The 57,671-nt window shown below is 42.6% G+C and carries 48 protein-coding genes and 1 tRNA gene (2 of these 49 cut by a window edge); 9 read left to right on the plus strand and 40 right to left on the minus strand.

Annotated elements, in window-relative coordinates:
* The 5 genes from ACTQ1L_RS02080 to malQ form a co-directional block, all read right to left on the minus strand.
* Positions 1-1,273 carry the 5' portion of an alpha-amylase family glycosyl hydrolase gene (locus ACTQ1L_RS02080; RefSeq protein WP_441365282.1) on the minus strand. Its footprint begins 422 nt before the window's first position, so the window shows 1,273 of its 1,695 coding nt (coding positions 1-1,273); it begins with the start codon at positions 1,271-1,273; the stop codon falls past the left edge of the window.
* Between the two features lie 380 nt (positions 1,274-1,653).
* The gene (locus tag ACTQ1L_RS02085) at positions 1,654-2,541 is read right to left on the minus strand and encodes a sugar ABC transporter permease (RefSeq protein WP_321110157.1); all 888 of its coding nucleotides are present in this window, start codon (positions 2,539-2,541) and stop codon (positions 1,654-1,656) included.
* The gene (locus tag ACTQ1L_RS02090; RefSeq protein WP_441365283.1) at positions 2,541-3,920 is read right to left on the minus strand and encodes a carbohydrate ABC transporter permease; all 1,380 of its coding nucleotides are present in this window, start codon (positions 3,918-3,920) and stop codon (positions 2,541-2,543) included. The genes ACTQ1L_RS02085 and ACTQ1L_RS02090 overlap by 1 nt, the downstream gene beginning before the upstream one ends.
* Before the next feature lie 102 nt (positions 3,921-4,022).
* Positions 4,023-5,285 carry an extracellular solute-binding protein gene (locus ACTQ1L_RS02095; RefSeq protein ID WP_441365284.1) on the minus strand — a complete coding sequence of 421 codons (1,263 nt, stop codon included), beginning with the start codon at positions 5,283-5,285 and terminating at the stop codon, positions 4,023-4,025.
* 75 nt (positions 5,286-5,360) lie between these two features.
* Positions 5,361-6,863 carry a 4-alpha-glucanotransferase gene (gene malQ, locus ACTQ1L_RS02100; RefSeq protein WP_321110160.1) on the minus strand — a complete coding sequence of 501 codons (1,503 nt, stop codon included), beginning with the start codon at positions 6,861-6,863 and terminating at the stop codon, positions 5,361-5,363.
* A 295-nt stretch (positions 6,864-7,158) separates the two neighbouring features.
* On the opposite strand from malQ, the gene ACTQ1L_RS02105 reads away from it, so the two are divergent.
* Positions 7,159-8,172 (plus strand): LacI family DNA-binding transcriptional regulator, encoded by a 1,014-nt coding sequence (locus ACTQ1L_RS02105; protein ID WP_308656237.1) that lies wholly within the window; start codon positions 7,159-7,161, stop codon positions 8,170-8,172.
* 25 nt (positions 8,173-8,197) lie between these two features.
* A complete protein-coding gene (locus tag ACTQ1L_RS02110) occupies positions 8,198-10,357 on the plus strand; it encodes a hypothetical protein (protein ID WP_441365285.1) in 2,160 nt (719 codons plus the stop codon).
* A gap of 66 nt (positions 10,358-10,423) precedes the next feature.
* Here the strand turns inward: ACTQ1L_RS02110 and ACTQ1L_RS02115 are convergent.
* From ACTQ1L_RS02115 to ACTQ1L_RS02180, 14 genes are all read right to left on the minus strand, one after another.
* A tRNA-Tyr gene (locus ACTQ1L_RS02115) sits at positions 10,424-10,505 on the minus strand.
* Between the two features lie 370 nt (positions 10,506-10,875).
* Positions 10,876-12,705 carry an ATP-dependent zinc metalloprotease FtsH gene (ftsH, locus tag ACTQ1L_RS02120; protein WP_441365372.1) on the minus strand — a complete coding sequence of 610 codons (1,830 nt, stop codon included), beginning with the start codon at positions 12,703-12,705 and terminating at the stop codon, positions 10,876-10,878.
* A gap of 35 nt (positions 12,706-12,740) precedes the next feature.
* Positions 12,741-13,286 carry a hypoxanthine phosphoribosyltransferase gene (gene hpt / locus ACTQ1L_RS02125; RefSeq protein WP_441365286.1) on the minus strand — a complete coding sequence of 182 codons (546 nt, stop codon included), beginning with the start codon at positions 13,284-13,286 and terminating at the stop codon, positions 12,741-12,743.
* Positions 13,264-14,769, minus strand: coding sequence for a tRNA lysidine(34) synthetase TilS (gene tilS / locus ACTQ1L_RS02130; RefSeq protein ID WP_441365287.1), 1,506 nt, complete (start codon positions 14,767-14,769; stop codon positions 13,264-13,266). Before tilS ends, hpt begins: the two co-directional genes overlap by 23 nt.
* Entirely contained in the window at positions 14,769-16,610 is a 1,842-nt protein-coding gene (locus ACTQ1L_RS02135) for a SpoIIE family protein phosphatase (RefSeq protein WP_321110485.1), read from the minus strand. The genes tilS and ACTQ1L_RS02135 overlap by 1 nt, the downstream gene beginning before the upstream one ends.
* An 87-nt stretch (positions 16,611-16,697) precedes the next feature.
* The gene (locus ACTQ1L_RS02140) at positions 16,698-16,994 is read right to left on the minus strand and encodes a septum formation initiator family protein (protein WP_441365288.1); all 297 of its coding nucleotides are present in this window, start codon (positions 16,992-16,994) and stop codon (positions 16,698-16,700) included.
* A gap of 17 nt (positions 16,995-17,011) precedes the next feature.
* Positions 17,012-17,296 carry a sporulation protein YabP gene (gene yabP / locus ACTQ1L_RS02145; protein WP_308656242.1) on the minus strand — a complete coding sequence of 95 codons (285 nt, stop codon included), beginning with the start codon at positions 17,294-17,296 and terminating at the stop codon, positions 17,012-17,014.
* A 108-nt stretch (positions 17,297-17,404) separates the two neighbouring features.
* Positions 17,405-17,644, minus strand: coding sequence for an RNA-binding S4 domain-containing protein (locus ACTQ1L_RS02150; protein WP_441365289.1), 240 nt, complete (start codon positions 17,642-17,644; stop codon positions 17,405-17,407).
* A gap of 119 nt (positions 17,645-17,763) precedes the next feature.
* Positions 17,764-18,036, minus strand: a complete 273-nt coding sequence (locus tag ACTQ1L_RS02155) for an HU family DNA-binding protein (RefSeq protein ID WP_441365290.1) — start codon at positions 18,034-18,036, stop codon at positions 17,764-17,766.
* 153 nt (positions 18,037-18,189) lie between these two features.
* Positions 18,190-19,521 carry a PEGA domain-containing protein gene (locus tag ACTQ1L_RS02160; RefSeq protein WP_441365291.1) on the minus strand — a complete coding sequence of 444 codons (1,332 nt, stop codon included), beginning with the start codon at positions 19,519-19,521 and terminating at the stop codon, positions 18,190-18,192.
* Positions 19,522-19,625: 104 nt separating this feature from the next.
* Positions 19,626-20,585: a hypothetical protein gene (locus tag ACTQ1L_RS02165; RefSeq protein ID WP_441365292.1), complete on the minus strand. Its 960-nt coding sequence runs from the start codon at positions 20,583-20,585 to the stop codon at positions 19,626-19,628.
* A 53-nt stretch (positions 20,586-20,638) separates the two neighbouring features.
* The gene (locus tag ACTQ1L_RS02170) at positions 20,639-21,979 is read right to left on the minus strand and encodes a CCA tRNA nucleotidyltransferase (RefSeq protein WP_441365293.1); all 1,341 of its coding nucleotides are present in this window, start codon (positions 21,977-21,979) and stop codon (positions 20,639-20,641) included.
* 142 nt (positions 21,980-22,121) lie between these two features.
* A complete protein-coding gene (gene proS / locus ACTQ1L_RS02175; protein ID WP_012741431.1) occupies positions 22,122-23,561 on the minus strand; it encodes a proline--tRNA ligase in 1,440 nt (479 codons plus the stop codon).
* 95 nt (positions 23,562-23,656) lie between these two features.
* Complete coding sequence (locus ACTQ1L_RS02180; RefSeq protein WP_015515591.1) at positions 23,657-24,802, minus strand: glycerate kinase family protein; 1,146 nt, start codon at positions 24,800-24,802, stop codon at positions 23,657-23,659.
* Between the two features lie 206 nt (positions 24,803-25,008).
* Here ACTQ1L_RS02180 and ACTQ1L_RS02185 point away from each other — a divergent pair, with 206 nt between their 5' ends.
* Together ACTQ1L_RS02185 and ACTQ1L_RS02190 are read left to right on the plus strand one after the other, a co-directional pair.
* On the plus strand, positions 25,009-25,710 hold the full coding sequence (locus ACTQ1L_RS02185) for an AzlC family ABC transporter permease (RefSeq protein WP_321110493.1): 702 nt from the start codon (positions 25,009-25,011) through the stop codon (positions 25,708-25,710).
* A 44-nt stretch (positions 25,711-25,754) separates the two neighbouring features.
* Entirely contained in the window at positions 25,755-26,063 is a 309-nt protein-coding gene (locus tag ACTQ1L_RS02190) for an AzlD domain-containing protein (protein ID WP_441365294.1), read from the plus strand.
* A 102-nt stretch (positions 26,064-26,165) separates the two neighbouring features.
* On the opposite strand, the gene ACTQ1L_RS02195 is transcribed toward ACTQ1L_RS02190, so the two are convergent.
* Both ACTQ1L_RS02195 and ACTQ1L_RS02200 read right to left on the minus strand, forming a co-directional pair.
* Positions 26,166-26,942: a sulfite exporter TauE/SafE family protein gene (locus ACTQ1L_RS02195; protein ID WP_441365295.1), complete on the minus strand. Its 777-nt coding sequence runs from the start codon at positions 26,940-26,942 to the stop codon at positions 26,166-26,168.
* Positions 26,939-27,379: a MarR family winged helix-turn-helix transcriptional regulator gene (locus ACTQ1L_RS02200; protein WP_441365296.1), complete on the minus strand. Its 441-nt coding sequence runs from the start codon at positions 27,377-27,379 to the stop codon at positions 26,939-26,941. Before ACTQ1L_RS02200 ends, ACTQ1L_RS02195 begins: the two co-directional genes overlap by 4 nt.
* 277 nt (positions 27,380-27,656) lie before the next feature.
* Here ACTQ1L_RS02200 and ACTQ1L_RS02205 point away from each other — a divergent pair, with 277 nt between their 5' ends.
* Positions 27,657-28,352 carry an AzlC family ABC transporter permease gene (locus ACTQ1L_RS02205; protein WP_441365297.1) on the plus strand — a complete coding sequence of 232 codons (696 nt, stop codon included), beginning with the start codon at positions 27,657-27,659 and terminating at the stop codon, positions 28,350-28,352.
* Positions 28,353-28,436: 84 nt separating this feature from the next.
* Positions 28,437-28,760, plus strand: a complete 324-nt coding sequence (locus ACTQ1L_RS02210) for a branched-chain amino acid transporter permease (protein WP_441365298.1) — start codon at positions 28,437-28,439, stop codon at positions 28,758-28,760.
* 21 nt (positions 28,761-28,781) lie between these two features.
* Here the strand turns inward: ACTQ1L_RS02210 and ACTQ1L_RS02215 are convergent, their stop codons facing one another.
* Entirely contained in the window at positions 28,782-30,620 is a 1,839-nt protein-coding gene (locus ACTQ1L_RS02215) for an AAA family ATPase (RefSeq protein WP_441365299.1), read from the minus strand.
* 325 nt (positions 30,621-30,945) lie between these two features.
* Here ACTQ1L_RS02215 and ACTQ1L_RS02220 point away from each other — a divergent pair, with 325 nt between their 5' ends.
* Positions 30,946-32,343 carry an MATE family efflux transporter gene (locus ACTQ1L_RS02220; RefSeq protein WP_441365300.1) on the plus strand — a complete coding sequence of 466 codons (1,398 nt, stop codon included), beginning with the start codon at positions 30,946-30,948 and terminating at the stop codon, positions 32,341-32,343.
* Positions 32,344-32,461: 118 nt separating this feature from the next.
* Here ACTQ1L_RS02220 and ACTQ1L_RS02225 read toward each other — a convergent pair whose 3' ends face one another.
* Positions 32,462-32,968, minus strand: coding sequence for a Fic family protein (locus tag ACTQ1L_RS02225; protein WP_441365373.1), 507 nt, complete (start codon positions 32,966-32,968; stop codon positions 32,462-32,464).
* Positions 32,969-33,250: 282 nt separating this feature from the next.
* On the opposite strand from ACTQ1L_RS02225, the gene ACTQ1L_RS02230 reads away from it, so the two are divergent.
* A complete protein-coding gene (locus tag ACTQ1L_RS02230; RefSeq protein ID WP_441365301.1) occupies positions 33,251-34,006 on the plus strand; it encodes an exodeoxyribonuclease III in 756 nt (251 codons plus the stop codon).
* 106 nt (positions 34,007-34,112) lie between these two features.
* Here the strand turns inward: ACTQ1L_RS02230 and ACTQ1L_RS02235 are convergent, their stop codons facing one another.
* The 13 genes from ACTQ1L_RS02235 to ACTQ1L_RS02295 all read right to left on the minus strand — a co-directional run bounded on the left by ACTQ1L_RS02235 (position 34,113) and on the right by ACTQ1L_RS02295 (position 52,333).
* Positions 34,113-36,359: a glycoside hydrolase family 31 protein gene (locus ACTQ1L_RS02235; RefSeq protein ID WP_441365302.1), complete on the minus strand. Its 2,247-nt coding sequence runs from the start codon at positions 36,357-36,359 to the stop codon at positions 34,113-34,115.
* A gap of 128 nt (positions 36,360-36,487) precedes the next feature.
* Positions 36,488-37,144: a sugar O-acetyltransferase gene (locus ACTQ1L_RS02240; protein WP_441365303.1), complete on the minus strand. Its 657-nt coding sequence runs from the start codon at positions 37,142-37,144 to the stop codon at positions 36,488-36,490.
* Between the two features lie 379 nt (positions 37,145-37,523).
* Complete coding sequence (locus ACTQ1L_RS02245) at positions 37,524-38,678, minus strand: GGDEF domain-containing protein (RefSeq protein ID WP_441365304.1); 1,155 nt, start codon at positions 38,676-38,678, stop codon at positions 37,524-37,526.
* Positions 38,678-40,027: an MATE family efflux transporter gene (locus tag ACTQ1L_RS02250; protein ID WP_441365305.1), complete on the minus strand. Its 1,350-nt coding sequence runs from the start codon at positions 40,025-40,027 to the stop codon at positions 38,678-38,680. Before ACTQ1L_RS02250 ends, ACTQ1L_RS02245 begins: the two co-directional genes overlap by 1 nt.
* Positions 40,028-40,056: 29 nt before the next feature.
* Positions 40,057-40,551 carry a DNA-deoxyinosine glycosylase gene (locus tag ACTQ1L_RS02255; RefSeq protein ID WP_441365306.1) on the minus strand — a complete coding sequence of 165 codons (495 nt, stop codon included), beginning with the start codon at positions 40,549-40,551 and terminating at the stop codon, positions 40,057-40,059.
* 79 nt (positions 40,552-40,630) lie between these two features.
* Positions 40,631-41,110, minus strand: coding sequence for a hypothetical protein (locus ACTQ1L_RS02260; RefSeq protein WP_441365307.1), 480 nt, complete (start codon positions 41,108-41,110; stop codon positions 40,631-40,633).
* A gap of 371 nt (positions 41,111-41,481) precedes the next feature.
* Complete coding sequence (locus ACTQ1L_RS02265) at positions 41,482-43,167, minus strand: hypothetical protein (protein WP_441365308.1); 1,686 nt, start codon at positions 43,165-43,167, stop codon at positions 41,482-41,484.
* Between the two features lie 14 nt (positions 43,168-43,181).
* A complete protein-coding gene (locus tag ACTQ1L_RS02270) occupies positions 43,182-44,807 on the minus strand; it encodes an AAA family ATPase (protein ID WP_441365309.1) in 1,626 nt (541 codons plus the stop codon).
* Between the two features lie 171 nt (positions 44,808-44,978).
* Positions 44,979-46,454, minus strand: coding sequence for a sucrose phosphorylase (gtfA, locus tag ACTQ1L_RS02275; RefSeq protein WP_441365310.1), 1,476 nt, complete (start codon positions 46,452-46,454; stop codon positions 44,979-44,981).
* Positions 46,444-49,284 carry an alpha-galactosidase gene (locus ACTQ1L_RS02280; RefSeq protein WP_441365311.1) on the minus strand — a complete coding sequence of 947 codons (2,841 nt, stop codon included), beginning with the start codon at positions 49,282-49,284 and terminating at the stop codon, positions 46,444-46,446. The genes gtfA and ACTQ1L_RS02280 overlap by 11 nt, the downstream gene beginning before the upstream one ends.
* Positions 49,285-49,323: 39 nt before the next feature.
* Positions 49,324-50,160, minus strand: a complete 837-nt coding sequence (locus ACTQ1L_RS02285; protein ID WP_441365312.1) for a carbohydrate ABC transporter permease — start codon at positions 50,158-50,160, stop codon at positions 49,324-49,326.
* The gene (locus ACTQ1L_RS02290) at positions 50,160-51,035 is read right to left on the minus strand and encodes a carbohydrate ABC transporter permease (protein ID WP_117996469.1); all 876 of its coding nucleotides are present in this window, start codon (positions 51,033-51,035) and stop codon (positions 50,160-50,162) included. Before ACTQ1L_RS02290 ends, ACTQ1L_RS02285 begins: the two co-directional genes overlap by 1 nt.
* Positions 51,032-52,333, minus strand: a complete 1,302-nt coding sequence (locus ACTQ1L_RS02295) for an ABC transporter substrate-binding protein (protein ID WP_441365313.1) — start codon at positions 52,331-52,333, stop codon at positions 51,032-51,034. The genes ACTQ1L_RS02290 and ACTQ1L_RS02295 overlap by 4 nt, the downstream gene beginning before the upstream one ends.
* Before the next feature lie 188 nt (positions 52,334-52,521).
* Between ACTQ1L_RS02295 and ACTQ1L_RS02300 the strand changes: the two genes are divergently transcribed.
* Positions 52,522-53,364 (plus strand): AraC family transcriptional regulator, encoded by an 843-nt coding sequence (locus ACTQ1L_RS02300; RefSeq protein WP_321111344.1) that lies wholly within the window; start codon positions 52,522-52,524, stop codon positions 53,362-53,364.
* A 2-nt stretch (positions 53,365-53,366) separates the two neighbouring features.
* Here the strand turns inward: ACTQ1L_RS02300 and ACTQ1L_RS02305 are convergent, their stop codons facing one another.
* The 4 genes from ACTQ1L_RS02305 to pflA form a co-directional block, all read right to left on the minus strand.
* On the minus strand, positions 53,367-53,534 hold the full coding sequence (locus ACTQ1L_RS02305) for a hypothetical protein (RefSeq protein WP_441365314.1): 168 nt from the start codon (positions 53,532-53,534) through the stop codon (positions 53,367-53,369).
* A gap of 224 nt (positions 53,535-53,758) precedes the next feature.
* Positions 53,759-54,493 (minus strand): RluA family pseudouridine synthase, encoded by a 735-nt coding sequence (locus ACTQ1L_RS02310; protein WP_441365315.1) that lies wholly within the window; start codon positions 54,491-54,493, stop codon positions 53,759-53,761.
* Positions 54,494-54,571: 78 nt separating this feature from the next.
* Positions 54,572-57,442 carry an EAL domain-containing protein gene (locus ACTQ1L_RS02315; RefSeq protein ID WP_441365316.1) on the minus strand — a complete coding sequence of 957 codons (2,871 nt, stop codon included), beginning with the start codon at positions 57,440-57,442 and terminating at the stop codon, positions 54,572-54,574.
* Between the two features lie 116 nt (positions 57,443-57,558).
* Positions 57,559-57,671: the 3' end of a pyruvate formate-lyase-activating protein gene (gene pflA / locus ACTQ1L_RS02320; RefSeq protein WP_441365317.1), read on the minus strand. 637 nt of this gene lie beyond the right edge of the window; only the last 113 of its 750 coding nucleotides appear in the window; its start codon lies beyond the right edge, outside the window; it ends in the stop codon at positions 57,559-57,561.

Consider the following 57,671-nt stretch of genomic DNA (forward strand, 5'->3'; position numbering starts at 1 on the left):
TCGTCTCATCATTGGCTGTGCCTCTCATGCCGATTTCCTCTCCATAATACAGAAAAGCATTTCCGGGCATAAGAAGATTCATGGCCTGCGCCATCTTGGTTTTCTCCTCGGCATTATCTCCGTTGTAGTATCCTGCGCTGCGTCCCATATCATGATTTGTATAGAACGGTGCATCAATGTATGAGTCTGTATACTTCTTTATCTCATTTTCCACATCAACCAAAGCATTGCCGTATGTGCTGGCACCGTGATTTGCTGTACCGTTTAACACCTTTCCAATATATCCATCCTGCTGTGAAAAATCAAAGTTGAACATACTGTCAATTCCACTCTTATAGTACTTCGCATACTCTCTGTATGTAGTCCAGCCCTCACCAACCATATAAGCATCGGCCTTTTTGCTCTTCACATTGTTCACAAGCCATGTGAGGTCATCAATAGTCTCAGTCTGGTTATTATTATTGTAATAAAGCACAGCATCAAGTCTGAAGCCATCCACGCCGCGGTCAAGCCAGAAGGATGTAACCTTGTCAATCTCCCCTCTTACAGCTTCGCTCTGCAGATTAAGGTCAGGCATGCTGTCTACAAACTGTGACTCGTAATACCAATTCGTGCCCGGCAGCTGGTTGTAGCCTCCGGCATTGGTTTTGCTAAAATTATAGTAATCAACATAAGGACATTCCGAAGCATCCGGCTCCGCCCCGTCAGGAAGCGACTTGATATAATCAGCAGCCGCCTTAAACCATGGATGCTCGTTAGATGTGTGATTTATTACAAAGTCAATAATCACATTGATGTTTCGCTTGTGACACTCCGTAATGAGCGAATCAAAATCATCCAGAGTACCATACTGCTTGTCAATATTCATATAATCCGTAATATCATACTTGTGGTATGAAGGAGAAGGCATAATAGGCATCATCCAGATTTCATTGCAGCCAAGTCCCTCGATATAGTCAAGCTTCTCTGTAAGCCCCTTCAAATCCCCAATACCGTCACCGTCACTGTCAAAAAAGCTGTATACGAACACCTCATAGCAAGTCCTGTAATTGTCCTGAATCACATTAGGATCATTTTTCGCATTCATCTGCTCCATAGCAGAAGGCTTGTACTCCTTCTTTGCTGCCGTCTCGGTATTCTTTCCACCCGCAGCACATCCCGCAAGCATCGACACCGCCATAGCTGCTGTCAATGCCACAGCAGTCAACCTGCCCGCCAATCTATTCACAGCCCTGCCGACCATGTTGTGGCCGCCTATTTTATTATTAATCATACGCACTCCTTTTCTTAACTAAATTCTGAGCAAATTTGTATCTACAAAATCACTACACACATTCTCACATCTTCCACAAAGCAGCAACAAACTTAGCACACAGTACCCTCCAAGCCGGAGGGTACACAGTGTGTTCCGAAGAAAAATATGAACTGCCACGGGGTACCATGCCCCACAAACAAGCCACACACCTCATCTCTCCAAATCCAAGCAGCGAAGAAAGCCCGTGGCTGACTTCATATTTTCCTGAGGAATATACTGTGTACCACACCGGCACCCCACAACCTGAAAGTGCTAAGTTTGCCACACACCCCAAAATTTGCCATCAATATAAACCAAAAGCCGCCGCACAAAAGTGCAGCGGCCCAAATAAAACCAAATTAGCCTTTGACAGCTCCTGTAAGTCCATCCACGTAGAATCTCTGCATGATGACGAAAAGTATTGAGATAGGTATTGATACAATAACTGCAGCAGCAGCCCATCTTGTGAACCATCCGTTTACAAACTCTTTCTCAAGCATATTGTAAAGGAGAAGAGATACTGTCCAATACTTGTCGTTTGGACCAACGATAACCTTTACAAATACGAAATCAAGCCATGGCGCAAGGAATGCTGTAAGTATTGTATATACTACGATTGGCTTACTGAGTGGCAGGATAACCTTGTAGAATGCCTGGAACTGTGTACATCCGTCAAGGATAGCCGCCTCTGTAAGAGACTTAGGCACAGTATCAAAGAATCCCTTTGCGATATAGAAGCCTGTTCCTGATCCTGCTGAGTAAATCAGAATCAATGAAAGACGAAGCATACCGCCCTCTGTAAGTCCGATAGCCTTTAAGATAAAGTATACAGCAACCATTGACATGAAGGCTGGGAACAATCCAAGAATCATAGCCAGATTCATGAAAGGCTTACGCATCTTAAATCTCAGTCGTGACATACAATACGCAACAGAAAGTACAAATACTGTTGAAATAATACATGAGAACACTGAAATGAACAGTGTATTCAAAAATGCTCTCGGGAAGTTCAACAGTGTAGTCTCTGTGAACAGCCTCGTATAGTTGCTAAATGTAAGACTATGTGGGAAGAAGTACTTTGTATAAGCACCACTCTCACCTCTAAAGCTTGTCATAACAATCCAGAAAATCGGGAACAGCCATACTACAGCAAGTATTCCAAGAATGATATGAACAAGGGAATTCTTTGCTATTTTCTTAGCACGTCCGGCAGACACAGGTCTTTTTGCTTTTGCTACACTACTCATTACATGAATCCCTCCTCATCCTTGTATGATTTTGTATTTCTGTATGTAACAAGCGCTACGATAGAAAGTACAACGAATGTGAGGATACCGATAACGGCACCGATATTGTACTCCTGATTATCAATAGTCAGCTTGTACAGCCATGTAACCAGAAGGTCCGTCTTTCCTGCGCTGTCTCCGACAGGTGTTGGCTTTCCTGCTGATAACAGGTATATAACGTTGAAGTTGTTGATATTTCCTGTAAACTGTGTGATGATGTATGGTCCCATGATAAACATGATATATGGGAGTGTGATCTTAAAGAAGATCTGTGCTGCATTAGCACCATCAATCTTTGCAGCCTCATAAAGCTCTGCAGGCACATTCTGTAATACACCGGTAACCTGAAGCATGGCATATGGAATACCTACCCAGCAGTTGATGAGGATAACTGAAACTCGTGCCCACATCGTATTGGTCCAGAACGGAAGTGGATTGTCTATCCAGCCCCACTCCAAAAGCAGGTTATTTACAACACCCTGCGGCTGGAGCATCTGCCTCATAACAAGGAGTGAAACGAACTGTGGTACAGCAATTGAAACAACAAAGCATGTACGCCAGAAGGCCTTACAATGTGTCTCTTTACGGTTGATAACAATCGCAAGAATAAGTCCAAGGAAGTTACACAGGAAGGTTGCAAATACAGCCCAGCACAATGTCCATCCAAGTACTCTCCAGAATATCTTACCAAGCTTACCACCAAGTCCAAGCACCTGTCCGAATGCAGCAAAACCTGTCCAGTCGAACAGTACCAGATGGTCACCCTTTACAGAATAGTTTGTAAAGGCCATTGGAATCATGAACAGCAATGGTAAAACTGTAAAAACAAATATTCCCATAAGTGGGAGAAACATAAGTGTCTTATGTAGGTTTTTATCAAATAAATCCTTGACATCTTTGCCAAAAGAATTGATTTCTTTTCCAGCTTTTGAAAGGCATTCTGCCTTATAACCGCTCTTTAAGTTCTCACACCACATGTAAATAAATAATACTGTGATGGCAATTGTTATGACACCATATAACAGTAATAATACTGATTGGTCGCCCGCAACATATTCATAAATCTGCTTCTGCTCATTAAATACCTCTTCCTGCTTTCTCCAGCCGAGTGAAGGCAGCATGGAAATGTAATAAGCACCGCTGCTAACCATATATGCTATATATGCAATCTCTATAGCAAGAAAAATCAGACCTTTTATAATCTGCTTATGAGCCATATTCGCAAGACCCATTATAAGTACCGATAACTTGACTGTAGCTCCGCCTTTTGTGAGGGCATTACCGACAGTATACGGAGTAGCAAAGTCCGAAACTTTTTTCTTTTTGTTTGCTCCTATCATACTTTTCCTCCTGGCATGCTTTATATATGCCAATCCTTTAAACTAATTTATTCCAAGATTCCGGTTGCCCGGAACCTTGGAATCATAATCTGACATACTTAATTATTTAAGAGAATCATTAAGCTGTGTATTGAAGTCCTCTGTCTTCTGAGCTGCATTGTCCTTTGTAATCTGGCCTTCTGCACCGTTCTGGAAAGCATCACCGAATGGTGTAGCTGCATCCCAGTAACCCTGCATATCAATGATAGGCTGTGCTACTGAACAATCAGATGCTACCTTAGCCATAGCTGATGCTACTGGATCTGCTGCGATTTCCTCGTTCGATACAAGATCTTTGTTTACAGGAGCCTGTCCTCTTAACTTGAAGTGAGCAAGCTGTGCATCCTCGCTTCCAAGGAATGCTGCAAGCTTAACTGCTGCTTCCTGGTTCTTGCAGTTAGGGTTTACACCGATAGCCTTAGATCCTAAGAATGCCTTTAACTGGCAGTCTTTTCCACCAATATTGATTGTAGGAAGAGCTGCAACACCAACGTTCTCCTCACCAAGTGCCTCTTTAACTGCGTCATAGTTCCAGTTACCATTGAAGTAAGCGTTGATAGAACCATCCTTAAGTCCTGCAAGACCCATAGATCCGTCATTGTTATCCATTACGAAGTTTGGATTTGCAAATAAATCTACAATATAGTTTGTAACTGCTACTGCCTTATCTCCGCTGAAATCATATCCGGCAGTCTTGTCTGTTCCGTCTCCGAAGATTGTACATCCGTTTGCTGCATAGAATGCATTGAGATACCAGCCGTTATCAAATGGGAATGAAACCTTACCCTTTGTAAGCATTGTATCAAGGCTCTTTACATCATCCTCAGAGAAAACTCTCTTGTCATAGTACATGAACCATGTGTTTGATGTATAAGGAACTGCGTAGATGTCTCCATCATATGTAACAGTTGCTGCCATAGCCTCTGAGTTAGATGTCTTAACATAATCTGCTGTCTCTCCACCTAACTTAGAGATAGCGTTTGCCTTTACTAATGCCTCAATCTGATCGTTTGCAAACATGTAAACATCAGCTGCTGCCTTAGGATCCTTTGTAACAACGTCCTTGGCATCTCCCTCAGATGTTGTAACATACTTGAATGTTAAGTTAAAATCAGGATTTGCTTTAGCGAATGCCTCGCACTCTGTCTTGAGCCAAGCGCCCTTTGCATCATCTAAATCCTCTGAAGGTCCCATTACTGTGAGTGTTACCTTGCCGTCCTTGCTGTCGGCCTTCTCTGTTCCTTTTCCGTCGCTGCTTCCGCATCCTGCAAACATTGTTGCTACCATAGAAGCGCAAAGTAAAGATGCTAATACTTTCTTCTTCATATCTTCCTCTCCTTTTTGAATATAAAATGTAAAAAAGTATATATATAAATTGCCGTGCAACTTATATCAAATTAATTATCTGCGGTAAACCACCGCAATGTTTCTGAACCAGGCTCTCTTTTCATCGTCCAGTCTGTGTGGCTTGCTTGTCATGCGCCACCTCCAGTTGTGTCCGACTGTCGAAGGATAATTCATCCTCGCCTCATTTCCCAGCTCTAAAATATCCTGCATCTGGACTATTGCCAGCTCCGCAGTGCTGTGGTACAGCTCTCTGATAAGAGCGTTTGGAACCTGTGATTTATTTTCAATATTCAGATACTCATACAGATAAGCAAGCTCATAATCCGTCTTGTCACTGAAGGAACCAACTATTGTCTCATTGTCATGTGTGCCAATGTAAGCTACCACATGCGAATCTGTGTAATTATGTGGCAGATATTCGTTGGTCGGATCACCATCAAAGGCGAACATCATGACCTTAGTTCCCATCCAGCCGGACTTGGCAAGAAGCTTTTTCACTCCCGGTAAAAGGCTGGCCGATGTATAGTCATCAGCTATGACATTCACTCCATCCAGCTCTTCGTTGATTGCATTGACAAGCCTGCGCCCCGGTCCCTTGAACCATTTGCCTGACAAGCTCCCGTCCTGTCCGTACGGTACCGCATATGCTTTTACAATTCCTGCGAAATGATCAATCCTTACTATGTCAAACAGCTCTCTGCTGACACGCATTCTTCTTCTCCACCATGAAAAATCATCATCCTTCATCGCATCCCAGTCATACATCGGGTTGCCCCACACCTGACCGCTCTCTGAATATTTATCAGGACCGGCAGCCGCAACATACTCCGGTGTATCGTTTGCGCTCATCATAAAAAGCTGTCTGTCTGCCCACACATCTACGCTGTCATATCCTACATAAAATGAGATATCTCCTATTATGTAGATTCCTTTTGAGTTGGCATAATCTTTTAAATCATTCCACTGCTCAAAGAATTTATACTGGCAGAACTCCCAAAAAGTAATTTTATTATAATTCTTTTTTTGGTAATTTTCAAGCGCAACCGTTTGCAAATCTCTGTACTCATTCGACCATTCACTCCAGTTTTTGTCTAAATTGTCGGTTTTTAATGTCATAAACAGTGCATATTGCTCAATCCACCCCGACTGCTTTTTCACAAAGTCCTGAAAATCTTGTGCATTTGTGTCAAATCTCTCAAACGCTTTTTGTAAAATCTTGTATCTGCTCTGATGTAATGCTGCGTAATCAATTTCCGATTCATCCGCACCCCAGTTGTACCCCAGGATCTCTTCCTTCTTTAAAAGTCCCTCATCTGCCAACTTATCTAAATCAATGAAGTAGATATTGCCCGCGAAGCCGGATAGCGGCTGATATGGGCTGTCACCAAATATGGTGGGACCAACCGGAAGAACCTGCCAGTATTTCTGCTTCAGATCACTGAGAAGATCAACAAAGCTATACGCCTCTTTTCCCAGAGTGCCTATGCCATACGGCGACGGCAGACTTGAAATCGAAAGAAGTATTCCGGAGCCTCTGAGAATCTCTCTGGCTTCCAAATTTCTTCTCCTATTCTCTTCTAATAATTTTCTGTTTTTTTCGTATCTGAGTTAATTTTATGTTCTAGCACACGATTTGTCAATTGTTTTCATGCTTTGAAACATATTTTTGCCACTTTTCACGTAAAACGCTATTGATTTTTGGTACAATTGCCTACGATTTCATGGTTATTTTTCGAAAAAATCACTTTCGAAAATATTGCCTATTTCTTTATCTGAATGTATAATCCATATATACTGACTACAACCATTTTCACACATTATTTTTTCATATATTATAGAAAGGAATATTATTATGGCAACAATAAAAGATATAGCCGCCAGACTGGGTGTTTCAATAAGTACAGTTTCAAAGGGACTAAACGGTGCCAGTGATATCAGTGAGGAGCTGCGGCAGACTGTTTTGGATACCGCTGTCGAAATGGGCTACAGCACAAAACGCTCCAGAAAGATTGAAAACAGAAAGCTCTGTCTTCTGATAGAAAATATGAACTACGAATCAATAGATGAATTCGGATACGATATCGTGCTCGGCTTCAAGCAGAATGCTTTCAAGCACAAATGGGACGTAGATGTCATTCCTGTCACACCACAGCTTCAGGCAGATGAAAAGTATGACACTTTCATTTTAAAGAATGGTTACTGTGGCGCTTTTCTCATGGGCTTTGCTCTGCATGATGAGTGGATGAACCAGCTTAAGACAACCACAATGCCTACTGTTTTATTTGACAACTACATAGAGCACAACCCAAATGTGGCGTATGTCGGCACTGACAGCTATGAAGGTATCGACCTGGCAATTAAGCATCTGCACAACCTCGGCCACAAAAAGATTGCATTTATCAACGGTTCTCTTTTCTCACTGGTTTCCGACCAGCGTCAGGAGGCATTTGAGAACTCAATGCATGATTCAGGTCTTGAGGTTTATCCGGAGCTCATGGGACACGGCTACTACATTCCTGAGACAGCCCAATACTATGTTTCCAATTTCATTGCTGCCGGCGCAACAGCCATTGTATGCGGAAGTGACGCAATCGCAAAGGGTGTTATCAGCGAGTGTACTCTGCACGGCTTTAATGTGCCAAATGACATCAGTGTGGTAGGCTTCGATGATGTAAAGATGGCTGCCGCTCTCACTCCTCCTCTCACGACTATCCGACAGGAGAGTAACGATCTCGGCCGCTGTGCATATATTATACTGAACTCGCTCGTGCACCACATTCCTATCAGCCGCACCCAGCTTCGTCCTAAGCTTATCGAGCGTGAGTCAACCGCCCGTGTATCAACAGCACACCAGACCCAGAAATAGTGTTACCGCCGTCAAAGGAGACTAAATGTTTAAACGTAAGCCTGCAACTATATTAATTACATATTCGCTGGTGCTTTGCAGTGCGCTTTCCCTGACAGCCTGCTCTCCCCGGGATATTTCTTATTTTTTCAAAAGTCCCGCGGAAAAGCAGGCTATTCTGCATAAATCGCCGGCTTTCTGGGATGACACAGCTAAAGTGGAGGACAGCAGTAATCTGTCTATTCTGCACAATGTAGCCTTCGAGGGTCACCCTTACAATGACATAAGGCAGTTTGGCGACAACATTCTGATGGTCGGACAGGGCAGCTACAACAATTCCATTATTGAGGCCGAGGGACAATCCGTCGAATACTCATTTGATGTTTATAATCCCTGGTCAAACAAAATCACCGCAAGCCTTGCCCATGACAAAACTGACTGCGATGATTATCTTATTAAAGGTGATAAGCTATGGCTCATCAATTCATCCGCCAAAAGAGCAACCATCTACGATAAGGATTTAAAGGAAATCAAGACCTGTAAATATAATCTTGAGGACTATGAGGGCAATGGAGATTCAGATGATGACAATGTGCCTAATCCCGGCAATTACTATGATGCCATGCAGATTGCCACCTCAGATGACGGAAAATATGCTCTTGTATCCGGTGTCACTCCAGACACGTACAAATATGTGGTCTCCAATGTGAATCTGAAGGATAACTCAGTGGTTTCAACCTTCGAAGGGCAGAGCTATTCCCTCTCGCGTGTCGATTCGCATGGCTTTGTGGTTGAGACAGATGCCTCTAACAATGTCTGGAGCTATCATTCATCAGATGGAAAGGATACCTTTTTTGCCTTGCCCAATGTGGTTGATATGAGCCTTGCAAAAGACGGCGACATACTGATACGCTGTCAGAAACTTTCCTCCGGCAATGACACCAATGACACTGACGGTGAGGCAGCAGGCAGTGATACCATAAGCTGCTATAAATATTCACCGGGCACCGGCGTCACCTCATCATTTTCATTCAATCCTGATGCACGATATGCAGATGCCCAGAGCACAGTCAGTCCGTCTGATGCAGACACACAGACCTACTACTCTGCAAACTCTGTGTATCTTGCCGATGCCGGCTGTATGATGATACTTTTGTACACAGCGCAGTGCAATCCTGAAATCCTTGTATGGTCTCTTGATAAAGGCCATAATGACACCCAGGCTTCAATCACGTCATACAGTGACAGTGATTCCCTGTTTCAGGCTTTACGCGATGCCGGTACATATGTCTCACCTTATGACACCGCAAACATTGATGAAGGCACAGATGAAAACGAGGAAGCCCTGAAAGAGGCCGGGATAGATTCCGACTCGGACAGATATGGTGATGAAATAACCCTGATACCAGATGTATCAGCTTATGACTGGGGTGATTTATCAGAAATCAATGCTCATGCCACAAGACTCGAGCAGAAATATGGCATATCCATTTATCTGGGCCCGGAGGTTCCAAAGAAAATTGATTACTATAAGATAAAGCAGACCCTCAAGGTCAAAACTCTTTCAGATGCTCTTAATGCTCTGGAGCAGGTTCTGGCATGCTTTCCTGATGATTTTTTCAAGCAGCTTGATTATGGTGGCACTAAAGGGCTGAGAATCTATCTTTCCGGAAATATTACTGCCGAAAATTCTGACATGATTAATGACCCAAGCGGCTTTGTAAATATAATCAATAACTACAATGTGATGGTTTTAAACTGCAGCTACAGCTGGGATTTCAGCTACACCGTAGGCCATGAGATTTCCCATCTGATTGACCAGAGGCTTGCTTTCATACATACCTATAATGACAAGAGCGAGTTTTCCGAGGAGAAATGGAACAGCTTTAATCCTGACAGCTTCTCCTATGATGACACCTACGCGAACTACAATCCGGATGATTCATCGAACCACATATCAGGGTATTTCATTGATTCCTACGGCATGACCTTTGCGACAGAGGACCGCTCTGAAATTTTCGGAACCGCGATAGATGATTATATTAACGGCATCTATGATGATGCAAGATTCACAGATGATTCGCCGATACGAAACAAGCTCGACTACTACAGCAGATGTATCCGCGATGGCTTTAACACAAAGGGCTGGCCTGATACAATGGCGTGGGAGACTGTACTTACGGCACCGAATGCCCAGGCCGATTAAACGGTAGGGCGGTAAAAACCTGACAACATGCAAAAACCTCAAGTCATACGACTTGAGGTTTTTTAATGGGCAGAGATGGATTCGAACCATCGAAGCAAGTTGCAGCAGATTTACAGTCTGTCCCCTTTGGCCACTCGGGAATCTGCCCATGTATTCAATTACGATACTTGCATAGTTTATCACAACAAATGTGATTATGCAAGTATATTTTATCGTAACAAAATTATTTTCTTTAATACGGGCACACAATCCCCTTACTTTATAGCTATAATATAGAAATTAAAAAAGACAGCCTACGATCGGCTGCCTTTTAGGAGAAGGTATTTTTACTATGGGGTATAGCAAAAACTATATAATGTATTGGGGGGTTTTTACGGTTATTATAATATCACGGTTATAACGATAAGTGTTCACAAATTGCATAAAAATCAAGGTTTGTTTTTATGCAATTTGTATAGGATTTTAGTTATATTTAATATTTTTCATATAGTGATTCTGCACAAAAGCATAGCTGTTTTTTAAATATTATGTCCAACTGCTGTTTTGCTGTCCTCGTCAAACAGTGCTTCAAACTCATCTCTTGTGATTTTCTCCTTCTCAAGAAGAAGTGCTGCACATCTGTCAAGCACATCGCGGTACTCTGCTATCATGCTCTTTGCCTTGTCGTACGACTCGTCGATGATGCGCTTTACCTCGACATCGATTGCCGATGCTATGCCCTCGCTGTAGTTCTTTGCATGGGCGAGGTCTCGTCCGATGAAGACCTCCTCCTCATCATCGGCATAGCAGATAAGGCCGATATTGTCTGACATACCGTATTTGGTAACCATCTCGCGAGCAAGCTTTGTAGCCTGCTTGATGTCCTGTGATGCACCTGTGGTGATATCGTCAAACACAAGTTCCTCTGCGACACGACCTCCTAAGTCTACTACGATTTCCTGAAGCATACGTCCCTTTGTATTGAACATCTCATCCTTCTCAGGCAGAGGCATGGTGTAGCCTGCTGCGCCTGCTCCTGTAGGGATGATTGAAACTGTGTATACAGGTCCCACATCCGGAAGCAGATGGAAAAGGATTGCATGTCCTGCCTCGTGGTAGGCTGTGATGCGCTTTTCCTTGTCAGAGATGATACGGCTCTTCTTCTCAGCTCCGATACCAACCTTGACGAAGGATTTTCTGATATCCTCCTGTGTGATATATTCTCTGTTTTCGCCCGCTGCACGGATTGCTGCCTCATTCATCAGATTCTCAAGGTCTGCACCTGTGAAGCCTGCTGTAGTCTGTGCAATCTGCTTTAAGTCTACATCCTCTGCAAGAGGTTTTTTCTTGGCATGGACACCTAAAATTTCTTCTCTGCCGCCCACATCCGGTCTGCCTACTACAACCTTTCTGTCGAAACGTCCCGGACGCATGATAGCAGGGTCAAGTATATCCACACGGTTTGTGGCTGCCATGACGATAATGCCCTCATTGACACCAAAGCCATCCATCTCGACAAGCATCTGGTTCAATGTCTGCTCACGCTCGTCGTGTCCGCCGCCCATTCCTGTGCCACGGCGTCTGGCTACTGCATCAATCTCATCGATAAATACGATACAAGGCGCATTTTTCTTGGCATCCTCAAACAAATCTCTCACTCGTGAGGCTCCGACTCCGACGAACATCTCCACGAAATCAGATCCTGAAATGGTGAAAAACGGTACCCCTGCCTCTCCGGCTACTGCCTTGGCAAGGAGAGTCTTACCTGTTCCCGGAGGTCCTACAAGAAGGACACCCTTTGGGATTCTTGCTCCAAGTCTGGTGTATTTTCCCGGATCACGAAGGAAATCAACTATCTCTGCAATCTCCTCCTTTTCCTCCTTTAAGCCTGCTACATCGGAAAACTTGATATGGTTTTCCTCCTGTGTGGTGAGCTTCGCACGGTTCTTGCCGAAGTTCATCATCTTGCCACTGCCGCCCTGTGCTGCTGCGTTGTTGTTCATCACTGCAAAGAGTATGAACATGGCTCCGAATACCAAAAGATACGGAAGCAGTGTCATAATCCAGCTCTCAGCCGGAACATCCGCAACTGTATAGTCGGTGTACCCTGCTTTTGTCATGGTCTTTTCGATATTGTTTACATCTGATACATAAAGCACCTTTGATGTGCCATCCTTGAACTTCACCTCCAGACTTCCTGTCGGTATCTCCCTGTTTTGCACTACCTTTACGCTCTTCACCTGATTCTCGTCAAGATCCTTCTCGAACTGACTCTGTGTGTAAGAGTTTGATGTAGCCCCGGCGCTCAGCCAGTACCAGATGCAGATTACTGCAAATACAATGATAATGTATACGCCTATTCCGCGCATACCGCTTTTTTGTTTATTCAATTTACTTCTCCTTTTTATTTTATTTCGCCCTCGACGAAGCCGATATAAGGCAGATTTCTGAACCTCTGATCATAGTCAAGGCCATAGCCTACCACAAACTTATCAGGAATCACAAAGCCCACGTAGTCTACATTTACATCATCAACCACACGGCGCTCAGGCTTGTCCAAAAGTGTACAGATTGTGAGACTCTTCGGGTTTCTTTTGGCAAGGAGCTTTGAAAGCCTGCTAAGAGTATTTCCCGAATCAATGATGTCTTCTATGATGATGACATTCTCTCCCTCGATAGAATGCTCAAGGTCCTTTTTAATGTTGACATCGCCTGATGACTCTGTGCCCGAGCCATAGCTGGATACCGACATGAAATCCATAGTCATAGGCAAATCAATTCTCTTTGCAAGCTCAGTGGTAAAGAATATTGAGCCCTTGAGTATGCAAATGAGATATACTGACTGTCCCCTGTATTTTTCTGTGATTTGCGCTCCAATCTCTGCAATACGCTTATTGAGCTGCTCCTCTGTCAGGTAAACCGAAATATCATATTTTTTTGAAAAATCCATTTTGTTTTCCTCCGTAAAATGTGATCTTAAGTACTTTTCCTGTCTGTGGCGTGACAAGTGCGCCACAGCCGGATCTGTATCCGATAATGGCATGCACCAGTGATTCATGGGCTATGAGCCACAGCCCCGCTCTCTGCTGTGCAGGAATTTTATCACCTGTAAATACCTGCTTCAGCTTCTTATGATGACCCTCGTCATCCACAATTATATAGTCACCGGCTTTTCTTGTTCTTATTTCAAAGCCTTTCTTCATCTTATCATAATCAAACCATTTCGTATATGGTTTTTTTGGAATTTCGTCCATTTTACCATTAAAATCGTGTATACAAAGTGTGACATATGAGCCATCTGCCGAAAGCCTGATGGTTTTTTGCTCTCCCGTGGCACTCAGTGCCTCAAGCTCTTTTTGCGTAATGTGAATTTCTTCTTTTTCATCGTCACACCTTCCGGTGCAGAGTATCACCTCGCCAAATGATTTTTCCGCAATAATTCCATACGGCAGATTGATTTTTCTGCCCGACTGCTGCCCTGCAAGCTTCACAAGTGCACCGATATGCGTGCTCGTAATGTCCTTGAGCCGCCCTGACGCCAAATGTATACACTCGCGTGCCACTCCGCTTTTTAATGCCGGATGCAGACTCTCAAAGCGGCTGATTTCAAGTATCACCCTGCCTTCTTTTTTTGAAACCATGCTGTCACACGCCTCTTTAAGCTGCTCCTCATAAAAATCATTCATCACCGCAAGCTGTCCTGCGCTCTCATTGATATGCTCTATCGCCCTGTCATTAATCTGCAAAAGCAGTGGAAACACATCATGGCGCAGCTTGTTTCTGGAGTAGGCTGTGTCAGTGTTTGTGGCATCGGTGACAAAAGCCTGTCCGTTTTCCATTAGATATTCCTCTATCTGTGCGCGTGTTGCTGATAAAAGCGGCCTGATATATGTGACACCATTCTTCACGGAAACCGGATGCATGCCGGCGAGTCCCTTCGCTCCGCTTCCGCGAAGCATCTGAAAAAGAACTGTCTCTGCGTTGTCCTCCATATGGTGCGCAACTGCAACGACTACCTGCCTGCTGTTACCCCGCTTTTGGTCTGCTGCATAGGCAGTTTCGCAAGGATATCTGCCTGCCTCCTCTTCAAACGCCTCATAGCGCAATATCCTGGCGGCCTCCTCCAGCCCGAGTCCATGACTTTTTGCATATTGCGGCACATCCACAGAGTGTACACGGCACGGTATGTGAAGCCTTTCGCAAAGGTCTGATGCAAATCCGGCATCCGCCCTGCTCTCGGCACCTCTGATGCCGTGCTCCACATGTACTGCCTCCAGCGCAAAATCAAGCTCATTTGCGCACTGTCTTTTTATCTCATTTAAAAGCAGCAGAAGGCAGACCGAATCCGCACCGCCCGACAGCGCAACAAGCACCGTGCTGTGATTGTTTATCATCTTGTTTTCCAGAATATAATCTTTCGTCCGTCTAATCATTATTTTTCCCAGATTCCTATTGCAACTACAGTCATATCATCCATGGCGTATCCGCCTGTGTCAAGCAGCACCCTGTCCAGAATTTCCTGCGCCATCACGCCTGCATTGTCACTTTTGACGCCGGTAATAATATCCATAAGCTTTCCCTGCCTGTCCTTCGCATGCAGATATTCTAGCACACCATCCGTCACCATGACAAGAAAATCGCCACTTTGAAGCGTATTTTTTGAGTGCATGCTCTCCTGCGCGTCATCGACTCCCGCCGGGAGGGATTCATTTTCTATAGCACTTACCGTTTTCCCTGATTTGATAAATGATGGTGCAGCACCTGTTTTGGTCAGCTCAAGCTCACCTGTGTACATGTCTATTGTGGCAAAATCAACCGTGGAATATGACTCCTCGCCCGCCGATATGACCATGGCAGAGTTCATCAGCTTTAGGGCGCTTTCCCTGCTAAAACCGGCCTCCAAAAGCTTTTCAAGCAAATCCACCACCAGTGTGCTCTCCGCCTGAGCCTGCTTGCCCGAGCCCATGCCATCGGATACACACACATGATACATGCCATCATCCAGCTGAAACATGCTGCAGCTGTCGCCATTTGCCTGAGAGCCTGTCTTCTTCTTGGTTGCCACTCCGGATAGTGCATAGAACTGATTTTCCTCGTACAGCACAACTGTTGACAGCTCGTCTGTAATAATGGAAACCGTTTCATGCGCCTGTCTCATTTGGACTCCCATAGCCCGCGATACTGACTGCACATACTTTACAGCTTCGATTCCTCCATCCTCTTTCGTGTATACATCTGCCTTTACACATAATCTGTGTCCTGCCGTCTCATAAATATGTGCATTTTCGACTATCAAGCCTTTTTCCCTTGCAGCAACATATATTCTTGACAGTCTGAGACGACGCCTTTTGTCTATACATTTTTCCGCTTTGCCCCAGTCATCCATGAGCTTTGCCATGGCATCAAGCTGTGACGCTATTATGCGCCTGTTCTCTGTGAGTCGCCTGTACCAGGCTTCATTCAGTTCAACGCGGGCAAACGCCTCAGTTGCAGCCTCAACCATTCTCGTGTAGTGCGGACAGCCTTTTACATATCTGTTTTGCACAATTTCCTCGGTTTTCATACGTTTGCATACTGCTTCAACGAGCATTTTTATGCTATCTGAAACCGAGGCATCGCTTGTCCAGCAGACGCTACAGCCCTCACAGCAGGCACAAAGCCTGCCCGTCACCTCACGACTGATTTTTTCGCCGGCATCCGGTAATTTGCTTTCATTTTCCGCTGCTGTCATGGCATTTGCTCTTGTGATGATGCCTGAAAGGCCAAAAACAGCCGACTTGAACGCTTCCTCCCTGTCCGGCAGCAGACCACCTGTCTCCTCACGGACCTTAAAACGAAATGCCGATATATATTCATAGCCCCTGCAAAATACAAAAGCTACCGAAAACACAATCAGGCCTTCTGATACCGCCAGCACACATTTCGCACTTTCAAAAGATGTAAAAGCTGCCACAGACATATTCATCGCAGAGGTGCTGACGGCCGCCGTGATTGATGTCATGAGGCATATATTTTTTTCATTTTTCCACTTATAAAGCCTGCTCACAAAGCTAATTACAGCAATAATAAAGAGATACTTACACATCGACGGTATCGATATAAAGTATCCCATTCCTGCAAATAATCCTATGTAAAACAAAACCGTATGCTCACTGTCAAGACAATACACTCCATACACTGCCGGTATCAGAGGATAATATCCCATCACCGACAATACCGTGGAGACAAATGCCAGACAGCCCCACATAATTTTTTTCAGATTCAAAAATTGCATTTTTCATTCCCCGCCTTCATGTTTTTCCACGATTATATGTGGACAAAATTGCATGATTTGACGAAAAAAGAAAATTATCTTTTAAAATCAGTTCTTATCCTTTTCCTTAAAAATTATCTCATTGTCATAAGCGAGCCCAAGCTTGCTCTTGGCAATATCCTCTATGTATTTGTCACTTTGCATGTACTGCTGCAGCTCTTCTATCTCTTCGGCGCGCTCTGTCTCATTTTCATACTGCTTTTCGAGCTCCGCCTTTTGTGCGGCATATGCAGATTCCTTCTGCTTTAGCTGCACTACCTGAATTGTCATAATCACAAGAAAAGCAATAACTATGATAGAAATGCTTAACGTTCCGCTTTTTTTCTTTGTACGACGTCTGCTCATTATTCCTCCTTAGGTGCTTATCTGAATATCCTGCCAAACATTTTTTCTTTCTTTCCGGTCACCTCAGGTACCTTCGAATACGTAATCATGTCTATTTCACCTTCTATATCGGCTTCTCCCTTCTCAAGGTTTAGCCTGTTCACGTGAAGATCCTTGCCCTTTAGGTCAAGCATGCCAAGCTCCGTCTCCAAAAGTATCTCCCCCACATCAAAGGAGAGCACATCCAAAATGCCTGTAAAGCTGCCTGTTCTGCGGTTGTTCAATATAAGCTTATGACTCTTTGTGCCTGATATTTCTTCCATTTCCTGTCCCTCACATATTTTTTATATGTCCCAAAAACAGCCTCTCATATGGCTGCCATCTGTGGAATCACATATGTAAATATATGCCTGGATTCATGAAAATATAACCTATATATACTCAAAAAGATCTTTTGCTTCTTCCTTCTTTGTTGTGTCAAGGAGATTTAACACCCTAACCTTGACCGTCTTTTGTCCAAATGCTATCTCTATTATGTCTCCGACCTTGACATTTACAGATGCCTTTGCCGGTCTGCCGTTTACTGTTACACGGCCTGCGTCACATGCCTCATTTGCCACTGTGCGTCTCTTTATCAGACGCGATACCTTCAAAAATTTGTCTAATCTCATTGTTACCTCTGTGTCTTGTTTTAATAAGCCAATTCATAACCGTTAGCCTGAAAAACGGATATATCCAAAAATGGGTGGAGCCTTAAAGACTTCACCCATTCTTTACTCTAGTCCGCTTATTAGTTAAGGGCATCTTTTAAAGCCTTACCAGCCTTGAACTTAGGAGCCTTAGATGCTGCAATTGTCATCTCAGCGCCAGTCTGTGGATTTCTTCCTGTTCTTGCTGCTCTCTCAGATACCTCGAAAGTACCGAATCCAACTAACTGGATCTTCTCACCTTTCTTTAACTCCTCTGCAACAACATCTGTGAATGCCTTTAATGATGCCTCTGCGTCCTTCTTTGATACTCCGGCCTTATCTGCCATAGCTGCAACTAAATCTGCTTTGTTCATGATAAAATTCCTCCTCTGGATTTTCATAATTTATATAATTCGAGCTGTTTTCCCAAATTACCTACAAGAATATATATACTTGTTTTTATGGGGTTTGTCAAGGAAAATGCGCTATTTCCTAGGCTTTTATGTACTTTTACCATTCTTAAAACCTTATTTTGAACTTAATAAAGAGGTTAATGTTGAAAGATAGTCTGATATTTCCTTATTTGTCAGACTATTTCCCGAGCTATCAGAGGATTTATTGTCTGTCTGCTGTGATGAATTTGTGCTCTGCGAGCTGCCGGTAGTGCTTTGAGATGTACTTTGATTGTCCTTCTCATCTGCCCTCTCTGCGGCAGTCTCTGAAGGAGTCTGTGCGGTGGCCTGCGAGCTGCCGATGCTGCTGGTTCCGGTGCCTGATGAATCGCTGCCTGAGCTGTCCGTATTGTCGTTTATCGTAATCTGTATGGTGGCCTCCTTTGAGTTCACGTAAAGTGTCCTCGTCCAGGTGTCATAACCATCGGCTGTTACCTTAAGCCTATGCTTTCCATATGTTATCTCAACAGGGCTCGTATAGTCGATTTCACTGTCATCGACATATATTTTCGCGCTCTGCACATCGACCTCGAATAGTATGCGGCTCTTTTTAGGACCCTCACCCTTTAAATCATTTAAATTGACCTTTGTAATCTCGCCTCTTTTTATCTCAATATCTGTGCTATCTCCCCAGCCGTTGTTGGCCACAGCGAGCGTATAGCTGCCCTCGGGCACATCAAGCGACATATCCTTAGTGATTTCTGCAAATATCCTGTCTCCGAGCTGCAAAAAGCTGCCCTCAAACAGCGATGTGTTGCTAAGCTGCAGTGTGCCGTGCCCTGTCGTGACAGAAATTGACACTATATCCTTGTCAATTCCAACAACAGCCAGCTTATCCTGCGCCGTGAGGCTGTCAGTATCTATGACATCCGAGCCTGAAAATATCATGGTGCGCTCCCCCAGCCTGTAGCTGCTGCCTCCGATTTTAAAAATTCTCTTATCCTTATCCACAGAAAAATTGGTTACTGTGTCGTTTGTCCACACCTTATCGGATTTTTGTATACGCTTTGCCTTGCCGTCTGAATCTGTCCCTGATATGTCAACCACATCACCCTGGTGTATGTCTGAAACTGACATATGATTGCCATATTTGTCGAAAAAGCCGGTGGTCAGCCCATAGTAATACTGATACTGCACTCCTGTCGAGTAATTGTATACCCTGATTGTCTCATTGGCACTGTTTATGTCCGATACTATGAGAATATCTGAACTTTTCTTAATGGACTTTCCGTTTTCCTCCGCATCCGCTTTCAAACCGGACTGCGTGCTTTCTCCTACGGCCTCCGTCGTATCATTCATGCTGTTATAGAATTTTTTTACACCATCATCCGTGTCCTGTTTTCCACATGCTGCAAGTGACAGCACAAGCATGCATAATGTACAAAATAATCTTTTGAATTTCTTCATCTGTATTTCCTTTAATAGCTGGCTTTAAACGTTTTTCTACAATAATAATATATCGTATAGTCATGTACTTTTCAATTAAATTCACTATATATATGCATTACTGCTTACACTATGGCATGCAGATACTCCTCGCGCTCCCCACTTAGCTGTATAAGCTGTGCAAGCTTATCCACATCACGGTCGCATACCCATGACTTGCGCGAGCTGCTATAGTGATTGCAGAGCTTACAAAATTTTTCAGGAAACAAAAGCAGTGCTTGAAGCAGTCTCATTGATGTATCATCAAGACTTCTTACGCTGCAATAGCTGTCAATAATTGCATCTGCAACCGCTGTATCCCAGTGATTTTTTTCGAGCATCTTGCGCATGTACTCCGCAAGATCGGTTTCCGGATATCCCGGATGCATGGTCTCGAAATTGACAGGGAGCCATCTTCCGGACTGTGTATACACGACATTGTGCTGGTTGAAGGCTCCGTGACAGTATATCGGAACCGACGTTTTACTATTTTCCAGCTCACACAATATTTCCGCCGATTTCTGCCCCTGCTCTAAGAATCTCTCATAGCATTCATAAAACAGATGTTCAAAGGCATTTGTCTTGCTGTGACGCAGTATGTAGTTTTTAAGCTTTACTATCTGCGCACATTTGCGCTGAGCTTTTTCGTGCAGGCTTTCCACCTCGATATCCGAAGGCAGCGGATACTTTTCCAATATATTGTGCAGCTGCGCTAATGCCCTGCTGCCGCCACGCATATCATCTATGCTGTCCGTGCTGCACTCTCTGCCTGCTCTGTAATCCTTCAATATGTATGCGTCCTCACAGTTATCTCGCGATATGATACACTGCTCCTTTGTCTGTGATATCTGCTCCACATCCATACCGTTTCTCTGGATAAATGCCAGCGTATCCCGCAGGGTGCATGCCCTTTGCTCATGCCCTCTGTACGGCACGAGCAGCTTCTGCCCGATGCCTGTGTCACATATATATGCTCCTCTGCCCTTTATTATCCTGCTTACTGTAAGCTCATATTTTTCCAAAGCCACTTCCGGCTGATTATACAAAAAAATCCCCCCTCATATGATTAATGCATCATAACTATTCAGATGCTTTTTAATCATATGAGAGAGGTTATTATTTTATTCGCAAGCTCTTTAAGTTTTTGTGCTTCATTGAGCGATGGGTCATCAAGCACCTGCTCATAAAGCCTGTCCAGGATATCGCCAAGCTTCGGTCCCGGCTCTACCCCCATTTTAATCAGGTCGCTGCCATTTATTTTCATTTCCTTTTTTGATACACACTGGTGGTCTGCTAGGATTTTCCTGTATACACGCTCATATTCTGCGATGTATTCAAGCTTTTCTGCTCGCCTATACATGCTCTGTCCGAGTGTATCGGCTCTTTTCACCTCAAACAACAGCGGAAAAAGCTCTGTTCCTATGCGGCTCATGGCACGCCTTACATTACGCTCTGTGATGGCCGGACGGTCATCATGCTCTTTTACGAGCTTACAGCAACAGTCTGTAGTCCTGTTATCAAACTTAAGGCGCCTGAGTATCTTTCTTGTCATATCAGCTCCCACAACAGGATGCTTCTTGAAATGATTCTGGCCTTCATCGTCTGTCGTAATGCACACAGGCTTTGCCACATCATGAAGCAGCATGGTAAGCCTTAGGATTTTGTCCGCTCGCACATGCTCCAAGGTATGAAGCGTATGCTCGCCGACACTGTACATATGGTGCTTATTGTGCTGAGGTGTCTGCATCATCACATCAAACTCCGGTATGAATACCGCTGTGAGTCCAAGCTCATACAAATCTCTCATCATCTGCGGATGGTCTGATGTCAGAAGCTTCACAAGCTCCACCTGGATTCGCTCTGCGCTGACCTTTGACAAGGCAGGGGCAAGCTCTTTTATGGCTGCTTTAGTCTGTGTCTCTATATCAAAGCCAAGCTGGGCTGCAAATCGCACCGCACGAAACATCCTGAGTGCATCCTCACTGAACCTGTCGTGCGCACAGCCCACACATCTGATCACATGTGCTTTTAAATCTCCTATGCCGTCAAATTCATCGACAAGCCCCATCCTATGATTATACGCCATAGCATTGATTGTGAAGTCGCGCCTCTCCAGATCAAGCTTCAGATTGGAGGTAAAGGTAACCTCCTTTGGATGGCGTGCATCCTCGTACTCTCCGTCTATCCTGTAGGTGGTGACCTCATAGCCCACATGCTCCAGCATGACCGTGACTGTGCCATGCTGGATACCTGTGTCTATCGTATGGTCAAATATCGCTTTGACCTGCGCAGGCTTTGCAGATGTGGTGATATCCCAGTCCTGCGGTGTCCTGCCAAGGAGACTGTCACGCACGCATCCACCTACCGCATATGCCTCAAAGCCATGCTCGTAGAGCCTGTCTATTATGAAGTTGACATTCTGCGGTAAATCTATGCGCATCGTTGGATTCTCCTTTTTTATTTTGAATGACGCTCGCCAAAGGGGCACATTGACACAGCATATGACTGTAACACATGCTCTCATAACTCCTTAGTCTGGTGAGAGTAAATACCTCCTGCGGCAGAGCTTATTAGGCGCGAATTTAGTATGCCTTACCCCAGTATACGAGCTTATGCGCCGGCTTTCCACAGCATACGCATACGTCGGAAATCTGCTCCTGGTCACCAAATGGCATACAACGGCTTGTAACTGTTGTGTCCTCTTTGATTTTGTTCTCGCAGGCCTCGTCTCCACACCACATTGCACGGATAAAACCAGGCTTTGTCTCTGCGATTGCCTTGAACTCATTGTAGTCGTGTGCATCGTTTATATGGCTTGCAAGGAATGCCTTTGCCTTCTCGAGCATGTCATTCTGCATTGTCTCAAGAACCTCTGCGAGCTTCTCATTTACCTCATCGAGTGAGACAACGATTTTCTCTCTTGTGTCTCGGCGGACGATAACGCATTGGTTTTTCTCGATATCCTTTGGTCCAATCTCGATACGTGTTGAGATTCCCTGAACCTCCTGTGCTGCGAACTTCCAGCCAGGTGTCTTGTCGGTTGCATCAATTTTCACGCGGAAATCCTTTGAGAGCTTGTCCTTGAGGTCGTATGCCTTGTCAAGTACGCCATCCTTCTGCTGCTGGATTGGAATGACCATAACCTGTGTTGGTGCAATCTTTGGTGGAAGCACGAGTCCTGAGTCATCTCCGTGAACCATGATGATAGCTCCGATAAGACGTGTTGAAACGCCCCATGATGTTTCATGACAGTACTGTAATTTATTGTCCTTGTCTGTGTACTGGATGCCGAAGGCCTTAGGAAAGCCGTCACCAAAGTTGTGTGAGGTTCCTGACTGGAGTGCCTTTCCGTCATGCATGAGTGCCTCTATAGTGTATGTAGCCTCTGCTCCGGCGAACTTCTCCTTGTCTGTCTTTCTTCCCTTTACCATAGGGATTGCAAGGTATTTCTCACAGAAATCCGCATAGATGTTTAACATCTGTACTGTACGTGCCTCTGCCTCTTCGGCTGTTGCATGAACAGTATGTCCCTCCTGCCATAAGAACTCTGATGAACGGAGGAATGGACGTGTTGTCTTCTCCCAGCGCACTACTGAGCACCACTGGTTATATACCTTTGGAAGGTCTCTGTGTGACTGTACTGTTTTGCTGAAAAGCTCGCAGAAAAGTGTCTCTGATGTAGGTCTTACTGCAAGTCTCTCCTGAAGTGTCTCAAGTCCGCCCTGTGTGACCCATGCAACCTCAGGTGCAAAGCCCTCTACGTGATCCTTTTCTTTCTGAAGCAGGCTCTCCGGAATGAACATTGGCATGTATACATTCTCTACACCTGTCTCTTTAAACATTGCATCGAGATTTTTCTGTATATTCTCCCAGATGGCATAACCATTGGGCTTAAAGATCATACATCCCTTTACAGATGAATAATCCATCAACTCTGCTTTCTTCACAACGTCTGTATACCATTGTGTGAAATCTTCCTCCATGGAAGTGATGGCCTCTACTAATTTTTTCTCCTTAGCCATTGCTTTTCTCCTTTTTTATTTAAATATTCTATGATATACGGGGGCTTTTATATCTCATCCGGCCCCTGCACCACGCACAATTTTACTAACATATATTATTCCATAAGCGAGCTGATGTCAATAAGCCTAAAAACTTGTTCTGCAGTGTTTTTCATATTTTTTTGAGCATTTTTGATATCCATAGCCTCATTAAGCGTTGTTGCCCCTCTTATAATAGGGAAAAACGCATCTATGCCTTCTTTATTACATGCCACTGCATCGTCAGTGACACTCCCTGCAAGTGCGATTACTTTACAGCCGTTTTTTCTGCCTGCTTTTGCCACTCCGACAGGCACCTTTCCCATGGCGCTCTGTCCATCAAGCCTGCCCTCTCCGGTCACTACGATATCGGCATTTTTCAGTTCCTTGTCAAGCTGTATTGCGTTTAGCACTATATCTATGCCGGATTTAAGCTCCACGTTCTCAAGTCCAAATAGAAACGCAAACCCAAGACCTCCCGCAGCGCCTGCTCCCGGTGTCTCGCTAAAACGTTTTCCCGCATATTCCTCAACACAGTCTGCATATTGTCTCATCATTTTATCCATCTGTGCCTTTTCATGCTCCTGTACGCCCTTTTGCTTTCCAAAAATGTATACGCAGCCCTGCTCTGTGCACAGTGGATTAGTAACATCACATGCTATTTTGAAATGACACTGCTTCAATTCTGCAGGAACCTTGTCAGCCTTGATCTTTTTTACTCTTGCTAGCGAGCCAAATACCGGTGGAAGAATATTGTCATCCTCATCATAAAACTCATAGCCGAGCGCCGTCAGCATTCCTATGCCACCCTCAGTGGTTGCGCTTCCGCCTATTCCAATTATGAAATTCCGACAGCCCTTGTGAACAGCATCCAGTATCATCTCTCCCACACCCAATGAGGTTGCTTTCCACGGATCAGGTTTACCTTCAACAAGTGTGATTCCCGACGCTTCTGCCATTTCCATAACAGCCGTATCATCCTCAAGTACTCCATATGTTGCGTGCACCTTTTGTCCCATCGGTCCTGTTACATCAACATGTTCATATGTGCCATTCATGCCCTCTACCAAAGCGGTTACAGTTCCCTCGCCGCCATCTGCAAGCGGTCTGACCACCACGTCCGCTTTCGGTATTGCCGCCAATATGCCTTCTTTGCATGCCATCCCTGCCTGCATGCTTGTCATGCTTCCTTTAAATGAATCAATTGCTACTACAACCTTCATTTTACCATTCCTCTATTTTTGTTTATATATGGTTCAGTAAGGTATACATCGAATTGCATGCATCGATAACACCTTTTTCCTCTAATCATATTATTTTATCATAATTTTAAAGTCAGGTGTAGTTTCCAAAAACAATTTGAAAGTGCATTTTCATGAAATTTGTGCTAGAATAACATGTTGTTGTAATATGCTAAGGAGAATTTAGAATGGAAAACTATAAACGAGGACTGACAGCAGGAATCCCGATTGCGCTGGGATATTTGTCAGTTTCATTTACTTTTGGAATTATGGCGGTGTCATATGGACTATCCTGGTGGCAGGCTGTGCTCATTTCGATGACCACTGTCACATCTGCCGGACAGTTTGCAGGCATTGGAATTATGATGCATCCGGGACAGTATTTCCAGATGCTTATTTCGCAGATTACTATTAATATAAGATATTCCTTTATGTCGATTTCGGTTGGTCAGAAGGCTGATTCCAGATTTAGCGGAATTTCAAGATGGATACTCGGCTTTATGATGACTGATGAGATTTTTGCCGTGGCAAGCCAGGAGGATTCTGTGAGCAGAAGCTTTTTTGCAGGACTTTCAACTCTTCCATACATCGGCTGGGCTGTCGGTACGCTGATAGGTGCTATACTGGGAAGCATTCTGCCGGATAGGCTTATGAGTGCGTTGAGTCTTGCTATTTATGGCATGTTCGTGGCTATCGTGGTTCCTGAGATGAAGAAATCACGGGCGGTCGTGTTTGTTGTGCTACTTGCACTCGTGCTTAGCTGCATGTTTTACTACATACCGTTTTTGTCAAAGATTTCAAGCGGTATCACCATCACTGTTGTAGCCATTGTGGCTGCAGTTATCGGTTCGCTGCTGTTTCCGGTTGCAGATGATACTGATAAGGAATGATTTATTAAATATTTGATAATAAGCGTATAAGGAGATTTTACATAATGAAAAACAGTGTATATTTTATATATTTACTCATACTCGCGGGCTCCACATATCTGATCCGAGTTATTCCTTTTATCGCAATAAAAGAAAAGATCAACAACAGCTTCGTGCGATCTTTTCTATACTATATTCCGTATGCAGTTTTAACCGCCATGACTATTCCGGCAGTGTTTTATGCTACTAACTGGTGGGTTGGTGCAGCAGCAGGACTTATCGCGGCAGTGATATTTGCATTAAAGGGTAAGGGGCTTACAACCGTGGCCGTGGCTTCCTGTGTGGCGGTATTTATTGTAGAGCTGTTTCACTAATTATTTATTTTCCCACTTGAAAAGCCATAACTAAAGTGATAAAATTTTGAACTGCGCGTTTATATTTTTTAATAAATATTTTATAATTACCGAAAGGATAAATCAGCTCAGAAGTGAAAATGCAAATACCACGATGCCAAGTATTACAAGCACAATGCCTGTGACACGGTTTAAGGTTTTTGCGGATGCCTTGTTTGCAAAGACCGCTGCAATTCTCGCCCAAAGGAGTGTAAATGCAATACATAAAATCAGCACAAACCAGTCTGGTTTTCCACCGATGGCAAAGTGCGAGGCAGCTCCTGTAAAGGCTGTAAATGCCATGATAAATACGCTCGTTCCGACTGCAGTCTTAAGCTCATAGCCAAGCACTGATGTGAGGATGAGGAGCATCATCATACCGCCTCCCGCACCTATGAAGCCACAGATAAATCCGATAAGCACACCGCAGATGATTGACTGGACAGCTCTCTTTTTAGCAGAAACTCCCTGCATGGTCTCCTTTGTTGTCATGACAGGACGGACTATAAACTTGATTCCAAGTAAAAATGTCATAAATACCGAAAAGCTGCCCATTGTTGCTGACGGCACAAGGCTTGATACATAGCTTCCGACAACCGTGAAGCATAAAACCGTGACCATCATTATGAGCCCGTTTTTTACATCAAGGTTCTTGTTCTTTCCATATGTATAGGCTGACACTGCGCTGGCAAGTACATCAGACGACAGGGCTATTCCCACTGCCATATACGGGTCCATTCCCAAAAAGGTAATGAGCATAGGGCTTATTACTGCTGCTGCGCTTAGTCCCGCAAAGCCGGTTCCAAGGCCTGCGCCCATACCGGCAAAAAATGTTACTACTATAGTTACTAATGTGATCATTTGTGTGATTTCCTCCTGATTATTTCATCCATATTATTCTCAAGCTGTTCCATAACAATCGTCAGCTGCTTTTTCTGCTCCTCATCTATCCCTGCAAACAGATTTGCTGTAAACTGCTGCTGTATATGCCTTCCTCTTTCAATGACAGTCCCGGCCTTTTTTGTACAGACAAGCTCCGTCTTCCTCCTATCATTTTCTACAGGCTTTCTCTCCAGATAGCCCTCATTCACAAGCTTGTCAACATTTACAGACACAAGATTTGCCTTGATTTTTCTTATTTCAACTATATCCCTTGCCGTCTTATATTCCGGATTGTTCGCCAGAAACATGAGTATATCAAAGGCTGTCTGTGGAAGCTTCAGCTCATGGCACAGTGGTCTGCACTCATCGCTGTAGGTTCGCGAAATTTTCTCTGCAAACTCAAAGTTAAATTTCATATGTGATATTCCTTCTTTCCTTTTCCTATTTTGCTGTTTTGTTATACATTTTTGGATTATTCATTTTTGAACCAATTATATATCTCTCTGTCATTTTGTCAAGCGATTATTGTAATTTATACCCTGCAATGCTATACTTTTTGAGGCATTTTTTCATTAAAAATAAGGTATACATCGAATTACATGCAAGCATGCATCGATGATACCTTTTGACCCTTTAATAATATTATTGTGATATAAATGTTATCAATTTTATCAGAAAGCAGGTTATTACATTATGAGGCTTAAGGCGCTAAAAGCCGCTTTTCCATCCACTCTTCCCATTTTCACAGGTTTCTGGTTTCTGGGAATGGCATATGGCATATATATGAAGGTATCGGGATTTTCTTTTATCTATCCGATGCTTATGAGCCTTTTGATTTTCGGAGGTTCGCTTGAATTCATTACCGTCGAGATGCTCCTAAGCCCATTTGCACCGATGCAGGTTTTTATCATGGCGCTGCTCATTCAGGCAAGGCATCTGTTTTATGGAATTTCGATGCTGGAGAAATTTAAAGGAACCGGCTGGAAGAAATTTTTCCTGATATTCGGTATGTGTGACGAGACTTTTTCAGTAAATTACACTGTAAAAATCCCTGAAGATGCGGACAAGGGCTGGTTCATGCTCTGGGTCACATGGCTTAATCAGCTCTACTGGGTATCCGCTGCGACAACCGGCGGGCTGATTGGTTCTCTGCTTAAATTTGATACCAACGGAATCAGTTTTGTTATGACGGCCATGTTTGTTGTCATCTTTCTGGAGCAATGGCTTAAGGAGAAAAATCATATTTCATCGCTAATGGGAATTGTTGTTTCGATTATATGCCTGATATGCTTCGGTGCAGATTCGTTTATGATACCGACCATGACGGCAATCGTGATAATACTGGCACTTTCAAGAAATAAATTAGTTGAGAAAACCTGTGATGAATAGAGCTTTTTTATTTTAACCAATATAATTTTATACAGGACTACAATGCAAAATTTCAATTTATAATAAATCATAAGGAAATAATTTATGACTATTACACAACAGATAATAACTATAGTACTCTGCGTGGCAGGAACAATGCTCACCCGCTTCCTGCCGTTTGCAGTTTTTAATGAAAAAAGAACAACTCCTGCATTCGTGCAGTACCTTGGAAAATTTCTGCCGCCTGCGGTATTCGGTATGCTGGTCGTATACTGCCTTAGAAATGTGGATATAGTGTCAGCACCACACGGACTCCCTGAATTTATATCGGTGATTGTGACAGGTGCGCTCCATATATGGAAAAGGCAGATGCTCCTCTCCATCGCGGGAGGAACTATCTGCTATATGCTGCTTATCCATATGATATGATTTAACAGGTTTATCTTACAATCACAGAGCTATCTCCACATTTTTGCCACAGAATGCAACTCCATATTTTGTTATTTCTATTATTCCTCTGTCTATCATATCTGTATCATAATTTTTGTCTTCTATCTGCTGCAATGCCTCCTGAGCTGATGCCTCAAGCATTTTTTCTTCTTTAACCGATTTAAACTCCATTATAATTGCAGGCATTGATGAAACCTTTGGCTCCAATGTCAAATCAAATCTGCCATCACCTGATTCGCGGTTTGACCTGATATAATACATCGCAGACATCCCGGCAGATAAACCAAGCATCAGCCCATGATAAAAGCCTTCCGCGGCGCCATCAAAACTGCTTGCACACGTCAGCATATACTTTCTTAGAGCAGTTTTTAATCTCTCTCCGTCCTTTAGATAAAGAGCCTTTTCCAGCTCTGCCATCACATTTTGGGTCATATTATTTCTAATCCAGAATAATATTTCTGAATTATATACTCTTCTGATTTCCCGATTCGGAAGAGCAAGCTCAACAAATGTACCAAATTCTGTTTCTACTGCAGTATTTAGCGGCTTTAAATAACCGGAAACAAGAAGGAAACTAAATATGCTATCTGCACCATCTGTTATTCTTGGATATATCACATCCATATTTAATGATGTTTGCACTGATTTTCCCTGAATGAGTGAAATCAGATCATCCGCAATTTCAGGTGTCAATGATTTCATTATCTCTCGAATAATCTCATTATCACTTGTATTTGTCCAGAATGGTTTTGGCGTACAATCATTATTAAAGTAGTTTGCCACCGACCATGGATTGTATATGTCCGTATTTCCAAACATATATCCATCATACCATTCCATTAACTGAGCTTTTTTATCAGTACAACCATAATAGTCAGCCATTACGTTAACCTCATCCGTTGTAAATCCAAAGTACTCACTGTATTTATCATCAAGCACCGAATTTACCACCAGATTATTCAGACCACTAAACAGATTTTCTTTAGAAACACACAATATCCCTGTAAGCACACCAAATGCAAGCGCCGGATTATCCTTCAAGCCGCCTGACATAAAATTCCTCATAAAGGTTATTACATCATTATAAAAGCCCTTCGAATGCCCCTGCTGAATCGGTGTATCGTACTCATCAATTAAAATAACTACCTTACTGTGATGATACTTTTCCAGCATGCGGCTCAAATACAACAGTGCTCTGGCGTATTCCACATCGCTTAATTTTCCCTTCTGCAGTCTGTTCAAATAATCACGTTCCACCTCATCACAAGCATCCCATGAAAAAAGCTCCTGATGCCTCATATATTCATCTCTTATAACAAGTCTTACGGCCTCTAAGGAGTCATTCCAGTTATCAAATTTTACATCCTTAAAGGTAATGTATATAACAGGATATGTGCCCTGTTTTTCACGATATTTTTCACCGCACGACCATATTTTTTTATCCCGAAAATATATAGAGCTGTCAGCATCCGTTTTTTCAAAATAAACCTTCAACATGTCCATCGCAAGCGTTTTACCAAACCTTCTTGGTCTGGTAAACAGTGTGACTGTCGCATGGTCATCTATTAAATCACGGATTAACAAGGTTTTATATACATAATAACAGTTTTTCACAGTATCCACGTACGATGTACTTCCTACTGCACATGGAAGTTTTTCATCCTCAAGGCGCTTTTCCCTCTGATAAGTATAAACCGATGTCTCCGGTATTTTCCATCTTCGTCCATCCTGATAAGCCCCAATGATTTCTCCGTTGTTGCACAGTCCTACCACTCTTCTTACAGAAATCCCTAACAATTCAGCAGCCATCTTACTTGAAATATACTTGGTTTCGGTCATTTTTACCCTCCATTCGGAAACACTCAGCTATTTATCGGAAATATTATAGCATTCTTCGGAAATAATATCAATTTTTTCGGAAATCAGCTATTCTTTACCTATTTTTTGAGAACTACCATATATAAATGCTATTAAATATACCATCTATAATTACTATTGAATATCTTGAAAGTATTCTGCAGTCATGGTATTATATGTAATTGGCGCTTTGTTGCACATTTTGAACACCGGCTAATCTACCGGTGGTTTTAATTTTAATAACTAAAGCTTCCTACATATATAATGCCGGAAGTTTAAATTACAATCATTTACAATAGGAGGAATCATGAGTCAGGAAACAAATTCAGCCCCTGTAACAGAGAACAAGATGGGAACCATGCCTATCGGCAAGCTTGTATTTAACATGTCTTTGCCTATGATGATTTCCATGCTCGTACAGGCTCTATACAACATCGTGGACAGTATTTTCGTTGCAAAGCTGTCCGAAAACGCACTCACAGCAGTTTCACTTGCCTTCCCTTTGCAGACACTCATCATCGCTGTCGCAACCGGTACAGGTGTAGGTGTAAACGCGCTGCTGTCAAAGTCACTCGGTGCCCATAAATACGACGATGCCAACAAAATCGGCATCAACGGTGCCGTACTATATGCATTCAGCTACGTAATATTTCTGATTCTCGGACTTACAATCGTAAAGCCTTTTTACATGAGTCAGATTGGAAATGCTGATGTCGAAATCATGGATATGGGTGTGAGCTACCTGAGTACTGTTATGATTTTTTCATTTGGTATTTTTGCGGAAATCTTTTTTGAGAGGGTGCTTACCTCGACAGGAAGAACTATTTTCAGCATGACCTCACAGCTTTGCGGTGCCATCACAAATATCATTCTGGATCCTATCATGATCTTTGGACTGCTTGGCTTTCCTAAGCTCGGTGCTACCGGTGCTGCTGTGGCAACCGTTGTGGGACAGTGCGTGGCCGCCGTTGTTGCTTTTGCCTGCAATCACAAATTCAATCATGATATCAATCTGAGCTTCAAGGGCTATAGCCCGGATTTCAAAATCATGGGAACCATTTATGCTATTGGTATTCCGTCAATCATCATGCAGTCTATAGGCTCTTTAATGACATATTCCATGAACAGAATACTTATCGGCTTTTCATCGACTGCCGCTGCTGTTTTCGGTGTTTATTTCAAGCTACAGAGTTTCTTCTTTATGCCTGTATTCGGACTGAACAACGGAATCACACCTATCATCGCCTTCAACTACGGTGCACAGAACAGGAAGCGTATGGTTAAGACAATAAAGGTCAGCCTGATAACAGCATTCTGTCTGCTCTTCTTTGGCTTTGCCTGCTTTGAGTTCATACCAAAGGTGCTTCTTGGAATGTTCAGCGCCTCTGACGATATGCTCAAAATCGGTGTTCCGGCGCTCAGAATAATCGGTGTGCATTTCCTCATCGCATGGTTTTGTATTATCGTCGGCACAGTATTCCAGGCTTTGGGAAAGGCTGTCTTTTCCATGATCGTATCAATCATGCGTCAGCTTGTGGTTTTAATTCCGGCAGCATACATCCTTTCAAAGCTTGATGGACTTCACGCTGTATGGTGGGCTTTCCCGATAGCAGAGGTGATATCCTTTACTGTTTCGACATTATTCTTAATCAGGATTAACAGAACTATTATCTCAAAGATTCCTGATGGAAGTGATGTGTTGTAAGAAATTTGTGACTATTCAGTTACAGAGATTTAATAATTTGTACAGGGGCATTTATGTGCCCCTTTTTTAATCCCGTTATTTATATGGTACTTTTAAAAAATACAATTTTGTTATAATGTCATATTTTCACATATTCACCACTGAGCTGACTTGAAATATCATCTAAAATCTTATCAATCTGAGCTAAAATAAATTCGATAAAACCTGTGGATTCTCCTACAACATGACATTGTGAAATAGCCTCATAGTATTCATCCTGAAATTTTTCAATCTGGCTCTCAATAGGGATATATTCAAACACGGGCTTCCATTTTGCAAGAATAGCTGTATGCCATAATCTCGCCATTCTTCCGTTACCATCAGAAAAAGGATGGATAAACACAAATTCATAATGAAATACACCGCTCAGTATCAACGGATGAACATCTTCCTTTGCTTCCTTCATCCATGCAAATAATTCATCCATAAGGTGTGGTACAAACTGCACAGGTGGTGCCATAAAGATACATTGTTCACCCTTGAACACACCTTCCTCACCTGAACGAAATTTTCCTGACTCTTCTACGAGATACTTTGTCATTACTCCATGAAACCTTTTCAAATGCTCAATATCATATGGATTAATCTCCGAAAGATGTTCATATGCTTCATATGCATTCTATACTTCCTGAATTTCCTTTTGCTTTCCAAGCACCGTCCTGCCATTTATGACATCCCGAACCTGTCCCAGAGTCAAAGAATTTGCTTCCATCTTGCGTATCATCTTGCGTATTTTCTTCCTCTATTATACGTATTTTATGAAAAAAGTTCAATCTGCAGATACAAACCTCTTTTAAAAAATGCGATTTTGTAGTAAAATTGCCAAAATGAAATGATAATTTATTGCAGTGATATGGAGGATTAAGACATGAAATTTATATCGTGGAATGTAAATGGACTGCGCGCATGCGTCCAGAAAGGTTTCCTTGATTTTTTTAACAGTATAGATGCGGATTTCTTTTGTATACAGGAGTCCAAGCTGCAGGCGGGACAGATTGACCTTGACCTGCCGGGCTATCACCAGTACTGGAATTATGCCGAGAAAAAAGGCTATTCCGGCACAGCCATTTTTGCCAAAAACAAGGCATTATCAGTGTCTTACGGCATAGGCATTGAGGAGCATGATAAGGAAGGACGCGTCATCACACTTGAATATGACAATTTCTATCTCGTAACCTGCTATACTCCAAACTCACAGAATGAGCTGAAAAGGCTGCCGTACCGTATGCAGTGGGAGGATGATTTCAGAGAATATCTTAAGACACTCGATGCCAAAAATCCTGTCGTACTGTGCGGTGATCTGAATGTCGCACACAATGAGATCGACCTGAAAAATCCAAAAACAAACCGCAAGAATGCAGGTTTTTCAGACGAGGAACGTGCTAAAATGACAGAGCTTTTAGGTTCCGGTTTTACCGATACCTTCAGATATTTTTATCCGGATGCCGAGGGTATATATTCCTGGTGGTCATACCGTTTTAAGGCTCGCGAGAAGAACGCAGGCTGGCGTATCGACTACTTTATCACATCAAAGCGCATCAACGATAAGCTGCAAAAGGCAGCAATCCATACCGATGTGCTCGGTTCAGACCACTGCCCTGTAGAGGTTGATATTGAATTTTAAACTGGCAAATCCTGCTCTTGAGAAAAATCCGCTACACTAAATATATAGTATAGCGGATTGATTTATAAAAGATAATTTTATTCTATTATCCTTATAGGATTCCTTTTTACAATCCCTTATGCAACACCCTCTTCTCAAGCTTATCCCCATCCAGGGTATACTCAACAGCATTATACTCACCGTCTCTGTATGCGAACGTCTCATTGTCATCCTGATAATGCACGAAGCTGCCCTTGCCCGGATATGTCAGTATGCTGATCTTATCCTCTGTAATGTCCTCTGTAGAGCGGATTTCTCCGTCTGCAACAGGGATAATGGCTCCTGCTTTTATGAAGACAGGTACTTTATCAAGTGGTGCATCTGCTAAAATATATCTGCCGCCACTGTATTTTTCGCCTGTGTAGTAATCATACCAGTCGCCGTCAGGCAGATAAACCTCTCTTGCCTCCTTGCCCGGTGCGATCACAGGTGCAACCAGCACAAAGCTTCCGAGCATATATTCATCGGAAATATTTCTCACATGCTTATCTGCAGGATACTCGTATACGAGCGGGCGCACGATAGGTGCTCCTGTCTTTTCACACTCATGTGCCAGATCATAGATATATGGGATAAATCTATATCTGAGCTTTACTGTCTTTCTGACTGCATCTATCGTAGTCTCGTCAAACTGCCAAGGCTCCTGTCTGCGTGTTCCCATCGCTGAATGATTTCTGAAAAACGGCACAAATACTGCTGCCTCATAAAATCTGACAAGAAGCTCCGGTGTAGTATCACTTCCGAAACCGCCTATATCGCTGCCGCACATGGCAAGTCCGCTGACTGACAGATTGCACACCTGCTCGAGTGAAAGTGCTATATGCGCCCAGATGCTGTGATTATCTCCGGTCCAGCCACCGCAGTATTTCTGGCTTCCGGCATATGCAGCCCTTGTAAGTACAAACGGACGTTTTCCACCATCATTTTTCGCAAGTCCCTCATATGTGGCTTTTGCCATAAAATGTCCGTAAATATTGTGAACCTTTTCATGTGCTCCATACTCAAACTGCACATCATCCGGCAGTGGTCCGTTGAAGCTTGCAGGCTCATTCATATCATTCCATATGCCACTGATACCGTGCTCGAGAAGTATCTTTGTCTTGTCTCCCCACCAGCTTCTGACGCTTTGCTTTGTGAAGTCCGGAAATACCGATGTGCCCGGCCAGACAGCATTTTCGTATACACTGCCATCTGTATCATGTGCAAATGCATCCATCTCCATGCCCTCTTTGTACATGAAATAGTCCTCATCCTTTTTCACACCCGGATCAATGATGGATATGAGCTTTACACCCCTGTCAGCAAGCTTCTCTGAAAGGCCCTTTACATCCGGGAATTTCTTGTCATCAAAGGTGAATACCCTGTAGCCGTTCATGTAATCGATATCCATATGTATCACATCGCAGGGGATATCAAGCTCGCGGAATTTGTCAGCTATATCAAGCACCTCATCCTGTGTGTAATAGCCCCAGCGGCTCTGATGGCTGCCGTATATCCATCTCTGATAAAGCGGTGTGGTGCCTGTCAGTGATGTATAAAGTCCTACCACCTCTGCCATATCATTTCCCGGCATAAAATAGTAGTCCGGCTCACCCTTCTCATGCTCGATGAAATAGTAATCTGTGTTTTCAAAACCGAAATCAAAAGTTGTCTTGTATGTATTATCCGCAAAAATTCCATAGCAATATTCATCGCCCAGCACGATAAAAAACGGTATGGATTTGTACAGCGATTTGAAGCTGTCCACATGTGGCGCAGGATCATCTGTGTTCCAGTTTACATATGAATATCCACGCTTGTTGAGGCATCCCGGCTTATCTCCCAGACCGTAAATGGCATCATCCTTTCCAAGCTTTTTGATGATGGTAACAGAGTCAGTTTTTTCTTCATCTTTTCCGACAGTATGTCCCTCAAGCTCTGCGATGGCAAGATCCTCGTACGGATTCTTCTCACTCTTTTTGCGTGCTTTTTCATAATCTGAAAGCACAAGCTTCCCTTTGTAATAAATATCAAGTTTCTCGTTATCCTTTACATTTACAGTAATATCCCTTGCGCGGATGACTGCTTTAACTGCTGCATCGCTTACACCGGCTTCTGCTGCGTTCCCCTTGGCATCAGACGTATCCTTGCAGGTCACGTCCGGTGTGGCAGCCTTCGGAATAAAGCCCTCCTCTATTGCAACACTTTCGATGCCGGGTTTTTGTGCAACATGCACTATGTTGTTTTCAAATATGGTAACAAACAGACTGCCGTTCTCGTAGATCAGCTCTGCTGTGTTGTCCTGTATTTTACAGTTCTTATATGAATTTCCCATCGCATAATCCTCCCTTGAATTATATGATTAAAGGGTCAAAATACCTTTTGACCCTTATATCATTATATAGTTTCGAGTTGTTTCATTGTTATTACCATAGTACCATTTATTGGTATATTGGTCAACAACTACCTCTCTCTTTTCCTCTGCGACAAGGGCACCTCATTTTTCATGTAAGTGTCCCACACATTCATGCGATCCTGCTCGTCAAACTTGCGCAACACCCTTGCCGGCACACCTGCTGCGATACAGTTATCGGGTATATCGCGGTTTACGACTGCACCTGCTGCCACTATGCAGTTCTTTCCGATTGTGACACCGCCACAGATTGTAGCACTCGAGCATATCCAGCTTCCGTCACCAATCCTTATAGGCTTTGCATATTCAAGGTCATGGAAGCCGTCCGGATATTCCTGCGGCAGGCGTTCCTCTGACAAAAACGGATGGCAAGGTGTCGCAATAGTGACATTTGCTCCAATCCAGACTCCGTCACCTAGCTCAATCGGTGCGCAATCCAAAAATGTACATTTGTAGTTTACAAAGCAGCCCTTGCCAAAGTAGATATTCACACCATACTCACAGTAAAATGGTGCAAAGATGCATGCACCACCATCCTTTGCAGATGGTATCATTTTCTCCAAAATACGCTGCTTACGCTTCTTCATCCAAATCGGTGTGCGGTTGAATTTGTCACACAGCCCCATTCCTCTTTCATGGTAGCCTGCTATGTCTGTGCTGTCTGCATTATAGAGCTTTCCCGCTCTCATTCTGTCCCAATTGTTCATAGTGTTTATCCTGATGTTTCTTATAAAAATACTTCTGTTTACTATAATAGTATCATCCATTTTTAATTTTTACAACAAAGAAAGTCACCGGTCACACCTAGTATAGCGTTCGCAAAATAACTGGTTTAATACGTAGAACGTTTTTTTGAGAGTGCAATTCAAAAAATGTAGGCGTAGCGGGCTACGCTGAGGCTTTTTGGATTGTACTATCGAGAAAACGGGCAAGTATTTGGTCCAGTTATTTAAGAAACGCTATACTAGTATGACCGGCGACTGCCTCAGGCTGTAAGTATCTATTACGGCTACCGTGAATGGGATATTCTTTTCATCGAATTTATCCATCAGCTCCATATAGCTCTCTTCTGAGTATTTATAGTACCTACTCCCTGCGCACACGCTTGTTTTCATACATTTTCTCATCCGCCTCACAGATAATCTCATTGATATCGGCGTATCTGCCGCAGGAATAACCTACTGACGCGGAAATTGGGATTTTACTGTCCTTTTGGATTGGTTCCATCAGCTTATTCCATCTGTTAATAAAGCTAAGTGCATCGTCCTCAGTCCCATCCGGTATGATCATGATAAACTCATCGCCACCATAGCGGTATGTTCTTACATTATCATTATCATTTGCTGCAATAAGTCTGATAGTTCCCGCTATTCTCGCTATTAGAAGGTCTCCGTTCTCATGTCCGTATGTATCGTTCACAAACTTAAGCTCATTTACATCCCAATATATGACTGCAACCCTTCTGTCAGGTTCCTGTGGCTTTTTAAGGTCATCAAGAAGCTTATTTTTATTGTAAAGGCCCGTCATATCGTCTATTGCTGCCTCTCGCTTGATACGGTGCGCTTTTTCCATTGTTCTTCGAATCATTTTGTTTACGCCATTGCTGACACTGTAAAATCCTGTTGCTATAAGCGAACGTGGAAAGACATAATACATAAAAAGCGTAAGTCCGGGATTTTTATTCACCTCATTCAACAAAAATACTCCATCCTTTTGAAGATGCTTAAGTGATGTTGTAGTAAGCAATACCATATTTGCATCGCACACTCCAAAATAATAACCCACATATGTACTAAACGCTATATTAAAAATCGTAAAAACAAATGCAAATCTCGACAGGCACTTTGACGAGTATACACCTGCAATTACAATTGGTAACATCACAACTATTACCATATGATATGTAAGCGATGAGCTCGTTATCATCACCAGAAAACCGGCATCTGAAATGCACAGATACTTTGCACAGGCATGATCCGGTCCAACTATGATCAGCAGTATAATAAACACCAGCAAAAGTACACATGATAATATATATCCTGTATCAAAAATATGCTTATCAACAATAAATATACCAATGCAGTTGAGTATGAATACAAATAAATATAGCAAATGCCATATCAAAAGCATGCGAAACACAAATATATTTTCCACAACATCCTTCTTCTCATATATAGGATCATCATCTGTAATTTTAGAAAATAGCAACTTTAATGTCTGCATTGTCCTTCCCCTTTCCATTATCTTGTCAAATCCTTTACCCACTTGTATTTTTTAAAATGTATAAGTGTCCACGGTATCTTTCCAACCTCATCCACGCAGGTACACGCATACACCACAACCACCGGCCAGTTCAAAAAATATGTGCCTGCAACTGCAAGCGGTATTGCTATGCCCCACATCGTCACAGCAAGAGAGTACATATCAAACATCGTATCTCCTCCCGAACCAAAGACACCGTTTATGATGATTTCATTTACCGATCGTCCAATCATGTAGAAGGCAAGTACACCGAATAACTGCTTCAGATACTCTGCAGCCTGCGGTGTGAGCTTTACAAAATGTAAAATCACCGGTGCTGAAACCGCCATAAGCACTGTCATAACAGCGCCACACAAAAATGACAGCTTTGCCATTCTGATGCCATATGCTTTTCCACGCTTTAAATTTCCTGCGCCAAGCTCATTTCCTATCATAATGCCTGCTGCACTTGATATACCTGCACTGAGACAGCAAATGATATCACGCACAACCGCTGCAACGGAGTTGGCCGCTGCCGCATCTGTTCCCATGTGTCCCATAAATGTAGAATACGATGTAAAACCTATGCCCCATACAAGGCTTGCTCCGAGAATCGGTCCGGAGCACCTGATAAAATCTGCTGACAGCTCCTTGTTCCTTGCAAAAAGCTCCCGGATTTTAAGTCTGATATATCCCGGTCTGTACGAAAATGTGATTGAAAGCATAAGCTCCACTACTCTTGATATGAGTGTGGCAAGTGCCGCTCCCCTCACATTCATGCTCTCGATGCCAAATGCACCATAGATAAATATGGCATTGAGCATTATGTTTATAAGCACTGTAATTGAGCTGACTGCCGCCGCAGTACCCGCGTGCTCTGATATCTTCATCATGACTATATAACACTGCGAAAAACCTGTCAATAAATATGAAAAAGAAGCTATTTTAAGATAGCTTACACCATAATCTATAAGCACCGGCTCGTTTGTGAAAATAAGCATCAGATATCGTGGAAAAAATGCACATGCCACGAAAAACAGCACCGATACTATGCCACATATCCTGATTGCAAGAGCGAATATGTCATCGAGCGCCTTTATGTCCTGCTTGCCCCAATACTGTGCTCCGAGTATTGCAAGCCCTGCTGTAGCTGCTGAAAGAAACATGTTCTGGATGAACTGTATCTGTGTGGCGAGCGAAACCGCTGACATATAGTTCTGGTCCAGTCCTCCAAGCATGAAAGCATCTGCCACCGCCACTAGCGCCAGCATCAGATTCTGCACCATTATCGGAACCATGAGTATCCACAGCTTTTTGTAAAAATGTATATCAAATTCTATTGTTTTCATAAGTAAATTTTACCTCTATATATAAATCTCTAAAGATTTACAAGTATCTGTGTCCATGCTTCGCATAGCCTTTCAAATGACCATGCCGCATTTGCAGGGCTTGTGGACGGCAATGTAACCGCCTCCATTCCTGTCAGAGGAAGCTGATATTTCTTATAAAGCGCCCCTGCTTTATTTCCGTTTGCATATACCTGTTTTATATCGACTGTTTCAAGGATTTTTCTTATATCCGTTGGTGTTACATTTCTGATGCTGCTGTCGCTCGAACCCTTGATGTCACAGCTTTGTATCACATCCCATATGGCTATGTGGTTTTTAAACAGCATATATTTTTTCTCATCTATCATCTCCGGCACCGGTTCATCCAATAGATACGCAAGCAGCTTCCAGAAACGGTTCTGCTTGTGTCCGTAATAGAAATTGTTTTCCCTGGATTTTACGGATGGAAGCGTTCCGAGGATGAGGATTCGGCTGTTTTCGTCATAGACAGGCTTAAAGGAGTGGGTTATGTGCTCGTATTCCATTAGCCTTTATCACCTCTTATCATCTTTAAATGTTCTCCTGATTTTGTATAGTAATCATTATACCTTATAGCTGATACTTTTACGAGTCAATTAAATGATTTTTCTCATAAAAAAACTCACAATCGTTTTTTCGACTGTGAGTTTTTATACCACTGTAATCCATAAAACTTCTAAAACAGCTCCCCAAACCAGCCCAAAAGCTGGAAAAATTCTGGAAAAAAGTAGCTGTAACCGCCGAAATCCACAAAACAGCTCCCCAAACCACAGCGAAACAGTCGGAAAAATCCATAAAAAAGTAGCTGTAACCACTGAAATCCACAAAACAGCTCCCCAAAACCAGCGAAACAGCCGGAAAAATCCATAAAAAAGTAGCTGTAACCGCTGAATTCCACAAAACAGCTCCCCAAAACCAGCGAAACAGCCGGAAAAATCCATAAAAAAGTAGCTGTAACCACTGAAATCCACAAAACAGCGCCCTAACCACAGCGAAACAGTCGGAAAAATTCATAAAAAAGTAGCTGTAACCACTGAAATCACTAAAGTCCCAAAAACAGCTCAAAAATATAGCCTGTTATTTATATTTTCATGATGCTATCAAACAAATGGAGACCATAAGCTCCACTTTTGAAGATAAGTAACATGAGAGAAGCTTATCTTACATATAAATCTGTAATTTACCGGCTCCATCCTTATTTTTCCAGGATGCTATATCGTCCCATAGCTCACTTCCGTCAGAAAAAACTTCTATATTCATTTTTGTCATCTGCTTTTTTTGATATCTGCAAAAGCATTGCTTCTATTTTTGACGCAAAAACTAAATCATCACATATCGCAATATTTATCAAAGTGTTTTCTTCCTTTACCATTTTATGATATGAGGGTCAAAAGGTATTTTGCCCCTCATTTATGATTATGCAGAGACTTTAAATATCACTTACTCACCCATCCAAAGCTTTTTAATTCGTCTTTAAACGCTCTTCTTCTGGAATACTGTGCTGCAAATTTTGACATATAATCCTGCTTTGCATTCATTACTTCTCCCAATGCCGCAATATACATGGCACATTCTCCATAATAATTCCTTTTGTTGGCATCCATGATGCCGGCCACACGTTTTTGAACGAGTTTATCTATATGATTTATTATTTTCTTCTTTTCTGAATCACTCATCTGTGTTGTGGATTTCCACAGCAAAAATATTGTGTAAAATGATTCATCATCATAATCAGAGCCGAATGCATTTTTTGTAATGTTAAGCATTTTTTTTATTTCTGAATGCATAGGCTTCCCATTAAACAGATAAAGCAGATATATAGCCAAGCCTTCTTTCATAAAAGTACATGACCACCCAAGTGCTTCCTTACTGCTGACTCCACTATTTAGCACTCCTAAAAATTCCCCATCCAGAAATCTCAAAATATACATCATATTCTCTGAAATCACATTTTTGTCAAGCTCAGACTTTCCGCCATACCCACCCAAAAAATGTTTTCCTTCTTTTCCATTATACCTGTCAATGATTTCTCTCATTTTAATCTTAGATAAATTCTTATCTTTACAATTTATGAAAACTCTTAAATAATTTGTGGCGCATGTATCTGATTCAAAAGCATCCATATAAAGCTGCTCAATAAGCTCTGAATCTTTTCCTTCACTTTTCGCAATTTCAACTGTTTTTAAAGCCACCTTACTTCTAACTATAAGCTGCCGGTCAATCCGCTTTACGCCATCCATTCCAATCTTTAATGCCAGTTCTCTCTTTACCGATGAATCATTCAATATTTCAAGATATATTCCCGGATGATTGTTTACATATTTTTTAGCGTTCTCGAATTTAGCCTCCACATCATCGCTTAGATTTACAGCTTCTTTATACAATCTCTCCGCCAAATATCCCTTTTTTGTTCCGAGATATCCTATCCAGTCACTTATAAAATCGTCAACATCCTTAAGCTCCTGCCCTCCATACTGCATAACATTTTCAAGCTTTATATCTTCATCCTCTGCATTAGCCCATATCTCATACATAATATCAGGTCTTTTCTGTGGTTCAGCCACCTGATAGCATGCATACAGGGTATCCAAAAGCAAGCCCCTATAGTTGAAGCTGCATACATGATAATATTGCAAATCCATTAATGACAAATCTTCCCCAGAATACTCTCCATTTGTCTGAACTGATTGCATAAATAGTTTTCTTCCCATTTTTAATGCCAGCTCATAATTTTCTACGTCAATACATTTATGCACAAATGAGCATGCTTCACAAATCACGCTTCCTATTCCATCCGGATCCTCATACAATATTTCTTCTACTGTGCTGTTATACCAGTCATCATATTCATCATTATATTCTTCACGTAGAAATATAACACCATTTTCAATTTCAATGAACTTATCACATATTTTTTTATATTCTGTTTCCAATTTATTATTATCTTTTTTATTGATATTTGAAGTATCATTACTATCAATCTGCTTTATCTGTTTAATAAAATCTTTCCTTTCCTGCTCCGGTAAAGTTCTTGCAATTTCATGTATTATCCTTAAAAGCTTTTCGCAGTCATATCCACTTATAGTTTCATCTACTTTATTTAAAAATTGCACTAAGTTCATGATATTCTCCTTTGTTATTTCGATATTTCTTCCACTTTACAGCTATGTTTTTTACTTTCCTTCCAATAACCAATTCCAACCGCAAGTATCCTTCCTGTGTATATCTTTTGCCCTGCAAGTTTAGGCACAAATTTAAGTGCATACTTTTTATCTATGATTTGTGCAATTGCTTCATCCGGAGTGTGATCTACTTTTAATTCAAGGATTATACAATCTGCAGTTGTATCATATGGATAAAAAATAAAATCTACATATCCTGTTCCGGCCTTATCCTCACGCTCCACACGATAACTATCCCTTGCTGCAAGATATACCAGATTAACTATTGCAGATAACTCTGTCTCATGATTATACGATAGCAGAGGCACCTCCGTGTTATGCGCAAATTCCAGTATTCTTTCCATGGTCAGTGTGTCCCCTGCCAAGGTTGCTTTAAGCATTTTCTCGGACTCTTTTGCTAGACGGTATACATATCCCAATGACTCATTTTTTACAATAAGCTCATCAAATTTCTCCATCAGCTCTCTGTTTGGAATGCACACTTTTCCATTAAGATAGCTTAAAAATCCATACACTACCATCGCAGAATATATCTCATCTCTTGTTGAAAGATTCATTGATGTTGCCGCATACTCTTGTATTTTTGCAGTCACGGACTCGCCGGATATCATAAGTGCCAGATCATCCCTGACATCAGAAATATTATTTCTGATATAATAATATATCTCATCATATGGTCCCGAACTTGTCCAGTAATTTGCCAGATTATTAAACTGCAATGCAAATACTACTGAACGTGGATTGTAAACACGTTCCCCCGACTTTGTATAGTAACCATTATACCAGTCACGGAGTCCTTTCCTCGTCACGCTCTTTTCCTTATGCTGCCTGTCACACTCTACAATATAGCGTCTGTACAGATCATCCACTTCATCATCGGTAAATCCAAAATACTCTCCAAACATCGGTGAATTTACCATTGTAAACTCTGCAAACATATTAAGCTCAGAACCACTTGAATATTTTGCAATAGGTAAAATGCCTGTCATATATGAAAGAACCACATATGGACGATCCTTCAAAAGATTACTTAAAAATGCCACATATTTTTCTTTATCAATCTCATTTATAAAATCTCTGTGGAATATAAAATCCCATTCATCCAATACAAATATAAATTTCTCACCACACTGCACAAATACACTCTCAAGAATGTCTCCGACTGCATCTGCCTCATTTATTTTAACCTGTGGATATGCTTCCTTTACATCTTCAATCAAAAGTGCTTCTATGCGCTCGATATATTGTGTATATGAATCACAGTTTCTTGGCATTTTACTGAAATCTATGCGAATGACATTATATTGATTTTTATATCTTCTATAGTCATCCACCTGTGATATTGCGAGACTATCAAAAACATCACTCGAATCCGATGCTTTCTGAAAAAAGGAGCTAATCATATTTGCCATAATTGTTTTGCCGAATCTACGAGGTCTGGTAATACAAATATGACGATTTCCTGCGCTTACATACGGAAACAATTCCCTAAGCATAAGTGTTTTATCCACAAAATACGGGCTTAAGCTCTCGCTTTTATACAATGTATATGGTGTTATGCTGTTCAGATATGTTCCCATAGTGTCTGCTCCTTTTCGATACCTGTCTTTTCTATAGCTTTATTATACCTTATAGCTGATACTTTTACGAGTCAATTAAATGATTTTTCTCATAAAAAAACTCACAATCGTTTTTTCGATTGTGAGTTTGCACATCTGCTAAACACATTATGTATGAGCAATCTGATTTCATCAGCTCAGATCTATCTCATACGCTCCGGCTTCAAAATCCACCGTTAGAAGCGCATATGCTTCACCGTTATCATAGCGGATTGAAAGCTTTGGTCCTTCTCCTGCTACTGTGATGACAGCTCCCTTCTCAAATGCCTTATGCGTATTTCTCATACGAAGCAGCTCTAGCTGTTTTTGAACGACCTCCTTTTTCAAGCCTTCTGCGATATCAGAATTGCTAAGGTTTGTTCTGTTGATTTCCTTGTGTCCTGATTCTCCTGCGCGTCTTACTGCCTCATGGTCATTTTTGCCTGCAAAGAGATCCAGATACCATACCTGTGGCTTGCCCGGCATGAACATCTGAATAGCACGGGCCAGAAGCATTTTGCTGTCAGACTCACCAAGCGCACTGTAATATGTGGCATTGACCTGATAATATATATTCTTCTGTCCATGAAGATTTTTGACCATGCCGCCACGAGATACAATCAAATCTATAAGCGAGCGAATATCGTCCTCCGGAAGCAGACCCTTTAAATCCAGAAGAGGTATGCCGTCATGGCAGCCAAGCATATTGACAGTGGAGATTTTATCATCCACAACCTCACGCGCCCATTTTGCAAGGTAATCTGCTCTCCTGTTCTCAATCGCATCAATTACCAGTCCCGGTAAAAAGAAATCATATGTGGCATAGCCCTTATCTGCAAGGGTTTTGTATATTTTCTCCTCATATGCCGCATGTATTTCAGGCAGCAGAGTCAGCCCAAGCGGAGCTGCAAGCTCATGAATCTGCTGTAGAAATTCCCAGGTCTCAGGATCATTCAGGAAATTCTTTTTCCCCGGTGCTTTAGGCGCATAGGCAAATGCATCAAGCCGTACAATAGCCGCACCGTAGGATGCTATTTTTTTAAGTGTTTCACGATAGAAATCCCACACCTTTTCGGACTTTATATTTAAATCCATCTGTCCCAGATAATCTCTGCCATGCACCTCCTGGTAAAATGTGTTCCAGTATGGCACCCTTCGTCCATCCGGAAACTCAACCATGAGAATCGGAAGCCCCGGCTTTCTGAAAAACATCTGCTTTAAGCATGACTCATCAGGCTGTATGTAGCCCTCGTCCGTCATGACTCCATGACCTTCCCAGAACTTGTTCCAGTCTATGAAAAAATCCCGGTACTCAGACTCATCGCCCTTTTCCACAAGATCCTTGAACTGTGGTGACTGTGCTGAAGCATGGTTTAAAATAAAATCAAGCTTTAAGTCAATCCCCAGCTCCTTCAATTGCGATAAATCCTCTATTGTCGCAAGCTCCTCATTCAGATTGTAGTCCACGACCGAAAATCCGCGGTCCAAATCCGAATGATACAGGCTTGGCAGAATATAAAATGATGAAAATGTATCCTGCATTTCCTTCTTTTTTAGCAGCGCTGCGATATCAGAAAGCTTACCGCCCAGACTGTCAGGATATGCATTAAGCATAGGTTTATTGTTCATAGACTTTGCCATCCTTTCCAACTACGATACGCGCATTTTTACCCTGTAAATCAAGTTTTTCCTGCTCCAATTCTACCACGCGGCATATGAAAGGGCTTGCGGCGTTTTCGTCACGTCCTCTCTTAATGCGGCGCGCCTTAGTCTCCTCAGGCGAACTCTCCAAAAATACAGGTATATCAACACCCTTAAGGTATTCGCTTCCTCCGTGGGTCCACTCCAGGATGAGCACTTTAATTCCTGTAAAATCAGTTTCGTCATATGAGATATCACCGTCCTCGCGGCCCATATGCTTTATCTCAATTATATCTTTTCCTGCCTTAAACTCTGAAAGCTCCTTGTTAATCCTGTCAAAGTCAATCTCCTTAGGTGTTCCAAGATATCCACGTAAGCCCTCCTCGCCGGACTCGTTATACACATTAAGGCGTTCCTCGTCGTTTCTCATCGGGATACGGTGTGGATAATTGTCCCCGGTCAGCACATAGCAGGCTGTATTATCGTTAAGAAAATACTGCTGCAGGGCTGCTGCAATCGTTGTCTTTCCTGATCCTGAGCCGCCGTAGATGCTTATTACAATACGTTTATCAGAAGAACTATCTGCATTGTCAGCCTCACTTAATTTTAGATTGCCACACACCTTCTTTATCTCATCATACAGCTTCTTTGCCTCATCAAGCCTGATAAATGAAAACTGATATGCCTCATACTCCTTTACGGCAAACGGAAGCGGTATTCCTGCATTCATCAGTGCTGCACCTGTGTACTGCCTGCCGGTATTTTCCTCAATATATACTGCATCCGACTCCAAGCCCTTAAGCTTCACATAGCAAGCTGGCGCATTTGCCTCCGCATACAGACGAACCACGCTCACAAGTGCCCTGTCCTTTGCCCTTGAGACAGACATCCACGCAGCCACCTCATCCTCAAACGGACTTGTAAGGCGCCAGTAGGTACCCTCATTTATAAGCATCTCATACTTCTTAAAGGTCTTTATCTGCTCTCTGATTTCTTCCTTTTCCTCATCTGACAGAAGTGCCGGATTCAGCTCATAGCCAAAGGTTCCTGCCATGGCTGTAATGCCTCTTGTTTTAAGGCTTGTCACTCTGCCGGTCTGATGATTTGGCACTGCCGATACATGCGCTCCCATGGATGATACCGGATAGAAGAACGATGTGCCATACTGTATTCTTGTACGGTTTATGGCATCTGTATTGTCACTGCACCATATCTGTGGACTGTAGTAGAGCATGCCTGCATCAAATCGTCCACCGCCACCGCTGCAGCCCTCAAGAAGTATATCCGGATATCTTGTCACCAGACGCTCCATAAAATCATACACTCCAAGCACGTAGTCGTATGCAAGATTTCCTGCATACACATCAGCCATGCTTCTGTTCATGTCCCACTTCACATAGTCGATTTTTCCCTGGTCAAACACTGCACAGATCTGATCGAAAATATTGTCCCTTACTTCTTTTCTCGAAAAGTCCAAGAGAAGCTGGTTTCTTGAGCGTACAGGGAGCTTTCCAGGAATCCGGATAGCCCAGTCAGGATGCTCTCTGTACAGATTACTGTCCTCATTTACCATCTCAGGCTCAATCCATATTCCAAACTTCACTCCCTGTGCATACACTCTGTCGATGAGCTCAGAAAGCGTTCCTCCAAGCTTTTTCTCATTCACAAACCAGTCTCCGAGTGATGAATTATCATCATCTCTCTTTCCAAACCAGCCGTCATCCATGACCACCATATCTATGCCCAGTGATGCGGCCTCCTTTGCAAGGTCTACTATCGTATCACCGGTAAAGTCAAAGTAAGCAGCCTCCCAGCTATTGATGAGCACCGGTCTTACCTCATGTGCAAATCTGCTCCTGCACACATGCTCACTGATGCAGGTGTGGTACTGATGGGAAAGCTGTGAGAAACCGTCTGCCGAGTATGACATAATCACCTCAGGTACTGTAAAGGTCTCTCCTGCCGCAAGCGGATATGAAAACAGCTCATCGGAAAGCCCCATTAAAAGGCGTGTCTGGTTAATCTGGTCCTTTTCTGCCTCACATGAGAAGTTGCCACTGTATACAAAAAGCATACCATAGCAGTCTCCTGCATTTTCTGTAGTATCGCGCTGTGCGAGAATAACCGCCGGATTGTACTGGTGGCTCGAGGTTCCTCTGCGGCTTCCGAATGAAAGTGTGCCGTGTCCCAAGCGTGTGCGCTCAAGATTGCGCTCCATGGCATGCTTTCCGTAGAACCTGAGCACATCATAGTCTCCGTAAACCATATCCAGACATGCAGCATGAGCCTTTTCAATTGTAATATTCCCACTGCCTGTATTTTTAATGAGCACACTTCTTGTGATGACATCACAAGCCTCGAGCACACCATAGAGCAGATGCACCTCAATGCCTGCGATATCATCGCCAAGAACTATTTCAAGAGTCTGCGCTTCATCATCAGATGCCCACACTGCCGGAAGTCCCTTTAGAGCGTATTTTCCGTCTCTGATTTCATGACTCTCATAAAGAAGCTCAACACTCTCAGTACCCTGTTCGTTTTTAATATCAAGCGCAATATTTCTGAAATCGCCTGTGCCAAGTGTCGGATACTCCTGTGGCAGTGTATCAAGCGAATATGTGCGGTTCATGCCTGATGCGTAAGGATTGCCTGAAAAGCCTCTGTCAGCATATGTCAGCACATAGTCCATATCACATGTGCTTTTTGCTCCGTAGTACAGATGCAGCAGATAGCCAAGTCTGTCTATTTGCATCTGATATGTGGTGTGAGCTGTCTGTAAAGTAAAAATTTTCTTGTTTGGATTAAATATAATTGCCATAAAATCACCCCATATTATTGTTAAAATAGTGTTTAAAAATTATCCCTTGATTGCACCGTTTGCAACACCGTTTAATATCTGCTTCTGGCAGATTATATAGAATATAAGTATCGGTATCAAAGCCAGAATATATGATGCAAATGCCAGATTGTAGTTGGTTCCAAACTGTGTCTGGAAATTCAGCTGTGCCAGCGGCAGTGTATTCTGTCCTGTTCCTGACATGATGACAAGCGGTGTCATGACATCATTCCAGGTACCGAGTGCTGTCAGGATGGCTACTGTCGCATGCATAGGCTTCATCATAGGAAATACAACTCTCCAGTATGTTGTCCATGTGCTTGCGCCATCGATGTCTGCAGCCTCCTCAAGTGCCATAGGGATATTTTTCAAGTATCCACTATATAATAATACATTCATTGGCATGTAAAATACAAGATATAAAAGGATAACTCCTGCCCTGTTTCCAAGTCCCATCTGCGCAGTCTGCTTTACAAGAGGCATCATGAGAATTGAGAATGGCACAAACATACCGCTTACAATGTAAAGATATATGAAACGGAAGCTCTTTTTCCTTGCCATGCCTCGTCCGATAACATATCCTGCAATCGAATGGATAAGGATTGCGAGAACAATGGTCACAATAGTGATAAGTAAGCTGTTTCCGAGAGAATGCCAGAAATCAGTCACCTTCATAGCCTCTGTGAAGTTTGAAAAGCTCCACTTTGAAGGGAATGAAAGAGCTCCTGCGACATCATTTGTCATCTCACTCGGTTTCTTGAAGGCAATTATAACAGCCATATACAGCGGGAAAAATACGGTTAATGTTCCCAATATTAAAACGATGGTTAGTACCAAGTTTGTTTTTTGTTTTTTCATTATAACTGTTCCTCCTTCTTATTCATAACGCCCATCTGGAATAGTGAAATAGCCACAATTACAACAAAGAAAATTACTGCGTTTGCGCTCTGGAAGCCAAACTGTCCTCCATCCATACCATTTCTGTAAATCAGGTATGAGATTGACTCAGTGCTCTGCGCCGGGCCGCCCTTTGTCAATGACATAATCTGGTCAAATACCATGAGGAAGTTCTTTGTGCTGAGCACCAGATTGATTGTAACAAATGGCATAACGAGTGGAAATGTAACCTTCCAGAACTGTTTCCATTTGCCTGCTCCGTCGAGCATGCTGGCTTCGTAAACATCCTCAGGCACTGTCTGCAGTCCGGATATATAAATGATGGTATTCATGGCAACCGCCTGCCATACCCCGACAATCAGCACACCAATCCATGCATATTTTTCACTCGCCAGAATACTGTTTTGTAAGAAACCGATGTTGAAGGTATTTCCTACTGCCGGCAGAATATATGTAAAAATAAAGCTGAAAATGTAACCAATAACCAGTCCGCCAAGGATATTCGGTACGAAATAAATACCTCTTAATGCACTCTTGCCGCGGATATTGCTGTTTAACGCAACTGCCATTACAAGGCTTAATACATTTACAAGTACGGTTCCTGCAATCGCATATTTAAAGGTAAACAGATAGCTCTTTCCGACTCTGGCATCGGTAAACAGGTCTGTGTAGTTTCTAAGTCCGACATAATCATATGAGCCATAGCCCTTGTAGTTTGTAAAGCTGTAAATCACACCCTTTATCATCGGCAGTGTGTTGAATGCGAAAAATAAAACCACAACAGGTATCACAACTGCCCAGAATGTCTTGTCTCTATTTGACATTTTCTTTTTCATTTTGCATCCTCCTGTTCCTTCTGGTAATCCTGTACTTCACGAATCAGATCTCTGTTGTAACGCTCCCAGTCTGAATCAAATTTCTTTAAGAACTTCTCCTTTGCATTGTCACCTGTGTCAAGCAGATATGTCTGAATCATGGCGTCCACGCTCATCTCACTTGGATAATGATGATCCTGATAATCTGACATACGGTTGTCCTTTATATACTCCTGCATATCCTTCAGTGTATCCGGTATTGCGAAATCTCCATCTTTGCAGGCAATTCCGCCCTGGTCATCCAGATATGTCTGAATTGTCTCATCGCTGTACAGATATTCAAGCACCTCGTATGCTGCTTCCTTATTTTTGCAGGCCTTCATAACTGAAAACTGTAAATCTATTCCTGAATTTAACACATTGTCAGCCTCATTATCATTTGCCGGGAAAGTAAATGAACCGATATTCATATCAGGATTAACTGACTTAATCTGAGGAATAGCATAGCTTCCTATCGTGTACATGGCAGATTCACCTCTGGCAAAGGCTGTACATGCGTCATTGTAGCTGTAAGCATATGGATTGTCCTCTGCATAATCAAGCAATGTGCGTATCTTGTCGGCAACCGGAGAATATGCCTCCTCAAATGTCGTATTTCCCATATTTACCTGATTGCAGGTGTCTGAATCACAAAGACCTACTGCAAGGGCATTCCACGGTGCCAGACAGGTCCATGTATCCTTAAAGCCCAGATACAAAGGAAGTGTTCCGCTTTCCTTTATCTCATCGCACAGTGCTGTAAACTCACTCCATGTTGTAGGCACCTTCCAGCCATTCTCCGCAAACATATCCTTGTTATAAAGTACTCCTGCTGCATTTGCGACGTAAGGAAGTGCATAGGTGCCATCCTTTGGAATGAACTCAAGCTCCTTGTCCATATCCAGATATGCCTCTTTTACAGTGTCCACTGCATCCAGATCTGAGATATCCTCAAACAAGTCTGCATCCAGGAAATTTGAATAATTGATATCTCCACCTATTGCAATAATGTCCGGATAATCCTCGCGGATGAAGCGTGTCTTTAAAATAGTCATAGCCTCATTCGGAGATGAAATAGTCAGATGAATATCATCATGAGTCTCATTAAATTGCTTCTCAATCTTCTCGAAAGCCTTAACAGCCTCCGGCTTATAAGAAACCACCTCAATCTCAGTTTTTCCGTCCGCCCGCTTTTTATTTCCACATCCGGTCAGTCCTGTCGTGCACATTCCGAGTGCCAGCACAACCGCCATAGCCTGACAAATCTTTCTTTTTGCCATATTTTTTCACTCCTTTTCTGTTTTATTTGCTCTTTTTCCTGATAAACCGATTATAACATACCCTTATGCATACAATAAATACCCTTATTTTTGCACTTTTATACCAATATGCTATAAAATATGCTATAATTGCATATGATGTCGCATAAGGGTATATTTATATTATTAATCAATAAGGAGTGACTCACATGGACAAGCTTTCCTTCAATATTTTTCCAAATGTAAATTTCATAGATTTGTGTATGTACCAGTTCGGCCACGAGCAGTGCGAACCGGGACACTCATTTGGTCCTGCCACAAGAAACCACTATCTATTCCACTATGTACTGTCCGGCACCGGCACTCTGATGGCCGATAATGCAAAGGGCATTACACAAACCTACAACATAAAAAGCGGGCAGGGCTTTCTGATTTTTCCCGGCCAGATAAATACCTATATCGCAGATGACAAGCTTCCTTGGGAATACATATGGATTGAGTTTGACGGTCTGCGCGTCAAGGAGGCTCTCACCATAACAGAGCTTACCAAAAATAATCCTGTATATCACACACACTCAAAGGATATCCGCGAAAAGCTTGTTGAGGAAATGCTCTACATCACAAGGCACCCCTCAGAATCACCATATCACCTGATTGGGCATATGTACCTTTTTCTGGATTATCTGATGCAGTCAGCCAAATCATCAAAACTCGTTCCAAGTGGGAAAATGAGTGATTTTTATATAAAAGAAGCGATGAATTATATCGAGCAGAATTTTCAGAATGATATCTCAATCGAAGATATTGCCGGAGTCTGCGGCATAAACCGAAGCTATCTGGGCAAAATTTTCAAAAATTCCGTTGGACATTCACCTCAGGAATTTCTCATGAATTATCGTATGATAAAGGCCACAGAGCTTTTAAAGCTGACCTCCTTATCCATCGCAGATGTTGGTTCTGCCGTTGGATACGAAAATCAGCTTCATTTCTCACGCGCCTTTAAAAATATCTACGGAGTGGCTCCGAGGGAGTGGAGGAACGAGCATAAATAAGCTCACTGTCCCTCCTTGCCATTGTAGACTGTTGCCGCAAGCTTCGACTGCTGCACTGCTTCAAGCCCATCGGCTGTGCCGTCCACTCCAAAAAATACAGGTACATTCGGCTCCGTCACACCAATCTTTTCGCATGCGTCTATCGCGCCAAGTGCCATTTTTTTCTTCATATATTTTTGTCCACATTTGTTTTGTTGGTAAGGCTAGTATACAAAAATATTTCGGGAATCACTATATAATATTTTTCGATAAACATTAAAAATTTTCTAGTATTTTGTTTTTTGTTACGTCACATTGTCAAACTCCAACGAAACCGTCAGCGATATAGTCACCACCATACACTCAGTTGTTTCCTGAATGTATGGTCTTTTAATTCATCTTATTCCCAACAGCACTATGGTAGTTCAAATGTCATTCTCTCCCCTGTAGCAGGATGGTCAAAAACAATCTTGTAGGAGCAAAGTGCAAGCTGTTCCCTTACACCGCCACCGGTGCGTCCTGATTTGCTTCCCGTTCCTGAGTTATTTGAGGCAGGCTTCCCATACTTGGTATCTCCAATCAGAGGATAGCCGATATGTGCAAGCTGTAAACGTATCTGATGATGCCTTCCAGTAATCAGCTTTATGTCAAATTCTGTTCTAATACATTCATTTTTGGAGCTGTCCCTATCAGGTGTCACTGATATCACCCTGTACTGAAGCACAGCTTTTTTGGCCAGCCTGTCTTTTTCGCTTGTAATTTTTGATGTATTGGTACGCTTGTCGAATGAGATATAATCTGTGAGAGTATGCCATGCCGGGTCATGAGTATCTTCTTTCTTATCTGCTCCTGACACTCCCTGCCCTCTGCTTGCCGCACGATAATATTTCTCGGTTGTATGCTCCTTTATTTGTCTGCTTAAAGAAGCCGCTGCTTTCTGATTCTTGGCAAATACCATCACACCCTCTACCGGCTGGTCGAGCCTGTGCACTATACCGACATAAGGCGGCTCATTTTTAGCCGCCCTGTAATTTCTTATGAAGCTCTCCATATCCTGCTGCCCTATACACCTGGTCTGTGTAGCAATTCCCGCCGGCTTGTAGCAGACGATTATGTCGTTGTCTTCGTAAATGATATCTGGTTTTCCCATGTTGTAACTCCCGCAAATTGTTATTGTAAATTTTAACTGTTCAGCACATTTACAGTTGCGATACGCAAGCATATTCGTTTATTTGCCCGACTGTTCCTTTATGAGAGACATAAATGCCTCCTCCTCGACAGGCTTGGAGTATGCATACCCCTGATAATACATAGGTCCAAACTGCTTTAGATACTCCGCCATCTCATGAGTCTCAATACCCTCTATACACGAACGCATCCTGATACGTCCGGTGAAAACAAGAATGGACTCGACAATCGCCTGCTTTAACTCATCTTCCATGACATCCTTCGTAAATGATCGGTCTATCTTTATCTCGCCCACCGGAAGCTCCAGTGCCAGACTCAGTGATGCCGAGCCTGTTCCATAATCATCTAACGCTACCTGTATGCCATGCTCCTTGAAAAAGGATACCTCCCTCTTTAAAAAATCGTGGTCTAAATCCTTGCATCTTTCGGTAAGCTCTATCCAAAGATCCTCTTTTGGAAAATCAAGTCTCTCAACCATATTTAGCACATCTGTACGGAATGCTGTATTTTCAAGCTGTGTGGCCGCTATATTTACATTTATGAAGAAATCAGGTATGACCTTCTTGAATCTCTTTGCCGCCACAAGCGCTGTCTCAATAATCCAGTTTCCGAGTATGTAAATACAAGGATCCTCCTCAAGCCATGGAATAAATGAATCCGGTGGCACAAATCCGTACTTCTCATTTTTCCACCTGATAAGAGCCTCAGCTCCGACTATCCTTCCGTCCGTGGCGCTGACTATTGGCTGATAGCATAGGAAAAATCCCTTACAGCCGTCCATGACGCTCTTATGGATTTCCGCAATCTGCTCCATATTTTTCATATTGTCATGAATTAGGGTACTGTCAAAAAACACCAGATCTCCGTGCTTTTCATGCTTCGATATGCTGAGTGCATATGTGGCGCTGTTTAACAGATTGTACGGTGTGCCGGAGTAGTTTTTTGCTGTCACTGCTCCACCAGCAAGCCTAAGCTGAACCATTCCATCGCCAAGCTTCACCCCGGCCTCAGCTACTTTTTTCACCTTAAGATACAGCTCACTGATCTCATCATGCTCTGCGTATGGCTTGATGAATGCAAACTTTGTTCCATCCATTCTGAATACGTAAAGGTCTCCGTTCACTACCTTTAAAAGCTCATCGCCATAATTCTTCAATACCTCATTGCCCATCTCATATCCGTAGGTATCATTGATGTGTCCATACTTTGTTATTCCAATGATAAGCACTGCTGCCGACTCATATCTGAAAATATAGTCATTCAGGTAGCTTCCAAGCATCTTCATATTCCATAGGTTGGTAACAGAATCAACCGAATCCGATATGCCATGATTCAGTATTGAGCCTGCAAAAATATCAGGTCTTCCATCCACACCCTTTATTATGCGGCCATGACCTGTACAGCTCACAAACACTCCGTCCTCATCCCTTACACGGTAGGTGAGATTAAATGCATCCTTTTTCCCCGAACATACCGCATCCACTTCCTTCTGGTACATCATTATATCATCCGGATGTATTTTACTTTTCCATCTGTCCTCTGTGTTTAAGTCATATTCACTGTCAATTCCCATAAAACCAAATGCATTTTTGGACCATCTGGTCACATTGGTCTCCATATTTGTGACAAACATATATATTCTTTGCGATGCCTCTGATAACACCGGAAAAAGCCTCTCATCAAGACCATCTATGTCAAGCTCATCAGAGCTCTCATGACGTACCTCGGCTTGCGATAACAGCATGTCTGTCGCGTCAAACAATTCTTTTTGAAGTTCATTTTCCGACTTTCCTTTTCCCTCTTTTAAGGTACGTGCGTTCTCAAGCGCCATATGTGCCTCAGCTATCCATGCCGGCAAACTCTGACCTGTGTATTTTGCCACTCCGATTGTGACAGTCACCGGTGCCTCAAGCTGCATATTTTGCGCAGTCTCAGGAACCCGCTCTTCTATCCTTTTGCGAATGAGCTGCATCATATTCCCGCTTGTCGTATCAAAGACGACTACAAACTCATCTGCATCAAATCTGGCTATATAAAAATCATACTCTGCCGCAAGCTCCTTCAACGCAAAAGCTGTCGCCACAAGCACCTTGTCTCCTTCGAGTGGACCGTATTCCTTATTTATTGATTTTAAATCATCAACATCTATCACATAAAGATACAGCTTGCTATGGCCTGACCCTGCCCTTACCTTTGCACTGATATATTTATCAAAAGCACTCCTGTTGTTGATACCTGTCAGTAAATCTGTGGAAATGAGTGATTTCTGGCTGTTACTGTACACAAGCATGTAGCCAAGTGTCACCCCACATACAAACGAAGGCAGCATCGGTGTAAAATACTGGATAAATAACATAATAACAGGCAGCACTGCAAACGAAGCCATGCGCCTGTATTTGTCGCGGTTCACATAATTTTCCGGCAGAAATGACTTGTAAAATGCCCTGATGCAGCTATATATAGCCGGTATAAATGCTATAACAGCTTCTGTAATCATCTCATTCCTGAAGCTTGTCCACTTCAGATACATAACCGTAATCATCATGATACATATGGCTGCCTGCGCTGCTATGCGCACGATTCTTCCGGATTTAAGCCGGATAAATACAGATTGCTGCTCTGCCTCACAATACAAAAACCAGTGATAGGACAGCAACGCTATCAATATAAAGTAAATGACCGTAAATGTGTCCAGTACCAGTTTTTCCGGCGCCCACAGGCCATATACTATGATAGCTATAATATAATCCACCACAACTGTTGCCGCTGTAAGCATACCTACTGCCAGAAATTGATGGTTGCTGTATGTTTTATCATCAGATTTCAAAAATCTGAAACATATTACTCCCAGTATCAGCAGACACATAAAGCTCATCTGCCCATACAGGGTTCCTATTACTATACTGCTCATTATACTCTCCTCGTTCTGCCTTATCTTTCTCCCGGTGCAGCTATTTATAACCACCCTGAATAGTTCCTTATTATATTTTATCAACTTAATGAGTTATTAGCAATGGTATTTAAAAACTAATTCTGACAATTTAATATTCTTTTTGCACATTCTATCTGTTCCTCTGTAGGAGGTTCCACCCCCTCAAGCTGGTATGGTATACCAAGCTCATTCCACTTGAACACCCCAA

It is taken from the genome of Agathobacter sp. LCP21S3_B2 (genome assembly GCF_052118705.1).
Classification (GTDB): domain Bacteria; phylum Bacillota; class Clostridia; order Lachnospirales; family Lachnospiraceae; genus Roseburia.

Coding starts and splice junctions, on each gene's coding strand:
- ACTQ1L_RS02195 (WP_441365295.1), bottom strand. CDS start 26,942: ATGATCACATTAGTAACTATAGTAGTAACATTTTTTGCCGGTATGGGC.
- ACTQ1L_RS02090 (WP_441365283.1), bottom strand. CDS start 3,920: ATGATAGGAGCAAACAAAAAGAAAAAAGTTTCGGACTTTGCTACTCCG.
- ACTQ1L_RS02140 (WP_441365288.1), bottom strand. CDS start 16,994: ATGAGCAGACGTCGTACAAAGAAAAAAAGCGGAACGTTAAGCATTTCT.
- ACTQ1L_RS02190 (WP_441365294.1), top strand. CDS start 25,755: ATGAAAAACAGTGTATATTTTATATATTTACTCATACTCGCGGGCTCC.
- ACTQ1L_RS02155 (WP_441365290.1), bottom strand. CDS start 18,036: ATGAACAAAGCAGATTTAGTTGCAGCTATGGCAGATAAGGCCGGAGTA.
- ACTQ1L_RS02185 (WP_321110493.1), top strand. CDS start 25,009: ATGGAAAACTATAAACGAGGACTGACAGCAGGAATCCCGATTGCGCTG.
- ACTQ1L_RS02270 (WP_441365309.1), bottom strand. CDS start 44,807: ATGGGAACATATCTGAACAGCATAACACCATATACATTGTATAAAAGC.
- ACTQ1L_RS02210 (WP_441365298.1), top strand. CDS start 28,437: ATGACTATTACACAACAGATAATAACTATAGTACTCTGCGTGGCAGGA.
- ACTQ1L_RS02290 (WP_117996469.1), bottom strand. CDS start 51,035: ATGAAAAAGAAAATGTCAAATAGAGACAAGACATTCTGGGCAGTTGTG.
- ACTQ1L_RS02295 (WP_441365313.1), bottom strand. CDS start 52,333: ATGGCAAAAAGAAAGATTTGTCAGGCTATGGCGGTTGTGCTGGCACTC.
- ACTQ1L_RS02240 (WP_441365303.1), bottom strand. CDS start 37,144: ATGAACAATTGGGACAGAATGAGAGCGGGAAAGCTCTATAATGCAGAC.
- ACTQ1L_RS02150 (WP_441365289.1), bottom strand. CDS start 17,644: ATGAGATTAGACAAATTTTTGAAGGTATCGCGTCTGATAAAGAGACGC.
- ACTQ1L_RS02095 (WP_441365284.1), bottom strand. CDS start 5,285: ATGAAGAAGAAAGTATTAGCATCTTTACTTTGCGCTTCTATGGTAGCA.
- ACTQ1L_RS02310 (WP_441365315.1), bottom strand. CDS start 54,493: ATGGGAAAACCAGATATCATTTACGAAGACAACGACATAATCGTCTGC.
- ACTQ1L_RS02105 (WP_308656237.1), top strand. CDS start 7,159: ATGGCAACAATAAAAGATATAGCCGCCAGACTGGGTGTTTCAATAAGT.
- ACTQ1L_RS02205 (WP_441365297.1), top strand. CDS start 27,657: ATGAGGCTTAAGGCGCTAAAAGCCGCTTTTCCATCCACTCTTCCCATT.
- ACTQ1L_RS02220 (WP_441365300.1), top strand. CDS start 30,946: ATGAGTCAGGAAACAAATTCAGCCCCTGTAACAGAGAACAAGATGGGA.
- ACTQ1L_RS02305 (WP_441365314.1), bottom strand. CDS start 53,534: ATGAAGAAAAAAATGGCACTTGGCGCGATAGACGCATGCGAAAAGATT.
- ACTQ1L_RS02215 (WP_441365299.1), bottom strand. CDS start 30,620: ATGACCGAAACCAAGTATATTTCAAGTAAGATGGCTGCTGAATTGTTA.
- ACTQ1L_RS02265 (WP_441365308.1), bottom strand. CDS start 43,167: ATGAACTTAGTGCAATTTTTAAATAAAGTAGATGAAACTATAAGTGGA.
- ACTQ1L_RS02280 (WP_441365311.1), bottom strand. CDS start 49,284: ATGGCAATTATATTTAATCCAAACAAGAAAATTTTTACTTTACAGACA.
- ACTQ1L_RS02250 (WP_441365305.1), bottom strand. CDS start 40,027: ATGAAAACAATAGAATTTGATATACATTTTTACAAAAAGCTGTGGATA.
- gtfA (WP_441365310.1), bottom strand. CDS start 46,454: ATGAACAATAAACCTATGCTTAATGCATATCCTGACAGTCTGGGCGGT.
- ACTQ1L_RS02085 (WP_321110157.1), bottom strand. CDS start 2,541: ATGAGTAGTGTAGCAAAAGCAAAAAGACCTGTGTCTGCCGGACGTGCT.
- tilS (WP_441365287.1), bottom strand. CDS start 14,769: ATGATTAGACGGACGAAAGATTATATTCTGGAAAACAAGATGATAAAC.
- ACTQ1L_RS02170 (WP_441365293.1), bottom strand. CDS start 21,979: ATGCGCATAGATTTACCGCAGAATGTCAACTTCATAATAGACAGGCTC.
- ftsH (WP_441365372.1), bottom strand. CDS start 12,705: ATGCGCGGAATAGGCGTATACATTATCATTGTATTTGCAGTAATCTGC.
- ACTQ1L_RS02180 (WP_015515591.1), bottom strand. CDS start 24,802: ATGAAGGTTGTAGTAGCAATTGATTCATTTAAAGGAAGCATGACAAGC.
- ACTQ1L_RS02160 (WP_441365291.1), bottom strand. CDS start 19,521: ATGAAGAAATTCAAAAGATTATTTTGTACATTATGCATGCTTGTGCTG.
- ACTQ1L_RS02285 (WP_441365312.1), bottom strand. CDS start 50,160: ATGAAAAAACAAAAAACAAACTTGGTACTAACCATCGTTTTAATATTG.
- ACTQ1L_RS02110 (WP_441365285.1), top strand. CDS start 8,198: ATGTTTAAACGTAAGCCTGCAACTATATTAATTACATATTCGCTGGTG.
- hpt (WP_441365286.1), bottom strand. CDS start 13,286: ATGGATTTTTCAAAAAAATATGATATTTCGGTTTACCTGACAGAGGAG.
- ACTQ1L_RS02230 (WP_441365301.1), top strand. CDS start 33,251: ATGAAATTTATATCGTGGAATGTAAATGGACTGCGCGCATGCGTCCAG.
- yabP (WP_308656242.1), bottom strand. CDS start 17,296: ATGGAAGAAATATCAGGCACAAAGAGTCATAAGCTTATATTGAACAAC.
- proS (WP_012741431.1), bottom strand. CDS start 23,561: ATGGCTAAGGAGAAAAAATTAGTAGAGGCCATCACTTCCATGGAGGAA.
- ACTQ1L_RS02300 (WP_321111344.1), top strand. CDS start 52,522: ATGGACAAGCTTTCCTTCAATATTTTTCCAAATGTAAATTTCATAGAT.
- ACTQ1L_RS02245 (WP_441365304.1), bottom strand. CDS start 38,678: ATGGAAAGGGGAAGGACAATGCAGACATTAAAGTTGCTATTTTCTAAA.
- ACTQ1L_RS02135 (WP_321110485.1), bottom strand. CDS start 16,610: ATGCAATTTTTGAATCTGAAAAAAATTATGTGGGGCTGTCTGGCATTT.
- ACTQ1L_RS02315 (WP_441365316.1), bottom strand. CDS start 57,442: ATGAGCAGTATAGTAATAGGAACCCTGTATGGGCAGATGAGCTTTATG.
- ACTQ1L_RS02255 (WP_441365306.1), bottom strand. CDS start 40,551: ATGGAATACGAGCACATAACCCACTCCTTTAAGCCTGTCTATGACGAA.
- ACTQ1L_RS02235 (WP_441365302.1), bottom strand. CDS start 36,359: ATGGGAAATTCATATAAGAACTGTAAAATACAGGACAACACAGCAGAG.
- ACTQ1L_RS02200 (WP_441365296.1), bottom strand. CDS start 27,379: ATGAAATTTAACTTTGAGTTTGCAGAGAAAATTTCGCGAACCTACAGC.